Here is a 56,348-nt window from a genome sequence, read left to right as displayed (position 1 = left end):
GGATCCCGCCAGTGAGCTCGCAAGCGATAGTTCGTCGATCGATCCCCGTGATTTCCGCAATGCGCTCGGTACGTTCGCAACAGGTGTGACGATAGTCACCGCGATGTCGGCTGAAGGAAGGCCGTATGGAATTACTTGTAATTCCTTTGCATCGGTGTCGCTCAACCCGCCATTGGTGTTGTGGAGCCTGGGCATGTTTTCGCAGGGGCTGCCGATCTTCCAGAACGCCAGCCATTTTACGGTCAACGTTCTGGACGCGTCGCAACAGGCGTTGGCGATGCAGTTTGCCAGATCGTCAGATGACAAGTTCGCGGGTGTGAGCTGGACGCCGGGTCTCGGGAATGCTCCCGTGCTTGCCGATGTGGTCGCGAATTTCCAATGCCGTGCCGCCAACCGCTACTATGGCGGGGATCACGTCATTTTCCTGGGCGCGGTGGAAGCCTACGCCTATAACTGGAACAGTCCGCTGTTGTTCGCGCGCGGAGGTTTTGGCCGGTTCCAGGTTGACGGTGGTGACGAGACATCATGAATCGAAAGACGCCCGTCAAGCGTGTTCGTGCCAAGCAGAGGCGACTATCAGCTGTCGATCGTCGCAGTGAATTCGTTACCAAGGCAACCGAGCTATTTGCGGAGGAGGGATTTGGCGGCGGCACGCGCGCCCTTGCTCACAAGCTCGGCGTGACGCAGCCGCTGCTTTACCGCTACTTTCCGAGCAAGGACGATCTCATCAAGGAGGTCTACCGCAAGGTATATCTCGAACCGCTTGAGATCGGCTGGGAGAAGGTGCTCTCGGATCGGTCACGTCCGCTCCGCGTGCGGCTCCAGGAATTTTACGAAATCTATACCGACGCGATCTTCAACCGAAGATGGCTCCGGATCTATCTCTACTCCGGCCTGAAGGGCCTCGATATCAATCGCTGGTATGTTGGCATGGTCAAGGACAAGATCCTGACGCGCATTCTCAGGGAATGCCGCCACGACGCCGGCCTCGCGACGCAAGGCAGGCCCAGCGCCGCAGAACTCGAGTTGGCCTGGGTGTTTCACGGCGGCATCTTCTATTATGGCGTACGCAAGTACATCTACGAAGCGCCTGTCCTCGAGGACAAGGCGCAGATGATCAGTGATGCGCTGGATATCTTCCTCGCGGGATTTGAGAGGATGGCCGAGAGCGCGACCGATCGTCGACGGGCGCCGATCAAGGTCGTCGGCTGACCCGCGCTACATTGTCGCCATCTGACCCCGATACCAATCCCCGATCTCGCTTGCCGTCATGAGGGCGACGCCGTCATGGCCGATGACGTAGTCGAGCAGGGCCTCCAGGTACTTGATACGGTGCGGCACGCCCGTGATGTAGGGATGCACCGAGATGGCCATGATCCGCGCATTCTCTGCGCCCTCAAGGTACAGCCGATCGAACTGGTCAGTGCAGCGCGTCAGGAACTGTTCCGACGGAAGGTGTTGCAGCGCGTGAATGACGATGTCGTTGGTCTCGACCGAATAGGGAATCGTCGTCACGGTGCCGTGCGGCGTGGCGATGTCCTGGGGGAGATCGTCAATCACCCAATCGGCCACGTATTCGATCCCGTTGAGGCGCAGGAGATCGAGCGTTTCTTCGGTTTCGGTCAGGCCCGGGCTTTCCCATGATCGCGGCGGCTTGCCGGTAAATCCAGCAATCGTGTCGACCGCGCGCTTGATTGCGTCCGCCTGGTTCTCGACCTTGTGCATCGGGCCCTGAACAAACCCGTGTCCCATGAATTCGAATCCCGCCTCGCGCGCCGCCGACGCCACACGCGGATAGCTGTTGCAGACGTTGGCGTTCGCAGCCAGCGTCACCGGTATCTTTCGATCGGTGAGGGCTTTGAACTGTCGCCAGAAGCCGGCGCGCATGCCGTACTCATGCCACGACCAGTTCGGCACGTCGGGCAGCAGGGGCTGGCCCATCGGTGGGCTCAGCACGGTGCGTGGCATCGCATTCTCGATGCTCCATTCCTCGACATTGAGGATAACCCACACGGCAAGCTTCTTGCCGTCAGGTAATGTCAGTTTCGGTCGGTCGACCTGCGCCTGGTACGGAATGCGATCAGTAAAGGCCATGTCGAACCTCCTTCACGTCGATGATCCGGCAGCGGTGGCATTGATCCGCGGCAGGACCTTCTCGGCCATCAGGATCATCGATTGACGGCCAAGCTCGCGATCTTTCCAATCCTTGCCGGCGTAAAGCAGGGTTCCAAAGGTGCCAATCTCTTCCTGGAACGCCAGCAACTGGTCAGCCACGCTTTCGGGCGTGCCGTAGATGATCAATTTGTCGCAGATCGATTCCAGTGTGACCTCAGCGTCGGCTTGATCCCGTCGCGTCTTGAACAACTCGAGCCGGCCGCTGCGCTTCAGCTTCGTGAACAACTGGTGATAATAGTACACGTACGGACTGTCGGGCGACGTGGCATAGGCCTTCGCGGTCGCTGCATCCCTTGCCACGAACACGCTCTTGGCGACACGCCAATTGGCGGGCTCGGCTGCCCGGTTCACGCGCGCGCAACCCTCGACATATTTCGGCCAGTGACTCTTCACCCAGGCCGGCAGCAGGAAGTTGGCCGAGATCGGATCCCAGCCGCGCGCCGCCGCCTCCGTGACGCCCTTTGAGAATGGCGCAACCGCGGTCACCACGATTGGCGGGTGAGGGGCCTGCAAGGGGCGAGCGACGACTCCCTGGCCGATATCCTCGATCAGAGTCCTTTTGACCGAGATGTTCCAATATTTGCCCTGCAAATCATAGGGCGGCTTACCGGCCCAGATATCAAGAACCTGATTGATGGCCTCGAGGAACATGGCATTACGGTCGGCATCGAGATTGCCGAAAACTTCCGCGTCGGACAGCAATCCACCAGGACTGATTCCAAGTATGAAACGGCCGTCAAGCATGTGATCAAGCATGGCGACAGCCGCTGCGACTGCTGCCGGATGCGTGTTTGGCATGTTGATGGTGCCGGTTCCAAGCTTGATCTGCTTGGTTGCGGCTGCGAGCCAGGCAATGAAGGCGATGCTGGAGGTGATGTTCTCGGCCTTGTCGGTGACGTGCTCGCCGACATACGCCTCGGTGAACCCGAGCTCATCCGCGAGCAGAAAAGCCTCGCGATCCTCCCGTAGCGATTGCCGCCAATCCTTGTCGAGAGGATGGATCGGCATCGTAAAAAAACCGAGCTTCATGATCCGCCTCCCCGCGATTTGAACTTTTGTTGGCAAGGAACCTGCGGCCTTCCCGAGGCGAAGACAAGCCCTGCCGCACAAATAATCACTCGATAAACAAGCTTGACCTTTGAAGAGGGCGGCCCTCTAATCGGGCAAACCAAAATTGGGCCCGGGAGGCCACGCCCACATGAAAGCCGCGGCTTTCGCCTACGCCCGCGCGACCAGCGTCGTGAACGCGCTGGAGTTGCTCGCCATGCACGGCGACAAGGCGAAGGTTCTGTCGGGTGGTCAGAGCCTGATGCCGGCGATGAACCTGCGGCTCCTGTCTCCGGACATTCTGGTCGATATCGGCGGCCTCGCCGAGTTGCGCGGCATCACCGTGAGGGGAGACGTGCTGGTCATTGGCGCGCTGACCCGGCACGTCGATCTGCTCAGATCGCCGGAGGTTGCACTGCACGCGCGGCTGTTGCGCGATGCCGTTGCCCACGTTGCCCATCCCGCAATTCGCAATCGCGGAACGATCGGCGGTAGCCTCGCTCACGCCGATCCTGCCTCGGAGCTGCCGGCCTGTGTTGTGGCGCTTGACGCCACGATCGTTGTTCGGGGCTCGGCCGGCGAACGCCGGATTACTGCGACGGAGTTTTTCAAGGGAATCTACGAAACGGCGCTGCTGCCGGACGAGCTGCTTGTCGCGGTCGAGGTGCCGGTCGCAGGCCAAGGCTCGACATTTTTCTTTCAGGAATTTGCCCGGCGGCATGGCGACTACGCTGTCGTTGGTCTCGCCGCCCGTGCTGTTGTTGCAGCCGGCGGGTTCTCAGCTCTTCGGCTCGGCTTCTTTGCTGTTGGCGATCGGCCATTGCTCGCAGCGGCCGCCGGCAAACTGATCGATGCCACGGTAACTCCCGCCTTGCTCGCAGAGGCGGCGGCCGCATTGGCCGATGAACTCGATCCACAGGAGGACCAGCAGGCGACCGCGGCCATGCGTCGACACCTCGCGACGGTCTTGCTCCGGCGCTGCGTGGCAGCATTGCTCGCACGGCCAGAACTGGAAACGGGAGTCGGCAAGTGAACGCTCCGGTGCCGGTCTCGCTTCTGGTCAACGGCGAACCCATCAACGCCTTCGTCTTGCCGCGGCTCAATCTTGCTGATTTCCTCCGGGAAAATCTCAAACTGACCGGAACCCACGTTGGGTGCGAGCACGGCGTTTGCGGTGCCTGCACGGTCCAACTCGATGGCGAGATCGTTCGCTCCTGTCTGATGCTGACGGTCCAGGCGCAGGGCGCGTCAGTTGAGACAATCGAGGGGCTGTCTGACAGCGGTGAAATAGCCGATCTTCAGGCGGCATTTCGCGAGCGCAATGCATTGCAGTGTGGCTATTGCACGCCTGGGATGCTGATCACGGCGCAGGACCTGCTGAAGCACGTGTCCGTGCCTGATCGTCGAGCAATCCGCGAGCATCTTTCCGGCAACTATTGCCGCTGCACGGGCTATCAGGCCATTGTTGATGCGGTTGAGGCGACAGCCATCACGCGCGCGGAGCGGGGCGTATGACGGTGACGCGGGCGCCAGCAGACGCGCTTTCGGTGCTTGATCGCCCGAATTCCTACATCGGCAAGACCGTACCGCGGCCGAACCTCGACAGGTTGCTGCAGGGGCGGGGCCAATATGTCAGTGATCTCGAATTGCCGCGGATGGCGCATGTGGTTTTTCTACGGTCGCCACATGCCCACGCCAAAATCGCAGCGATCGACGCCGACGCGGCAAGGCGCATGCCCGGTGTCGTTTCCATCGTCACGGGTCGTGAACTTGAAGCGGTCATCAAGCCGTGGGTCGGGGTGCTCTCGCACCTGAAGGGACTGAAGTCCGCGCCGCAGCACGCGATCGCGGTCGACCGCGTGTGCTGGCAGGGCGAGGCCGTTGCAGCGATTGTGGCGACCAGCCGTGCTGCAGCCGAAGATGCCATGGAGCATATTTCAGTCGACTACGAGGAGCTCGAGGCGGTCACGGACATGCGAGCTGCGCTTGACCCGGCAGCTCCCGTCATTCATGCCGCGCTCGGCGACAATCTTGCCTTTGAGCGGACGCTCGACGCCGGCGACGTCGATCTTGCATTGTCGGGGTCCGAACTGGTCGAGGCCGACTTCGTATTCGGGCGCCACACCGGCGTGACACTTGAGCCGCGGGCCGTCGTTGCCGATTGGAATGCGGCCGAGGCACGGCTCACGATCTATCAGGGCACGCAGGCGCCCCATATGGTGCAGAACATCGCGGCGCTGCATCTTGGGTTAAGGGAAGCGCAGGTCCGGGTGGTCTGCAAGGATGTCGGCGGCTCGTTCGGCATCAAGGTCCATATCTACGCCGACGAAATGGCGACCTACGCGCTGTCCAAGCTGTTGCGCCGGCCGGTCAAGTTCGTGGCGGACCGCGTCGAGAGTTTCAACACGGACATCCACGCCCGCGATCATCGATGCAGGGGACGGATCGGCGTCAGGCCGGACGGTACGATTACGGCCTTCGAGATCGACGACCTGACGGGGATCGGCCCGTATTCGATGTATCCGCGCACCAGCGCCATCGAGGCCAATCAGGTGGTCAATCTGGTCGGTGGGCCCTATGCCACGGCGAACTATCGGGCGCGGGCGCGCGTCGTCTTCCAGAACAAGAACGTGATGTGCCAGTACCGGGCGGTTGGACACCCGATCGCCTGTTCGGTCACCGAAGGCCTGGTCGACCTGGCGGCAGCGAGGATCGGCATGGACCCCGTCGAAATCCGGCGGCGCAATCTGATCGCCGACGATGCCTATCCGTGTGCGTCACCCTCGGGTATGAAGTTCGAGCAGCTCTCGCATCACGCCTCGTTGACCAAGCTGCGTCAGATGATGGATTACGACGCGTTGCGCGCTGAGCAAGCGGCCTTGCGCGCCAGAAACGTCCATCGCGGCATCGGAATCGCGAGCTTCATCGAGGTGACCAATCCCAGCGCTGCCTTTTACGGCGTGGGCGGCGCGAAAATCTCATCGCAGGATGGCGTTGCGGTCCGGCTCGACGCGCAAGGGTCGGTGATCTGCCAGACCAGCATCACGGAACAGGGGCAAGGGTCGGAATCGCTGACGGCCCAGATCGTCGGCAGCGTGCTTGGCGTTTCGATGGAACGCGTCCGCGTCATCCTGGGCGACACCGACAACACGCCCTATGGCGGTGGCACCTGGGCCTCGCGCGGTGCCGGCATCGGCGGCGAAGCTGCACTGCAGGCAGCCAAGGCCTTGCGAGGGAATATCCTGAACGTCGCCGCGGCCATTCTGCAATCGACGCCGGCCGAGCTCGATATCGTCGACAACGGTATCGTCAATGCCGACGACGGCGCGCCGCGCATCGAACTGAACGAGCTGGCGCGGATCGTCTATTTTCGGCCCGACACCCTGCCGCCCGGCATCCAGCCCGAATTGATGGCGACCCGGCATTTCGTTCCGCGCCAGTATCCCTTTGCGTTCACCAATGGCGTTCAGGCCTCATGGCTTGAGGTCGATACCGGGACCGGGTTCGTTAAGCTGCTGAAGCATTGGGTTGTCGAAGACTGCGGCACCATCATCAACCCGCAACTGGTCGACGAGCAGATCCGGGGCGGGGTCGTGCAGGGGCTCGGCGCGGCGCTGTTCGAGAAGTGCATCTACGACGAACGCGGTCAGCTGACCAATGCCAATATGGCGGACTATCTGGTCCCGATGTCCGGGGAGATGCCCGATATCGAGGTCGGCCACGTGGTGTCTCCGACGCAGGAATCGGAGCTGGGAGCCAAAGGGGCAGGGGAGGCGGGGACGGCCGGTGCGGCAGCGGCGGTTGCCAACGCGGTCAATGACGCGCTCCGGCCGTTTGGCGCAACAATTACCGAGATCCCGCTCACGCCTCAGGTTATCCTGACCGCCTTGGGACGGATCTGAGTGGAGACGTTCCGGGCAACGATAATACGATAAGCAAAACGTAGACAGTTCTTGGGGAGGAATAGTCATGACGAAGAAGGTCACCGAAGCTGGATCGATATCACGGCGTCGCCTGCTGACGACGGCAAGCGCCGGCGCCGTTCTCGCCGTCTCGCCTTTTCGCATCAATCTGCTTCGGGCCCAGGAAGCGCCCATCAAGATCGGCTTCCCGGTTCCTTTGACCGGTCCATACGGCGCCGAGGCCCAGGACCAGGTGCGGGCGGCTCAGCTTGCTGTCGCCCAGTTCAATGATGCCGGCGGTCTCAACGGCCGCAAGGCCGAGCTCGTCGTGCGTGACGACAAGCTGAATCCCGGTGAGGCGGCGACGCGGACCCTGGAATTGGTCGAGAAGGAGAAAGTGAATTTCGTCGTCGGCAGTCTGTCCGCGGCGGTTCAGCTCGCGATCAACAACGTCACCAAGGAACGCGGGGTCATCTTCAATTCGATCAGCCAGTCCGACGCCATCAACGAGGCGGCAGATTTCAGCAAATACACGTTCCACGAAGCGCTGAACCCGCACATGACGTCAGGGGCGGTCGGTCGCTACGCCTTCACCAAATTCGGCAAGAAGGTGGCGTTTCTCACGGCGGACTATGCTTACGGTCACGAGATGGTTCGCGGCTTTCTCGATGTCGGCAAGCAATTCAACATCGAGAATCTCGGTGACATCCGCCATCCGTTAGGAACGACTGATTTCTCGACCCTGCTGCCACGTCTCCAGGCGCTGAAGCCCGATATTCTATGCATCAGCAATTTTGGCCGGGACCAGCAAATCGCACTGAAGCAGGCAACCGACTTCGGCATCAAGAAATCGATCCAGATCATCGCGCCGCTGCTGTCCCATGCCAGTCGCGTTGCGGCGGGCCCTCAGGCATTCGAAGGCGTCGTCGGCGGCTGTTCGTTCTTCTGGGGCATCGAGGACAAGTTCGCCTCGACCAAGGCGTTCAACGACGCGTTCCGCAAGATGTATGACGGCAAATTGCCCACCGACTACGGTGCGCTCGGCTATGGCGGTGTTCGGACGGTGCTCGAGGCGGTCAGGGGCGCGGGCAGCGTGGAGACCGACAAGGTCGTCGCGGCATTGGAGGCTCTGAAGTACGACTACTACAAGGGGCCGCAATACTATCGCAAATGCGATCACCAGTCGGTGCAATCGGTGCTCGTGATCAAGTCGAAGTCCAAGGACATGAAGAACGAGTCCGACGTCTTCGAGGTTCTATCGACCGAAGAGCCTAACGAGAAGAACCTGCGTACCTGCGACGCCCTTGGCCACAAGAGCTGAGCCATGCGCCGACGCGCACCGCGGGGCGGTGCGCGTCGTGCTGAGGGGGACAAATGGCGGGCCTGAGCTTTGACCTGATTGCACTGCAACTATTCGCCGGGCTGGCCCTCGGCGCCATCTACGTGCTGTTTGCGATCGGCCTCTCGCTGATCTTCGGGATGTTGACCGTCGTCAACTTTGCCCATGGCGCATTCTACATGGTCGGCGCCTATGTCGGGCTGTACCTGATTTCGATCGGCGGCAATTTCTGGCTCTGCTTGCTGGCGGTACCGCTTCTGATCGGGCTGTTCGGCCTTGCCGTCGAGCGCGTGCTGATCCGGCCGCTTTACGGTCGCGGCATCGATTATCCGCTGCTGCTGACCTTCGGGCTGAGTTATGTCATGGTCGAGTGCGTGCGCATTGCCTTCGGCAAGACCGGTTATCCCTTCGATACGCCCGAGCTTCTGCAGGGGGCCGTCAACATCGGTGTCGGATATTTTCCACTCTACCGCCTGTTCGTGATCGGCGCGACGGCCGTCGTCCTGTTGGCGCTCTGGCTGTTTCTGGAAAAAACCAGCTTCGGACTCATTATCCGCGCCGGCGCGCGCGATCCGCAGATCGTCCGCGTCCTTGGGGTCGACGTTTCCAGGGTCTGGTTGATCGTGTTCGGGATAGGCACCGCGATTGCTGGCTTTGCCGGGCTGTTGGCTGCCCCGCTTCAAGGCGTCATTCCCGAGATGGGCGGCACGATTCTGGCCGAGGCTTTCGTGGTGACGGTCGTAGGAGGTATGGGTTCGATCGGTGGCGCCGTACTGGCGGGCCTCCTCGTCGGTGTGGTGGTCAGCATGACCTCGCTGTTTGCACCCGAGATGGCCAAGGTATCGATTTTTGCCCTGATGGCGATCGTCCTGATCGTTCGTCCCCAAGGCTTCTTCGGCCGCGCCGGATTGATGAGCTGAGAGCCAGGGATGACCGGAGCCACCGAATCCGTCAAACAACCTCATGCCACGACGGGCAGTTGGTACGAATTCGCAACGCGCCATCGCGCCAGCATTGTGGCCGCGGCGATCCTGATTTTCCCGTTGGTGATGCCGTTCACGGCCCTCGCGGTGAACATCCTGATCTATGGATTGTACGCCGTCGGCTTCAACCTCGTGTTTGGTTATCTCGGTCTGCTGTCGTTTGGTCACGCGGCGCTGTTCGGAACCGGCGCCTACCTCTGTGGCATCGCCATCGTGCATTTTGGCTGGCCATGGTATGCGGCCATCGCGGCCGGGATCGCCGGCGGCCTGTTGATGGCTTCGTTGATTGGCGTGCTCGCGATCAGGACCCGCGGCATCTACTTCGCGATGGTGACGATGGCGCTGTCGCAATGTGTCTACTACCTGTTCTATCAGGCGGTTGACCTGACCGGTGGCGAAAACGGCCTCCGCGGCATCAACGTCCGCACCATCGATCTGTTCGGCTTGCGGCTCGACTTCATCAATCCGATGATCCGTTACTATGTTATCGCCGCTTTCGTGATTGCCGCTTTTTTCGTGATGTCGCGCATTCTCGCCTCGCCATTTGGCGCCGTCATTGAAGCCGTGCGGGAGAATGAGATGCGCGCCCGCGCGTCAGGCTATGACGTCACCAAGACCCGATTGCTGACCTTCGTTTTGTCAGGCGGCTTCTGCGGCCTCGCGGGAGCCTTGCAGGCGCTGCATCTGTCGATCGTTCCGATCGAGATCCTGCACTACGAGACGTCGGGCCTGGTCGTGATGATCGCATTGCTGGGCGGTATGGGAACGTTCTTCGGACCGATGATCGGCGCCGCCGTCTTCCTCGTCCTGGAGAACGTGGTCTCCGTGTGGACGGTTCACTGGCAACTGATCGTTGGCGCTATCTTCATTGCCTGCGTGCTGTTCTTCCCCGCCGGCATCTGGGGCACACTGATCGCGCGAGGCAGGCGATGAGCGCCTCGGAACGCCAAACCGAGGAAATCATTCTGCGCACCAGGGGCGTCGGCAAGACGTTCGGGAAGTTTGTCGCGCTGAACGATATCTCGGCGGAGTTTTCCCGGGGAGCGATCACCTCCATTATTGGTCCGAACGGGGCCGGCAAGAGCACCTATTTCAATTTGCTGTGCGGCGCGTTTGCGCCCACAAAAGGCAGCGTTGAATTCGAGGGGAAGGATGTCACCGGCCTGCCGCAGCACCGCTTTGCGCATATGGGCATCGCAAAGTCCTTTCAGATCACCAGCGTGTTTCCGCAGCTCACGACCCGTGAAAACATCCGCGTTGGTCTGCAGGCGCTGGTGTCGAGGTACGATATCTGGCGTCCCCGCGCGCGCCTGACCGAGCTGGTCGAGCGGGCGGACGAGCTGCTTGCCCTGATCGGATTGTGGGAATCTCGCGAACGTGCCGCCAAGACGCTGGCCCATGGCGAGCAGCGGGCGCTGGAAATCGGCATGGCACTTGCCAGCCAACCCCGGTTGCTGTTGCTGGACGAGCCGACGGCCGGCATGAGCCCGGAGGAAACCCGGACCATGATGGATCTGATCGTGAAGCTCGCAAAGGAGCGTACGGTCATCCTCGTCGAGCACAAGATGAAGCTGGTGCTCGGGATCAGCGATCGCATCCTCGTGCTGCATCACGGAGAACTTCTCGCCGAAGGAACGCCGCAGGAGGTCCGGCAGAACGAGGCGGTGAAGCGGGTCTATCTCGGCCAGCGGGAGCATTGACGAATGCTGCAGATCGGCAAGCTCAATGCCTGGTACGGCGCAAGTCACGCGCTGCAGGACATAACTCTCGAAGTGACCAAAGGCGAGATCGTCTGCCTGATCGGTCGCAATGGAGCCGGCAAGACGACGACGCTGAAATCGATCATGGGGTTGATGGGACGAACGCGCGGCTCGGTCACCTTCAAGGGCAAGGAGCTGCTGAGCCGGCCGGCGCATGTGCGCTTCGCGCTGGGACTTGCCTATGTTCCCGAAGAGCGGCGGATTGTGCAGGGATTGTCGGTCCGGGAAAATTTGCGGCTCGGGCTGGTGGCGTCGCCGGCGAAGAAGCGGGAAGCCGAGCTGATCGACGAGATCGCGGTGATATTCCCACGGCTGGCCGAGCGCATGGACCAGGAGGCGGTCACGATGTCCGGCGGCGAGCAGCAGATGCTGGCGATCGCGCGGGCGATGATCGCAAAGCCCGACCTGATCATGCTGGATGAGCCTTCGGAGGGCATCATGCCGGTCCTGGTCGACGAGATGTTCGAGCTATTTCGCAACATGAAGGCGCAGGGAACGACGGTGCTGCTGGTTGAGCAGAACGTTCGAGCTCGCGCTTGGCATCGCCGATCGTGCCTACGTCCTTGATCAGGGGGCGGTGGTGCACCAGGCGTCGGCGCAGGCACTGCTGGCCGACGACGAGATCAAGGAGCGATATTGTTCGGTGTGAGCGGGCTGTCCGGTCTCCCGCCGGCGCGAACGGACCTTACTCCGCAGCGCGCGCGATCGCGCCGGCCTTGCGAGTGGTGACGACGACCTTGATCGCATCATCCACGCGATCCCGTGCATATCTGAGCGCCGTCGGCAGGTCTTCCAGCGGAAACGTATGCGTGTGGATCCTCGTCGCGTCGAACCGCTTCGCCGCCATCAATTCCATGGCGCGGCGAGTGGCGCTGCGGCCCTCGCCGCGGATCCCGTAAGCGTAGATGTTGTTTCGCACGAGATGCGCGATGTCCAGCGTCGCGGCCTCGTGCGGGAAGGCCGCCAGACAAATCTTGCCGCCACGATTGGTCATGTGAATGGCCTGGTTGAGTGTCGCTTCGGTGCCGGCACATTCGACGACATAGTCCGCGCCGACTCCCTCTGTTAGTTGCTTCACGACCTCAACGGCGTCTTCGTCGTTGATGTTGATGACGCGGTCGGCCCCCAGTTCCTGGCCGATCGCCAGCCGCTTGTTGCGCGTGCCGGTCAGAATCACCGGACTTGCGCCAAGAGCCTTGGCCACAGCAACTGCGAGAAGTCCGATCGGCCCCGGGCCGATCACCACGACGCTCTCGCCGGCCACCAATCCTCCCAATTCCGTCAAGCCGTACATCGACGTGCCCGCGGTCACCACGAGCGTCGCCTCCGCGTCGCTCATGCTATCCGGTACGCGCGCCAGCGTATTGATGTGGTTGACTGCGTACTCCGCGAATCCGCCGTCGGTCGTAAAACCATTGGCGCGGTGGCCCTTCTCCGGCTTTCCATAGTTGAGACAGGACGTGTACATGCCCTGGCGGCAGCGTTTGCATTGACCGCAGCCGGCGTGGATTTCGACGCTGACCCGATCACCGATCCTGAATTCGTCAACGTCCGGCCCGAGTGCGGCGACCGTGCCCATGTATTCGTGGCCCGGCGTGAAGTTCTTGTTGAAGGGCAGGCCGCCCTGAACGCTTGCCGGCGACCCGGCATGGATGATTTCGAGATCGGTGGTGCAGATCGCAACCGCGTCGATGCGCACCAGCACCTCGGCACGCGAAGGGACCGGCGTTGGCTTTTCGCGAAGCAGGAGCTGGCCGGGGTCACCAAGGACCCAGGCCTTCATCAGGCCGGGAACGGGCAGATCAGGCGATGTGTTGACGCCGGGCGGCTGGTACATGGGCTTCCTCTTTCGGCCGTCAGCCTAGCGCGAAACCAGTGGTTGCCGCGAGCACCCGATGGTCGGCATCGGGGCCGTTGCATTTGCTGCACGGCAGCAAGCGCGTCGCAAAACATTCATACGCGGCCTATACTTGGTCCCCCGGTTGATGTTGAAATCCTCATTGCATTCTCTCCCAGACTGGAGCCTCCCATGAAGACCGTCCGCCTTGTCCTTGCGTTGCTGGCGCTGATGCTGATCGCGCCGTGGCAATCCGCCAGGGCGGCCGACGTGATCTGCTACAATTGCCCGCCGGAATGGGCGGATTGGGCGTCGATGCTGAAGGCGATCAAGGCGGACCTCAACTACGATATCCCGCACGACAACAAGAATTCGGGTCAGGCACTGGCCCAGGTCCTGGCCGAGAAGAGCAATCCGGTCGGCGATATCGGCTATTTCGGCGTGACCTTCGGCATGAAGGCCAAGGCCCAGGATGCGCTCGAGCCCTACAAGCCGGCGCATTGGGATCAAGTCCCGGCCGGCCTCAAGGACGCGGATGGCTACTGGACCACGATCCACTCCGGCACGCTCGGCCTGTTCGTGAACAAGGATGCGCTTGGCGGCAAGCCGGTGCCGGCCTGCTGGAAGGATCTCCTGAAGCCCGACTACAAGGGGATGGTCGGCTATCTCGATCCGTCGTCGGCGGCGGTCGGCTATGTCGGCGCGGTCGCCGTCAATCTGGCGCTCGGCGGCTCGCCAGGCAACTTCGATCCGGCGATCGGCTTCTTCAAGGAGCTGCGCAAGAACGATCCGATCGTACCCAAGCAGACGTCGTATGCCCGCGTCGTCTCCGGTGAGATGCCGATCCTGTTCGACTACGACTTCAATGCCTATCGCGCGAAATATTCGGAGAAGGGTAACTTCGAGTTTGTGATTCCCTGCGAGGGATCGGTGGTGTTTCCCTATGTCGTTGGTCTCGTAAAGAACGCGCCCGACAAGGAGAAGGCCAAGAAGGTGATGGACTATCTCTTGTCCGACAAAGGGCAGGCGATCTGGACCAATGCCTATCTGCGTCCGGCCCGTCCGATCGAGCTGCCGGCTTCCGTGAAGGGGAAATTCCTCCCCGACAGCGACTACGCCCGCGCCAAGAGCGTCGACTGGGGCGAGATGGAAAACGTGCAAAAAGCCTTCGTCGACCGCTATCTCGCCGAGGTTCGCTGAGGCAATATGGTGCCCTTCGCCGGGGCACCATTCTTCCGATGTCGCAAAAATCCTTCGTTTGGCTCTGCCTGCTGCCGCTCGCGGTCGTGACCACGGCATTCTTCCTGCTGCCGATGGCACGGCTGGTGGTTGCGGGTGCCGAAGGACCGCACGGGCTCGCCGGATATCTCGCCATCCTGACCGAAGTTCGTTATCGCGCGACGCTGATCAATACCGTGCTCCTGGCGGCGGCAACGACGGTCGTCACGCTGATCGTGGCGACGATAGCCGGAATGTTTCTGCAGCGGCACCGCTTTCCCGGGCGAGCCGTGCTGATCGCGATGCTGACCTTTCCGCTGGCGTTTCCCGGCGTGGTGATCGGCTTCATGATCATTCTGCTGGCCGGGCGGCAGGGCCTGATCGGCGACCTGTCGAACCGGATCTTCGGCGAGAAGTTCGTGTTCGCCTATTCGATCTACGGGCTGTTCCTCGGCTATCTCGACTTCTCGATCCCGCGCGTGATCCTGACCATCATGGCGGCCGTGCAAAAGCTCGATGTCGGTCTGGAGGAAGCCGCGCGTTCGCTCGGCGCCAGCCCCTGGGCGGTCCAGCGTGACGTCGTGCTGCCCGCGCTGGCGCCGGCCTTCGTTGCGTCCGGCGCGATCGCATTTGCGACCGCTATGGGGGCCTTCGGGACTGCGTTTACGCTGGCGACGAATATCGATGTGCTGCCGATGCTGATCTATACCGAGTTCACGCTGGCCGCCAATTTCGCGACCTCGGCCGCCCTGTCGGTGGGACTTGGCCTGATCACCTGGCTCATCCTCGCGCTCGCCCGCTCGTTCAGCGGCGGCGCGGTCGCGGCGGCCGGGTGAACGCATGCGCGATCGCATGATCTTCACCGGCCAGTTCATCTTCACGCTGCTCGTTGCCGCCTTCCTGGTGGTCCCCGCGGGGCTGTCGATCTCCGCCGGCGTCACCGTGAATTATTTCCGAGGCATCCAATCCGGCGTGACCCTGCAATGGGTCGCGCAGGTCTGGGAGCTCGATGCCGGCACCATCCTGCTCTCTTTCGTGATCGCATTCGCGACCCTTGCCGTCACGCTGCTTGCCGGTGTTCCCGCAGCCTACGCGCTGCATGCGCGGGGAGGCCGGCTTGCGCGCATCGTCGAGGAGATCATCACGTTGCCCTTGGCGATCCCCGGGCTTGCGGTTGCGCTTGCATTGCTGCTCGCCTATGGCAGCTTGGGCGACTTTCGCCGTTCCTGGCTGTTCATCCTGGTCGGACACGTGATCTTCACCATGCCGTTCATGGTGCGGTCGGTGATGGCGGTGTTCGCGACCGTGGACATCAAGACGCTGGATGAGGGGGCGGCTTCGCTGGGGGCGTCGCCATGGCGACGCTTCCGCGACGTCATCGTGCCGAACGCACTGCCGGGAATTCTCGCCGGCGCGTTGATGGTGGTCACGCTGTCGCTCGGCGAATTCAACCTGACCTGGATGCTGCATACGCCGTTGACGAAGACACTGCCGATCGGGCTCGCCGACAGCTACGCCTCGATGCGGCTCGAGGTGGCGTCGGCCTATACGTTGATCTTCTTCGTGATGATCATTCCGCTGCTGGTCGCGATGCAGCTGCTGGCCGACAGGGATCACAAGCGATGAGCACGGCCGGGCATGGCGCAGCGGTGCGGATCGAGGCGTGCGGCAAGACCTTTGCCGACGGCACGCGCGCGCTCGATCCCGCAACCCTCGACATTGCGCGTGGCGAGACGCTGGTGCTGCTTGGGCCGTCCGGCTGCGGCAAGACCACGATGCTGCGCATCATCGCAGGGCTCGAGCTGCCGGATGTCGGCGGCAAGGTCCTGTTCGACGGCAAGGACATGACCTCGGTCCCGATCGAGCGGCGCAATGTCGGGATGGTGTTCCAGTCCTACGCCCTGTTCCCCAACATGACGGTGGCGGACAATATCGCCTACGGGCTGAAGATCCGCGGTGTTGCCAGGGGCGAGCGTGCCGCGCGCGTCGCCGAGCTGGTCGCTCTGACGAACATCACGGGATTGGAGAATTCGCCGCATCGACCAGCTTTCGGGCGGCCAGCGTCAGCGCGTCGCACTGGCGCGCGCCGTCGCGATCCGGCCCGGCATCTTGCTGCTCGACGAGCCCTTGACCGCGCTCGACGCCGCGCTGCGGGACCGGCTGCGCGGCGAGCTCAACCGGCTGTTGCGCGCGCTTGGGATCACGACGATCTATGTCACCCACGATCAGGCCGAAGCCATGGAATTGGGCGACCGGATTGTCGTGATGCGGAAAGGCGCAATCGCCCAGATCGGCACGCCGCGCGAGGTCTACTTCGCGCCGAAGGACCGGTTCGTGGCGGAGTTCATCGGAGCGGCGAACATTGTCGAGGCTCCGATCGAGAACGGCGTGTTGATCCTGCCCGGCGGGCGACTGCCGATCGAGGGTGGCGCGACGACCGCGAACGCGACCGTCATGATCCGCCCCGAAACCATTCGCGTGACGGAGGCGGGCGAGGGGATACTCTCGGGAACTCGTCGATTCCGTCAGCTTCATCGGCGACCGGCAGCGGCTCGTCGTGAGTGATGCATCGAGCAAGCCGCTCAATGTCGACGCTCCCAACACGATTCAAGCCAGGATCGGCGATCGTGTCGGGCTTTCGATTGCGCCCGACGCTGTCCGTCTGCTTCCCTCCGAACCACGAGATTGATCGATGCCGTCGAAACCGGTCCTCATCGCCCAGATTTCCGACCTCCACATCAAGCCGCCGGGAGCGTTGGCCTATGGCCGGGTCGATACCGCGAAGGCGCTTGAACGCTGCGTGGCCGCGCTCGGCGCATTCGAGCCGGCGCCCGATTTCGTCGTCATCTCGGGTGACCTTGTCGATACGCCGTCGGTCGAGGAATACGACTATCTCAAACGACTGCTCGCGCCGCTGCGCGTTCCGTTTGCCGGAATTCCCGGCAATCACGACTCGCGTGCGTGGATGCGCGCCGCGTTTCCTGCCGCACCCTATGTTCACGCGACAGGCCCGCTGGACCAGCAGATCGAGGTGAATGGCCTCGATCTGCTGCTGCTTGACTCAAGCGTTGCCGGGAAGCCTCATGGCATGCTCGAACCGTCGACACTGCAATGGCTGGACGCGACACTGGCGGCAGCAGACCGGCCCGCGCTGCTTTTCCTGCATCACCCGCCGTTCAAGGGCGGTATCTGGCACATGGACCGCCAGGATCTTTTCAATGCCGCAGAACTGGCAGCAATCATCAGGCGTCACCCGCGGGCGCGTTTGATCGGCTGCGGGCATGTCCATCGTGCCATGCTGACCTCCTTCGCCGGGATTCCCGTAACATTGTGCCCCGCGCCGAACCATGCGGTTGACCTGGACCTCGGACAACTCCGCGAACCATCGTTCAAGGTGGAACCGCCGGCGTTTCACTTGCACACGTGGTTTCCCGGGCCGGATTTTGGACAATTGGTCACGCACCAGGTCCCGATCGGCCAGTTTGATGGGCCGCATCCGTTCTTTGGGCCAGACGGCAAGCTGCTGTGAGTTGGCCGCGTTGACCTCTCGTACAGACGGATCCACCAGGCGAGATTGTCGCGGATCGGCCGGGTATGTCAGATCAAGGGCAGCCCGCAGCTGCAATTGAGCGTTGCATCGACGCAGATTTATTCCAAATTGTACCTTGGATGCCTTCTATCCCATTGCGCCGGCTCGGACCTTTTGTTGCTGTAGGCCCCCGGGGGGCTATACTTCCGTCTGCTTTCATTGATCGATGGCTTTGTCGGCGTCCGCTGTGCTGGCGGGCCGATTGAACGCAACACAATCAGTCTGGATCACGATGACCGGTGCGTCGCCCATAGAACGAACTTCCGGCGCGCCGTTGTTTTCGAACAACAAGCTGTCGGTGTTGCGCAAGCATCCCTATTTCGCCGATCTCGAGCCCGAGGCATTCGATCAGCTCTGCCGCTACGCCAAGCACACCACGCTGAAGCGGGGCACGACGATCTTTTCCAAGGGCGATCCGGGCACCAGCCTGATTGCGGTGATCTCGGGCACGGTCAAGATCAGCATCTCGTCGCCGGATGGTCGCAACGCGATTTTGAACCTGATCGAGGCCGGAGAGATATTCGGCGAGATCGCGCTGCTCGACGGCTTGTCGCGGACGGCCGATGCCACCGCCAACACCAATTGCGAGCTGTTCGTCATTGACCGGCGCGAGTTCATTCCGTTCGTGCGCAGCCAGCCGACGCTTGCGATGAAGTTCATCGAGCTGCTTTGTGAAAGACTGCGCCGGACCAGCGATCAGGTCGAGCAGGTCATCCTGCAGAACTTGCCCGGCCGTTTGGCCAGCGCGCTGCTGCGCCTGAGCGACAAGCACAAGCCGCAAGGACGCACCATCTCGATCACCCAGCAGGAGATCAGCGAGATGGTCGGGATGACGCGCGAGAGCATCAACAAGCAGCTCCGCGCGTGGGCGATACGCGGTTGGGTCAGGCTCGAGCATGGCGCGATCGTCGTGCTGAAGCCCGAGACGCTCCAGGAACTGGTCGACGCCGGCGCGAACGACGGCGAGTAGTCGCGCCGGCTGCCCGGTCGGTCGCGCATTTCACGAAACGGTGAGCTGAACAAGGCCTGTGAAGCCATTCACATCGGCCTTGCGTGCGCTGCGGTAAGTGACGCGTCAGGGGAGCACAATATGGTCGAATCCATGCAGAGCTCTTTCGACAAGCGACGGCAGGACCCACAGCACAATTACCAAAGCTTCAGCATCAAGCTTGTCGCGTTGCCGTTGCTCGTCGTCGTTGCGTTGATCGGGATGCTGGTCAGTCGTCCGGCGGCGGTCAGATGGATATCGGACGCGGCGCAAGCCGAGTTCGTCGGAACCGACACCGTCTACACTGATCCGATACCCAATATCGCGCGGGTGGCACCAACGATTCGGCCGGGCAGCGAGATCCGGACGGTGAAGGCCTACTGATCGTTGATGCTGTCGTTGCGCGGCAAGGCGCGACGACAGCCGCTTGTCCAGCAGCAAGCCGTCCTCACGCGGCTACGCCAAGCAGCTTTGCTGCGGTCCGCCCGAGAATATTGGCTTTGTCATCGTCGCTCAGCGACGACGAGGCGAAGATGTGGTCGACCGGTGCCAGTTGCCATGGATAGGGATAGTCGCTTCCCAGCACGATCTGACCGGCGCCAACCTGGGCGACGAGGTGCCTGATCGCCTCCGGCGTGAAGATCAGAGAGTCGAAATAAATCTGCTTCAGATACTCCGCCGGCGCCTTCTGGAGCTTGATCTCCGGACTGCATCCCTTGGGTCCAACCAGACAGGCATGGTCCGAGCGGTCGGCGTACGAGCCGAGATAACCGCCGCCATGTGCGGCGATGATTTTCAGCCCCGGGAAGCGATCGAGCGTGCCCTCGAAGATCAAATGGGAGAGTGCGATCGTCGTCTCGAGCGGATTGCCGATCGTGTTGCCGAGCCACCCATTGCCGGAGAGCCGCTTGTTGAGCTCGGGCACGCCCTGCGGATGGATGAACAGGGGAACGCCGAGTTCCTCGGCCTTGGCCCATATTGGATGAAACTTCGGATTTGAGAATTCGACGCCATCGACGACACCGCCGATCGCCGCGCCCTTCAGCCCCTGCCTTTTCACCGCCGTCTCCAGCTCCTGCACCGCAAGGTCCGGTGCCTGCAGCGTCAGCGAGGCGAAAGCCGCGAACCGGTCGGGCTTCGAGGCACAGAGCTCGGCGAGCTTTTCATTCTGGATTTTCACGATCTGCGCGGCAAGGTCGCGTTCGCGGTCGTACCAGAATGGATTGATCGAAAGCACCTCCATATCGACGGCCTGCGCGTCCATCGCAGCCAGCCGCTTGTCGATCTCGACAAAGGCCTCGGAGGCGCCGTTGACCGGCGGCAGTTGATATTTTCCGGCGTCCACGCCGAGCAGCGCGCCCGCCTCGCGGAAATGGCAGTGCGCGTGAATGTCGATCGTCTTGACACGTTTGCCGTTGACCGTGACCGGCAATTGCTGGCGCGATTGCTGCGCATTTGCGTTGTGGACGAGCCCGCAGCCGCAGAACACGATGCCTGCCGTCGCCGTTGCTCCTGCTTTCAGGAAATCCCGCCTTGTGGTCATGACGATCGCCTCCCTGGTTGTTTTGTTATGGACGGGGAGCCTAGGGATGCTGGCTAATGGTCGCAAGATCACACGCTGTGCGTGTCGCGCAATGTTGATCTGCTCAGACCGGCTTGATCCCCGCCTTTGCGATGATGCCGCGCCATTTCGGCACTTCGTCTGCAATACGCCTGCGCATGCCATCGGGCCCGTTCGCAAGCACCTCGAAGCCGTCGTTGCGCAGCTGTTCCGCGATCTTCGGCGTCTTCAAAATCTCGATCGATTTCGCCGACAGCAACGCGACAACGGAGGAGGGCGTATTCGCAGGCGCGAGAAAACCCTGAAAGGTGTCGGAGACGAAATCCCTGTAGCCGAGCTCGATCATGGTCGGCACATCAGGCAAATCGAACCATCGATGGGTTCCGGTGACGGCCAATGCTTTCAACGCCCCTGACTCGATGTGCGGATGGGCAGGCGGAAGCGCCGCAAAGGCGACTTGGGTCGTTCCGCTCAGGATCGCCTGGATGGCGGGACCGGCGCCCGAGAACGGCACATGTGTCATCTGGATCTGACCCATGATCTTGAACAGCTCGCCGGCGAGATGTGGCGTCGTCCCGAGGCCTGGGCTGGCATAGTTCAGTTCGTCCGGGTTAGCCTTGGCGCGTGCGATCAGCTCGGCGATTGAATTGATCCCGAGCTTCGGATTGACCAGGATCACGTTCGGTGACGTGTCAAGCTCGGCAATCGGCGCGAAGTCGCTGACCGGATCGTACGGGATCTTGGCGTAGAGGCCGGGATTGACGACATAGGCGCTCGACGTGATCAGGAGCGTATAGCCGTCGGGTTCGGCATGTGCGGCAATGCCGATCCCGATATTGCCACCGCCACCGGGGCGGTTCTCAACCACGATGGTGCCGCCGAGCGCTTCGCCAAGATGGGTGCCGAGGATGCGGGCCATGATGTCGGTCGGTCCACCCGGCGCAAACGGCACGATGATCTTGATCGGGCGTTCCGGGTAGCCGGCGGCCTTGGCCTGCCCGGCGAGACCAGCGATCGCAAGTGCGCTGCAGGCTTTCAGAATCGAACGACGCGAGGGAGGGGCTGATCTGCCTGTCATCGGATATGCCCCCGCATTACGAATCTTAGAGTTCGAATACCGCTACGGCGCGGATCGGTGACGCCGTCCCGTCGCGCCATTTCATCGGCAGACCGATGAAGGTGAACTGCCCCTGGCCGAGCAGCGCTTCCAGATTGCACAGGCTTTCGATGTGGGTGATGTCGAGATTGAGGCAGGCCTTGTGAACGAGCAGGTTCTCGTCGCTGTCGGGACCTGGGCGCATCGAGTCGATACCGAAATGAACGATGCCTTGTTGCGCCAGCCATTCGGTCGCCGCGACATTCACGCCACAATTGTCGGTCGCATATTCCTTGCGTGGAAACGTCCGGGCATGGTGGCCGGTGCAGAGCAGGACGGTGCCACCCATCGGGATTGGCCGTCCGGCGTTCGTCACGGCAGTTTCGAGGTCGGAAGGGGTGATCTCGGCACGCGGCGCAATGTGGCGAAGGTCGAGACAGATGCCCGGTACAATGCACTTTTCCAGCGGATATTCATTGATCGGTATGCCGCTGGGGCCGAAATGCCGGGGCGCGTCGATGTGGGTTCCGCCGTGGTCAGGCATCGAGATGAACATCGATGCCAGACCATAGACGTTTCTCGATTCCGCCAGGGCTTCCTCGTGGTTCTTCCACATCCCGTGCATGATGGGCGGATGGCCGGGATAGCTCGGCGTGCGGTGATAGAGCTCTCGGCTCAGGTCAATGATCCTCACGACGGGTGCCCTTTCTTGACGGAGCTGGCGCAGGCGCGCTTCTGCCCACAATGCTGACGCGTTTGCCACGCTTGTGCAAGATGGCGCTTGCCCTCGGTGTCGAACCTGAAGCAAATCGGGAAAGTGTTGCATTCCGGCATGCGTCGCCGAAGGGAGGATTCACGTGACCGACTATCGCAAGCTATTCGATCTCACCGGCAAGACCGCCGTCGTGCTGGGAGCGGCCTCAGGAATCGGCAAATCCTCGGCCGAAGCGCTGGCCTCGCTCGGCGCGCGCGTGCTCTGCGCCGATCGCGCACAGGAAGGCGCGGAGGCAACGGCCGCTGCAATCCGGCAGCAGGGCGGATCGGCAACGTCAGCCAGCTGCGATGCGGCCGATCGTGCCGACGTCGAGGCGCTGGCGGCGAGGGCGCTGGCGGAATTCACGCGGATCGACATCGCGGTGACGACGCCGGGACTGAATATCCGCAAGACCATCCTCGACTACACCGAGGAGGATCTCGACCGGGTCATCAACCTCAACGTCAAGGGCACGGTCTGGTTCTTCCAGGCGTTCGGCCGCATCATGGTCAAGCAACAGAGCGGCAGCCTGATTGCATGTTCCTCGGTGCGTGCCGTGACCATCGAGCCGGGGCTTGCAGTCTATGGATCGACCAAGGCGGCGATCGGCCTTCTGGTCAAGGGCTTCGCGTCCGAGGTCGGGCGATCCGGCGTTCGCGTCAATGCGATCGCGCCGAGCATCTCGGAGACCGCATTGACCGGTCCGTTCAAGCAGCGGCCCGATATCTACAACCTCTATGCCGGTCATACGGTGTTCAATCGCTGGAGCAGCGCCGACGAGGTCGCGACCGCCGTCGCCTACCTTGCATCGGACGCGGCGAGCTATGTCAGCGGCAGCACGCTGTTCGTCGACGGCGGCTGGACCGCGGTCGATGGACCGCCGACCGGTCTCACGCAGCTGGCGCGCTAGGTTGCGTCGGAAACGAAGCCAGCCTGGCTGCGGAGCGCAGACGCCTCCGGCGATGTCAGTAGCGCGATCAGGCGTTGCGCCTGCGATGCCGACGATGCCTGAGTCGCAACGGCGGCCGTGTACATGGTGGCTAGCCCGCATTCTGGCGGCAAGGTACCCGACAGCACGACGCCCTTGGTGCTGATGATCTCGGTCGATTGTGTGCAGCCGATCGGCCGCTGGTCTCCGGATTCGGCCAGATGTCGCATGGCCGTCGCGCCGTTCGGAAAGATTCTCAACCGGTCGGCGACGACATCAGCGATGTCGAGCTGCGCGAGCACCTTGGCGACATGAATTCCGGCCGTCGATGCCTTCGTGTCGGGCACGAAGATCGCGTCCGACGCGAGCAACGCCGCACGCAGGCTGACCGCGTCGTCGGCGCTGACCAACCGATCGCCGGCCCGAACTGCGAGGGCGGTTTCAACCCGGCCGATGTCCGTGATCGAGCTGCGCAAGACCAGCCCTTCGTCGGCGAGCTTCGCGATCAGAGCGGCGGTCAGGATGACGATGTCGGTCGGTACGCCGGCGCGCAATCTGTCGGCCATGGCGCCGACCGCGCCAAAATCGCCGGCAATGCCGAGGCCGGTTTCAGCTTCAAATGCTGGCGCGAGGCTGCGCACAAGGCCCTGCGCCGCACCGCCGCTCAGGATGTTCAACGTCTTCATGTGCACTGTTCCTTCGCTCGCGGTCTTTGCCGCTGCGCGCTTACTGGGGCTTGTCCAGCCTTTTGACGACGCCTGCCCACTTCACGATATCGGCGCGCAGGAATGCGCCGAACGCCTCCGGCGTCATGGTCATCGGCACCGCGCCCTGCGCGGCCCAGAGCTTCTCGACCTCCGGCCGCCTGATCGCCGCATTCACCGCCGCGTTGAGCTTGTCGACGATCGGCTTCGGCGTGCCCGCCGGAGCCATCAGGCCGAGCCAGATCGTTGCCTCATAGCCGGACACGCCCGCCTCGATCACCGTCGGAACGTTGGGCAGCGCTGTCGAACGAATCTTGCCGGTCGTTGCGAGCGCTCGTACCTGGTTTTCGGCGACGTTCGGCGCCATCGCGGGAACGGCATCAATCATCATCTGGACCTGGCCACCGATGACGCCGCCGCGGGCTTCGCCGCTGTTGCGGTAGGGCACGTGCACGACGTCGATCCCGGCCATGGCTTTGAACAGCTCGCCCGCCATGTGATACGGCGTGCCCTGACCTGACGACGCATAGTTCAGCTTGCCGGGCCGGGCCTTTGCGAGGGCGATGAACTCCTGCAAGGTCTTTGCCTGCACGGCGGGGTGGACCACGATCACGAGATCCGAAGTGTTCAACGACGCGATCGGCGTCAGGTCGCGCATCAGCTCATATTTGCGCTGCGGTACCAGAGATTCGTTCGCGGTCTGGGTGTTCGACATCATCAGGAGGGTGTAGCCATCGGCCGGTGCCTTTGCGACCTCGAGCGTGCCGATCACGCCGCCGGCGCCGGTGCGGTTTTCCACCACGAAGGGCTGGCCGAGGCTTTCCTGCAAAATGCTGCCGATCTGTCGCGCGACGACGTCGGCCGGACCGCCGGGACCGAAGGGAACGATGATCCTGACCGGCCGCGCGGGATAGTCTTCGGCGTCAGCATATGAGCCTGACATGGACACGGTCACCAACGCCGCGACAAACACCAAGGCGTATCGCAGGCTCGCCATTGACTGAATCCCCCAACTTTAGTCTTGTTTCTTGATCAGAAGTCTAGCTGCAACCTGAAGCCTCTGTCGACGACAAACTCCGTTTTCGCGCATCGGAATAAGAGCGGGAGGACGGTGTACTCAAACTTCGCCATCGCGTGCGGGGAATCATATGAGGAAACATCCTGGGCTATCGCGCCGCGACATGCTGAAGGGCTCGGGCACGGTGCTGGCCGGGGCCGCCCTTTCAACGCGCGTGATGGCCGCCGCGCCACCTGCGGAACCGGTGACGCCGACGTTGATCGAAGCGGCGAAGAAAGAGGGGCAGGTCGTCTACTACACGTCGACCGATCTGCCGGTTGCCGAGAAGCTGGCAAGGGCATTTGAAGCGAAATATCCCGATATCACCGTGCGCGTCGAACGCACCGGCGCCGAGCGCGTGTTCCAGCGGGTCGGCCAGGAATATTCCAGCAACATTCATGCCGTCGACGTCGTCAATTCCTCCGACGCCGCGCATTTCATCGTGTGGAAGCGCGACGGCATTCTCGCGCCCTATGTTCCGGAGGAGGTCGCGAAATACTACCCCGAGGAGCATCGCGACGCGGACGGGCAATTCGCAAGCTTCCGGGTCTGGTTGTCGATCATTGCCTACAATACCAATCTCGTGAAGGCCGAGGAGGCGCCCCAGAGCTTTGCCGATCTGCTCGATCCGAAATGGAAGGGCAAGATCGTCAAGGCGCATCCCGGCTATAGCGGCACCATCATGACCGCGACCTATCAGATGCAGCGCGATCTCGGCTGGAGCTTCTTCGAGAAGCTCGCCAAGCAGAACATCATGCAGGTGCAGTCCTCGACGGATCCACCCAAGAAGCTCGATCTCGGCGAGCGTGCGGTGATGGCCGACGGCAACGAATACAACATCTTCCAGATGAAGGAGGCCGGCCGCCCGGTCGAGCCGGTCTACGCCACCGAGGGGTCGCCGATCATTGTCGGCCCCAACGGGATCTTCAAGGACTGTCCGCATCCGAATGCCGCCAGGCTGTTCCAGTCCTTCGCGCTCGGGCGTGAGGGCCAGCAGCTCAATGTCGAGATCGGCGGCCTCAGATCGGTCCACGCGCAGGCCAAGGAGAAGGCTGGACGCAGGCCGCTAAAGGACATCAATACGATGAAGGACGATCCGGTGGCGGTGGAGCGGGAAGGGGAATCGATCAAATCGCACTACACCCGCATCTTCCGCGTCTGATGGCACGGCTCAGGCCAATTGCTGCCCGTCCGGGCGCCTGCCGCATGGCACGTGCCCGGATTTCGCGCCGGCTGGGTCGATAATGCCCCTCGGCGGAGGGGGCATTTGATGTTACCAATTTCACCATGAACCAGCATGGCAAGGTCGACATCCGCCATTCCACCTGTCCGCACGACTGCCCCTCGGCATGTGCGCTCGACGTCGAGGTGATCGAGGGGCGCTCGATCGGGAGGGTTCGCGGCTCCAAGCAGCAGACCTATACGGCCGGCGTGGTCTGCGCCAAGGTTGCGCGTTATGCCGAGCGGATTCACCATGCCGAACGGCTGATGTATCCGCTGCGCCGGACGGGCCCGAAGGGCTCCGGCCAGTTCGCGCGGATCTCATGGGACGAGGCGCTGGACGAGATCGCGGCGCGCTTCGACGCGGCCGAGCGGGAGTTCGGCGCCGAGTCGGTCTGGCCCTATTACTACGCCGGCACCATGGGGCTGGTGATGCGCGACGGTCTCAACCGGCTGTCGCATGTGAAGAAGTATTCGCGCTTCTACGGCACGATCTGCGCAACCATCGCGCGCATCGGCTTTGCCGCCGGGACCGGCAAGATCGCCGGCGTCGATCCCCGCGAGATGGGTGTCTCCGACCTCGTCGTGATCTGGGGCACCAATCCGGTGAACACCCAGGTCAATGTGATGACGCATGCATCCCGCGCGCGCAAGGAGCGCGGCGCGAAGATCGCGGCGGTCGACGTCTACAACAACGAGACCATGAAGCAGGCCGACATCAAGATCCTGCTGCGGCCGGGGACGGACGGCGCGTTCGCCTGCGCTGTGATGAATGTGCTGTTCCGCGAGGGATTTGCCGATCGCGATTATCTTGCGCACTATACCGACTGCCCGGACGAGTTGGAGGCGCATCTGAAGACGCGCACGCCGGAATGGGCTTCAGCGATCTCGGGCGTGCCGGTCGACGAGATCGAGGCGTTCGCGCGGCTGGTCGGGACGACCAAGCGCTCGTTCTTCCGTCTTGGCTACGGGTTCACTCGTAGCCGCAACGGTGCCGCCCAGATGCACGCTGCCTCGTGCATCCCCGCGGTCACCGGTGCCTGGCAATATGAGGGCGGCGGCGCGTTCTTCAACAACGCCGCAATCTGGCGTTTCGACGAGTCGATCATCGAAGGCCACGACGCGATCGATCCCTCGACGCGGGTGCTCGATCAGTCCAAGATCGGCCGCATCCTCACCGGCGATCCCGAAGCGCTGCGCGGCGGCGGGCCGGTCAAGGCGATGCTGATCCAGAACACCAACCCAATGGCGGTGGCGCCCGAGCAGGCGCTGGTGCGCCAGGGCTTTGCCCGCGAGGATCTGTTCGTCGCGGTGCACGAGCAGTTCATGACCGAGACGGCGCAGATGGCCGATATCGTGCTGCCGGCGACCATGTTCATGGAGCACGACGACCTCTATTACGGCGGCGGTCATCAGCACATCTCGGTCGGCCCGAAGCTGATCGATCCGCCCGGCGAGTGCCGTTCCAATCACGAGGTGATGCAGGGGCTCGGCCGCCGGCTCAATGCCGTGCATCCCGGTTTCGACATGACGCCGCGCCAGCTGATCGATGCGACGCTGAAGAAGAGTGGCCACGGCGACATCGACACGCTCGAAGCCGAGCTGTGGCGCGATCTGCAGCCTGATTTCCGCACCTCGCATTATCTCGACGGCTTTGCCCATGCCGACAAGAAGTTCCACTTCAAGGTCGATTGGGGCAAGGTGCCCGTCGGCACCGGCGGGCTGATGGGCGCATGGGACAAGATGCCCTCGCTGCCCGACCACTGGACCATCATCGAGGAGGCGGATGCGCAGCATCCGTTCCGGCTCGCGACCTCGCCGTCCCGCAGCTTCCTCAACACCAGCTTCAACGAAACGCCGTCGTCGCAGGCCCGCGAGGGCGCGCCGACCGTGATGATCCATCCCGACGATGCGGCTGATCTCTTGATCGCCGATGGCGACGCGGTGACGCTCGGCAACATGCGCGGCGAGACCACGCTGACCGCAAAACTGTTCGACGGCGTTCGCCGCGGCGTGCTGATCGCCGAGTCGATCCATCCGAACAAGTCCCATATCGGCGGGCGCGGCATCAACATGCTGACCGGGGCGGAGGCCGTCGCACCACTCGGCGGCGCCGCGTTCCACGACAACAAGGTCTGGATCCGGAAGGCATCGACCGCCGCATAAATCCTGCTTGCAGTCGGCGCCGATCCTGCCGCAAATGTCGGCTGACAACGGCACACGGGCAAGAAAACAGGCAGGAAACATGACCGACAACAGCGTTCTTCTCGAAAAGCGCGGGCAGGCGTTCTGGATCACCATCAACCGCCCGGACAAGCGCAACGCGCTCAATGCCGCTGTGATCGCGGGTATCGCCAAGGGCTATCGCGAGGCGCATGACGACAAGGACGTCCGCGTCATCGTGCTGACGGGCGCGGGCGACAAGGCGTTCTGCGCCGGCGCCGATCTGCAGAACAGCGGCGCGGCGTTCTCGATGGATTTCTCGCGCCCTAATGTCGACTATGCCGACCTGCTGCGGCTGTCGCAGAACGCGACCAAGCCCGCGATCGCGCGGGTCGGCGGCGTCTGCATGGCCGGCGGCATGGGGCTGTTGTGCATGACCGACATGGCGGTCGCCGGCGATGGCGTGATCTTCGGCCTGCCCGAGGTGAAGGTCGGCGTGTTCCCGATGCAGGTGCTGAGCCTGCTGCAATCGATTGCGCCGCCGCGCCTCGTCAACGAATGGGCGCTGACCGGCGAGCCGTTCGACGCCAGGGCCGCGCTGGCTGCGGGTCTGCTCAACTATGTGGTGCCGGCGGCCGAGCTCGACGCCAAGGTCGATTGGCTGATCGGGCGCATCGTCGACAAGTCGCCGACGGCGATCCGTCGCGGCAAATACGCGATGCGGGCGATCGCCTCGATGTCGTTCGATGAAAGCATCGCCTACACCGAAAGCCAGATCGCGCTGCTCGCGATGACCGAGGACGCCAAGGAAGGCCTCAAGGCCTTCGGCGAGAAGCGCAAGCCGACCTGGACCGGCCGCTGAAGCATCATCGTGCCGCTTCACCTCGCCCGCATGCGGCCGCCGCAGGGGCGCACTATCAAATATCGAAAAACAACCCCATGCAAAGGAGCCGACGGCGGCCGGCGTTCGACAAGGCAACTTGACACGTCGGGCAAATCAGTGCTTTATTTCCATTATCCCGAAATCGTGCGCTCCTTGCTCGCAACGGCCCGTTTGCGGGGAGAGCCGGAACGCATCACGCGATGCGTTCCGGGTAGGTCGGCTGCGCTCTAGCCCGCGTTGGCCTTCAGGCCGACGGCTTCGATGCCGGCCACGGCGCAGATCTCGTCATTGTCCGAGGTGTCGCCGCTGACCCCGACGGCGCCGAGCAGGGTCGCGCCGTCCATGATCAGGACGCCGCCGGGGACCGGCACCATCCGGCCCTGCGCCAGCGTGTTCACGGCGTCGACGAAATAGGCCTGCTCCTGCGCACGCTGAAACAGCGCCCGCGATCCCATCCCGAGCGCCAGCGCGCCATAGGCCTTGCCATGGGCGATCTCGGCCCGCATCAGGCTGGTGCCGTCCTGTGCCGCCGTCACCTTCACCGCGCCGCGCGCGTCGAGGATGGTGACGACCAGCGGCTTGAACTTCTTCTCGACCCCCTTGGCCAGCGCGGCATCCAGAATCTTGCGGGCAATTTCGAGAGTGAGCTCAGCCATGGGCCTCTTCCTTTGTCGATAATAATCTGTCGGAATTCGATTTCGCACGTTTCAGGCTTATCGCCAATACGCTGGCGACATGCAGCGGCGTGCGCCCGCTGCCGTCCTTGATCTGGTGCCGGCATGAGGTGCCGTCGGCCACGATCAGCGTGTCCTGATCGGCGCCTCTGACAGCCGGCAGCAGTGACAATTCGGCCATCTCGATCGAGGCCTGATAGGTGTCGGCACCGTAGCCGAACGCGCCGGCCATGCCGCAGCAGCTCGAACTCGATGGTCTTGACGTCGAGGCCCGGCACCAGGCGCAGCACCTTCTCCACCGGCTTGAACGCGCCGAAGGACTTTTGGTGGCAATGGCCGTGCACGACGGCCTTGCCGGCGACCGCGCCGAGCGGCAAGGCGAGGCGCCCGGACTCCGCCTCGCGCACCAGAAATTCCTCGAACAGCAGCGCGTGCGCACTGACGGTCTTGGCAGCCTCATCCGTACGCAGCGACAGCAGCTCGTCGCGCAGGGTCAGCAGGCAGCTTGGCTCGAGACCAATGATCGGCACGCCGCGGGCCGCGAACGGGACGTAGGTCGCAACCAGCCGGTCGAGCTCGGCGCGGGCCTGCTCCACCAGTCCGGCCGACAGGAACGTCCGCCCGCAGCATGGCGGCCGTGCGCCGTCCGATGGCCTCGGCAGATGCACGCGATAGCCACCGGCGACAAGCACCTCGATCGCGGCGTCGAGATTTTCCCGCTCATAGCCGCGGTTAAACGTATCGGCGAACAGCACCACTTCGCGGCCATCCGCCGGACCCAGCACCTCGGCGTCGGGCCGGAACGTGTCGCGGCGAAATTCCGGCAACGCGCGCCTGGCGCTGATGCCGGCGAGTTTCTCGAACAGCGCGCGCAGCAGCGGGCTGCGGTTGCGCCAGTTCGCGATCGGCGCGAAGCGCGAGGCGAGATCGACATAGCGCGGCAGATAGCCGACCAGCCGGTCGCGCAGCGACAGGCCGTGCGTCGCGGCGCGCGCGGCCAGCACCTCGATCTTCATCTTGGCCATGTCGACGCCGGTCGGGCACTCATGGCGGCAGGCCTTGCAGGAGACGCAGAGCTTCAGCGTGTCCATCATCTCGTCGGAGGCGAGCGCATCCGGCCCGAGCTGGCCCGAGATCGCCAGCCGCAGCGTATTGGCGCGGCCGCGGGTGACGTCCTTCTCGTTGCGCGTCGCACGATAGGACGGGCACATCACGCCGCCTTCGAGCTTCCGGCAGGCGCCGTTGTTGTTGCACATCTCGACGGCGCCCTGGAAGCCGCCGCCGGCGCCTGGATAGGCCGACCAGTCCAGCACCGTCTTCAATTCGCCGACGCGATAATCCGGCGCGAAGCGGAACAGCGAGCGGTCGTCCATGGCAGGCGGATCGACGATCTTGCCCGGGTTGAGCGTGTTGGTTGGATCGAAGCGCTGCTTGACCTCGCGGAAATCGGCCACGATGCGCTGCCCGAACATCGCCTCGTGGAATTCCGAGCGCACCAGGCCGTCGCCGTGCTCGCCGGAATGCGAGCCCTTGTATTCGCGCACCATCGCGAAGGCTTCCTCGGCAATGGCGCGCATGGCCTTGACGTCCTTCTCGAGCTTGAGATCGAGCACCGGGCGCACATGCAGGCAGCCTTCGGAGGCATGCGCATACATCGTGCCGCGGGTGCCGTGCCTCGCGAACACGGCATTGAGCCGCTCGGTGTAGTCGGCGAGATGCGGCAGCGGCACCGCGCAATCCTCGACGAACGAGACCGGCTTGCCCTCCTGCTTCATCGACATCATGACGTTGAGGCCGGCGGCGCGGAAATCGGCGATGCCGGTCTGCAGCGCGGGCTCGATGATCTCGACCACGCCGCCCCATTTGCGCTGCGGCTTGTCCCAGCCGAAGCCGAGGTCGGCCATCAGCTCGCCGAGTTGCTTGAGGCGGGCGAGGTTGTCGGCCTGGTCCTCTTCGGCGAACTCGACCACCAGGATGGCGTCCGGATCGCCGCGCACCGCAGCCGAGATGATCGGCTGGAACATCGCGATCTCGCGGCCGAGCGCGATCATGGTGCGGTCGACGAGCTCCACGGCAATGGGCCGCAACTTGACCAGATGCTGGGCCGCGTCCATCGCCTCGTAGAAGCTGCCGAAATGGCAGACGCCGAGCGCCTTGTTGCGGATCACAGGCCACAGCTTCAGCTCGACCTGTGTCGTGAAGGCGAGCGTCCCTTCCGAGCCGACCAAAAGATGCGCCAGGTTGTTCGGCGCGTTGCGCGGCACCAGCGCGTCGAGATTATAGCCGCCGACGCGGCGCTGCACCTTGGGGAATTTGTCCGCGATCTCGAGCGCCTCGCGCTCGCCGAGATCGAGCATGTCGCGAAACAGCTTCAGTCCGCTGTCGGACGAATTGACCCGCGTCAGGTCGCGCGGCACCTCGCCGAAATGCAGCAGCGTGCCGTCGGCCAGCGCGGCATCCATCGACAGCGTGTTGTCGCGCATCGTGCCGTAGCGCAGCGAGCGGCCGCCGCAGGAATTGTTACCGGCCATACCGCCGATCGTGGCGCGCGATGCGGTCGAGACGTCGACCGGAAACCACAGCCCGTGCTTCCTGAGTTGGCGGTTGAGGTCGTCGAGCACGATGCCGGGCTCGACCACGCAGGTCCGATTCTCGACGTCGAGCGAGAGGATCCGGTTCAGATGCTTGGACAGGTCGACGACGATGCCGTCATTGACGGTCTGGCCGCATTGCGAGGTGCCGCCGCCGCGCGGGGTGACGATCCGCCCGGCATCGCGGACGATCGCAAGCGCCCGCAGCGCTTCGTCGACGGTTCGCGGCACCACCACGCCGGCCGGCATGATCTGGTAGAACGAGGCGTCGGTCGCGTAGCGGCCGCGGTTGAAGGCGTCGAAAAACACGTCGCCGGCCAGTTCGGACCGCAGGCGCTGTTCGAGCGAGGAGGCGTTCTTCATCCCATATCCGATGTGATCCATGACGCCACGGTGATTGCTCATGGATTATGCATTCTCTCGACGTGAGAATTACATTATGAATTCATAATGGGCAAGGATGGCTGCCCTCCAACCATCCTTGTGCCGGCCCCTTTAGTCGTTCTGGGGTGCCGTCTCCAGGCCGCTGTCCGGCCCCTCCGCGAGGTGATCGATGGCGGCGGTGCGCTTGTTGCGCAGGTGCTGGAACAGGATGTCGCTGAGCTCGCTTGCCGCGCGCCGGCGCAGCGCGTCGAGGATCGCCTCGTGCTCGCGCATCGCCTCGGCCCAGCGCTGCCGCTTGCGGGCGAAATTGGCGGAATAGCGCACGCGGCGGATCCGGCCGGCGAAGTTGGCATAGGTCGCCTTCAGCGTCTCGTTGCGCGCGGCCGCAACGATGCTCTCGTGGATTTGCTGGTTGGTCTGGAAATAGCCGTGCATGTCGCGGTGCAGATAATGGCCGTACATCTCGTAATGCAGCCGCTCGATCGCGACGATTTCCTCGTCGGTGATGATCTCGCATGCCAGTCGTCCGGCGAGGCTCTCGAGCCCGGCCATGACGTCGAACAATTCCTCGAGGTCGCGCGGGCTGAGCCGGCGCACCCGCGCGCCGCGGTTGGGCAAGAGCTCGATCAGGCCCTCGGCAGCCAGCACCTTGAGCGCTTCGCGCAGCGGCGTCCTTGAGATCCCCAGCATCTCGCAGAGCTGCCGTTCGGGAACGCGGGCGCCCTCGGGAATGTTGCCCTCCACCACATAGTCGCGGAGCCGCAGCAGGATCTCGCCGTGAAGCGAGGCCTCCTGGCGGTCGCTGCCATTGCCGGCGGCGGGCGGGGTAATCGGAACCCCGGCTTCGGGAATCGCGGATTTCATATTCTGAACAATAATTTGCCAGCGCGGTCGCGTCGATGCTCTCGATCGAATACCAAAATTTGATTGAAATGACAAAAAATGAATGCAAAATAGTTCGTAGAGGAGCCGAAATCCGGCGATTGGGAGGGTTCTCATGCATCAAGGGCGCCATTTTCTGCAAATTCCAGGGCCGAGCCCGGTCCCGGATCGCATTCTTCGCGCGATGGATATGCCGGTCATCGACCACCGCAGCGCCGAATTCGCCGCGCTCGGCCGTGCCGTGCTCGAGGGCAGCCAGAAGGTGTTTCAGACCAGGGGGCCGGTGGTGATCTTCCCGTCGTCCGGGACCGGCGCCTGGGAGGCCGCGATCGTCAACACCCTGTCGCCGGGCGACAAGGTCCTGATGGTCGAGACCGGCCACTTCGCCACACTGTGGCGGCAGATGGCGGGCCGCTTCGGCATCGATGTGGATTTCATGCCCGGCGACTGGCGCCGCGGCGCGGACCCCGCCCAGATCGAAGCAAGGCTTGCCGCCGACACCGCGCACAGCATCAAGGCGGTGATGGTCGTCCACAACGAGACCTCGACCGGCGCGACCAGCCGGATCGCGGACATCCGCGCCGCCATCGACCGCACCGCGCATCCGGCGCTCCTGATGGTCGACACCATCTCCTCGCTGGGCTCGGTCGATTACCGGCACGACGAGTGGAAGGTCGACGTCAGCGTCAGCTGCTCGCAGAAGGGCTTCATGCTGCCGCCCGGCCTCGGCTTCAACGCCATCTCGGAGAAGGCGCGCGCCGCGTCGCGCACCAATAAGATGCCGCGCTCCTATTTCGACTGGGAGGAAATGCTGAAGCCGAACGCGAAGGGTTTCTTCCCCTACACGCCGGCGACGAACCTGCTCTACGGGCTGCGCGAGGCCATCGCGATGCTGCTGGAGGAGGGGCTCGACAACGTGTTCGCCCGCCATCAGCGGCTGGCCGCCGCCACGCGCGCCGCCGTTAATCAGTGGGGGCTCGAGGTGCTGTGTCAGGAGCCCTCGGAATTCTCGCCGGTGCTGACCGCGGTGATGATGCCGCCCGGCCATGACGCCGATCAGTTCCGCAAGGTCGTGCTCGACAATTTCAACATGTCGCTCGGTGCCGGCCTGTCGAAGGTAGCCGGCAAGGTGTTCCGCATCGGTCATCTCGGCGAGTGCAACGAGCTGACGCTGCTTGGCGCGCTGACCGGCGTCGAGATGGGATTGTCGGTCGCCGGTGTGCCGCACCGCTCGGGCGGCGTCGAGGCGGCGATGAAGCTTCTCGAACAGCGCGACCAGCGCAATACACCGCCGCATCTGAAAGTCGTCGGCACCTAGCAGCCAGCGCGTCAACAAACTCAAAAAATCGCGGGGGAGGGGATATGAGGCTTCGGTTCAAGGCCACCCATGTCGTGTTGGCCATGCTCTGCGTGATGTATTTCATCACCTATGTGGATCGGGTGAACATCGGCACCGCGGCCGGCGAGATCCAGAAGGAGCTCGGCCTGTCCAACACCGAGCTCGGCCTGGTGTTCTCGGCGTTCGCCTATCCGTACCTGCTGTTTCAGGTGATCGGCGGCTGGGTCGGCGATCGCTTCGGGCCGCGCCAGACCTTGTTCTGGTGCGGCATGATCTGGGCCGCGGCGACCATCATGACCGGCTTTGTCCATGGCCTTGCCGCGCTGTTTGTCGCGCGTTTCGCGCTGGGGTTCGGCGAAGGCGCGACGTTTCCGACCGCGACGCGCGCGATGCAGTACTGGACGCCGGCGAACCGCCGCGGCTTCGCGCAAGGCCTGACGCATTCATTCGCGCGGCTCGGCAATGCCATCACCCCGCCGGTGGTCGCGCTGCTGATCCTCTGGCTGACCTGGCGCGGCGCGTTCGTCGTGCTCGGTGTCGTCAGCCTGATCTGGGGCATCGCGTGGGTCTGGTACTTCCGCAACGAGCCGCGGAACCATGGCTCGATCACCGCGGCCGAGCTTGCGACATTGCCGCCGCGTCCGCAGGGCGAGCAGCCGAAGGTGCCGTGGGGACCGCTGCTGCAGCGGATGTGGCCGGTGACGCTGACCTATTTCTGCTACGGCTGGTGCCTGTGGCTCTATCTCAACTGGCTGCCGCTGTTCTTCAAGAACAACTACAGCCTCGATCTGAAGAACTCGGCGCTGTTCGCATCCGGCGTGTTCTTTGCCGGCGTCGTCGGCGACAGCATCGGCGGCGTCATCTCCGACCGCATTCTCGAGCGCACCGGGAATGTACGGCTGGCGCAACTCAGCGTGACGGTCGTGGGCTTCGCCGGCGCGCTGCTGTCGCTGATGCCGATCCTGTTCGTCCACGACATCACGGTGGTGGCGCTCTGCCTGTCGGCCGGCTTCTTCTGCGCCGAGCTCGTGATCGGGCCGATGTGGTCGATCCCGATGGACATCGCGGCGAAATATTCCGGCACCGCCGCCGGGATCATGAACACCGGCTCGGCTTTCGCGGCCATCGTCTCGCCGCTGGTCGCCGGCTTCGTCATCGACGCCACCGGAAACTGGTACCTGCCGTTCCTGATGTCGATGGGACTGCTGCTGGTCGGCGGCTTCTCGGCGTTCCTGATGCACCCCGAGCGGCCGTTCGAGGAGACGAATGAATCGGTGGTGCCGGGCAAGGTGGTGGCCGCCGAATGAATAGGGCCATCGCATTTGGCATCGACCAACCTTTCCGCGGCGTCATGGCCGGGCTTGTCCCGGCCATCCACGTCTTTCTTTGCCGCGAAACGAAGACGTGGATGCCCGGGACAAGCCCGGGCATGACGAGTTTACCAGGCCGATGATCGCGCCGATTCCCCAACCTCGATAGCCTTGGCCGAATGAGGCGGTGCCGGCCCGGCTGAGCGCCGTCAGATATGCATGACGGACCCCCGCCGGGCCTAGGACAAACCCGGCGAATAGTGATATGCGAGCGGCTCACCACGACCAAGACGAGACCGGGAAAGACGCTCATGACCGTGCATACTGGAAGGCATTTTCTGCAAATTCCGGGACCGACCAACGTGCCGGACCGGGTGCTGCGGGCCATGGATATGCCGACCATGGACCATCGCGGTCCCGAGTTCGCCGAGATCGGTTTTGCCGTGCTTTCTGCGATGCAGCGTGTGTTCCGGACCAAGCAGCCGGTGATCATCTACCCGTCGTCGGGGACCGGTGCCTGGGAGGCCGCGATCGTCAACACGCTGCAGCCCGGCGACAAGGTCCTGATGTGCGAGACCGGGCAGTTCGCCGTGCTGTGGCATGGCATCGCCGACAAGTTCAAGCTCGACGTCGATTTCATCGCGGGCGACTGGCGCCACGGCGCCGACCTCGAGCAGATCGAGGCCAGACTGTCCGCCGACAAGGCGCACAAGATCAAGGCGGTCTGCGTGGTCCATAACGAGACCTCGAACCGCCTGCGTCACCTATCCGCGCGACGTCCGCAAGATCCTCGACACGCTGAAGCATCCGGCGCTCTTGATGGTCGACACCATCTCCGGCCTCGGCTCGCTGGAATATGAGCATGATGCCTGGGGCATCGACGTCTCCATCGCCGGCTCCCAGAAGGGGCTGATGCTGCCGCCCGGCCTCGGCTTCAACGCGGTGTCGGAGAAGGCGCTCGCCGTGGCCAAGGCCAATCCGGGCATGCGTTCCTACTGGGACTGGCAGGAAGTCATCAACATCAACAAGGCCGGCACCTGGCCGTATACGCCCGCCACCAACCTGCTGTTCGGCCTGCGCGAGGCCGTGAAGATGCTGGAGGAGGAGGGCCTCGAGAACGTCTTCGCCCGCCACAAGCGCCACAGCGAGGCGACGCGCGCGGCGATCAAGGTCTGGGGGCTCGAGACGCAGTGCCAGGAGCAGGGCGCCCACTCGCCGGCGCTGACCGCGGTGCGGGTGCCCGACGGCCACGACGCCGATCATTTCCGCAAGGTCGTGCTGGAGAATTTCGACATGTCGCTCGGCACCGGCCTCAACAAGGTCAAGGGCAAGGTGTTCCGGATCGGGCATATCGGGCACTTCAACGACCTGATGCTGATGGGCACGCTGTCCGGCGTCGAGATGGGGCTCGATCTGGCCAAGGTGCCGCATCGCAGCGGCGGCGTGCTGGCGGCGATGGAGGTCCTGAAGGGCCGAGACGCCGCGCGGTCGAAGGCTGTCGCTTAAGAAGGCTGTCGCCTGAAATCGAATCGCAAACAACAGAAAGAGCGAGACATGAACGCGCCCGTCACTTCGACCGAAGACCTGATCTATTCCGTCGAGGACGGGATCGCGCGCATCACGTTCAACCGGCCGCAGGCGCGCAATGCGCTGACCTTTGCAATGTACGAGCAGATGGCGGCGATCTGCGAGAACATCAATCAGGATCACTCCATCAAGGCGCTGATCATGACCGGCGCCGGCGACAAGGCGTTCGCCTCGGGCACCGACATCTCGCAGTTCCGCGCGTTCAAGACGGCGCAGGATGCGCTCGATTATGAGGCGCGGATCGACCGCGTGCTGGGTACGCTCGAGCAGTGCCGTGTGCCTGTGATCGCGGCGATCGCCGGCGCGTGCACCGGCGGCGGCGCCGGCATCGCCGCCTGCTGCGATATCCGGATCGGCACCGAGGCGACGCGGATCGGCTTCCCGATCGCGCGCACGCTCGGCAACTGCCTCTCGATGTCCAATATCTCGCGGCTGGTGTCGCTGATCGGTCCGGCGCGGACCAAGGATCTGATCTTCAAGGCGCGCCTCGTCGAGGCGCCGGAAGCGCTGGCGCTCGGGCTGTTGAACGAAGTCGTCCCCGATGTGGAAACGTTGCAGCGCCGCGCCACCGAGACGGCGAAGCTCGTCGCCGGCCACGCGCCGATCACGCTCGAAGTGACCAAGGAAGCGGTGCGCCGCATCCGCCGCACGCTGTCGCGCGAGGAGGGCGAGGACCTGATCCTGCGCGCCTATATCAGCGAGGATTTCCGCGAGGGCATGGACGCCTTCCTCAACAAGCGCGCGCCCAACTTCAAAGGCAAGTAGCGGCGGCTGGGCGACAGAGGACTGCGGGCTCGCTGAACCGAGGGACAAATCAGGTCGCGAGAATGCGAAGGTATGATTCACAGATCGTGCAGCAATCCCGACGTCGTCCCGGCGAAAGCCGGGACCCATAACCACCGATGTTAATCGTTAAGCGCTATTGCAACGACGAGCCCCACTCACAACATCCGCCGCGGAGTATGGGTCCCGGCCTTCGCCGGGACGACGATTGAAGAAATCGCGAGCTCAACTCCCACCGTGGCGCATCCGGTGGCTCGCAAACGACGCCCACCTCATTCCAAAGTCATAGGCCATGCGGCAGTTCGCGGCTTGAACTCAGCGGCATTCTCGGCACAATGACGGCGCCCGCCACCTCGCAGGTTTTGCCAAGCCGAACAAATAGATAGGGAAGAAACACGTGGGACAGATTGTAAAAACCACGGCTGCAATCGCGGCCCTCTTGCTGAACACGCCGGCCTTTGCCGGCTGGGAGCCGAGCAAGCCGGTCGAAATCGTGGTCGCGGCCGGTGCCGGCGGCGCCTCCGACCAGATGGCGCGCATGATGCAGGCGGCGATCCAGAAGAACAATCTGATGAAGCAGCCGATGGTGGTGTCGCTGAAGGGCGGCGCGTCGGGTGCGGAAGCGCTGATGTACATGAAGTCCAGCGAGGGTGATCCCAACAAGGTGCTGATCGCCTATTCGCTGATCTACATGCTGCCGCTGTCGGCCAAGATTCCGTTCAACTGGCGCGACCTTACCCCGGTGTCGGTGATCGCGCTCGACCAGTTCGTGTTGTGGGACAATGCGTCGGGCCCCAAGACCGTCAAGGACTTCATCGCGGCCGCGAAGACAGCGAGTGCGCCGTTTAAGATGGGCGGCACCGGCTCCAAGCGCGAGGATCACGTGCTGACCGTGTTCATGGAGCAGAAGACCGGCGCAAAGTTCTCCTATCTGCCGTACAAGTCCGGCGGCGAGGCTGCGACCCAGCTGGTCGGCGGCCATACCGAGTCCAACGTCAACAATCCCAGCGAGAACCTCGAAGTCTGGCGCGCCGGACAGGTTCGCGCGCTCTGCGTGTTCGACAAGGAGCGAATCTCCTACAAGACCAAGGTCACCGACACGCGATCCTGGAACGACATCCCGACCTGCAAGGAAGAGGGGCTCGACGTGCAGTATCTGATGCTGCGCGCGATGTTCCTGCCGGGCAAGGTCACGCAGGAGCAGCAGGCGTTCTATGTCGACCTGTTCCAGAAGGTGACGCAGACGGCTGAATACAAGGACTACATGGAGAAGCAGGCGCTGAAGCCGATCTTCCTCACCGGCAAGGACATGGTCGAGTTCCTCGAGGATGACGACAAGCAGAATGCCTCGCTGATGAACGCGGCAGGGTTCGTCGCAAAATAGCGGATCCGCCGTCATTCCGGGGCGATGCGAAGCATCGAACCTCAGATGCGCAATTGCGCATCGGGGAATCTTCGAGATTCCGGGTTCACCCTTCGGGTGCCCCGGAATGACTGGGCCGGCTGCTTTCCTGTTAGCTTGGAATTGCCTTGCAAGCGGCAGCGGCGCAGTGATTACTGCGCCGCAGTATGGCCGAACGTCCGGCGAGCCCGATCGGGCTGGGTTACCCCTCCGGCGCCGTTGCGGGACCGTGAGGAGCGATCATGACCAAAGCCGTTCTTGGCATCATCGGCGGATCCGGCATCTACGATCTGCCGGGCCTGGAAAATGTCCGCGAGGAGGCGATCACAAGCCCCTGGGGCGAGCCGTCCGCGCCGCTCCGCCGCGGCGAGATGGCGGGACTGCCGATCGTGTTCCTGCCGCGCCACGGCCATGGACACGCCCTGTCGCCGTCCGACATCAACTATCGCGCCAATGTCGATGTGCTGAAGCGGGCGGGGGTCACCGACCTCGTCGCGCTGTCCGCGTGCGGCTCGTTCAAGGAAGAGCTGCCGCCGGGCACTTTTGTATTGGTCGACCAGTTCGTCGATCGCACCCACAAGCGCGAGAGCTCGTTCTTCGGCAAGGGCTGCGTCGCGCATGTCTCGATGGCGCATCCGGTGTCGCCGTTGCTGGCGAGGCATCTCGCCGCCGCTGCCGAGGCCGAAGACATCGCGTTCGCCCGCGGCGGCACCTACCTCTGCATGGAGGGGCCGCAGTTCTCCTCGCTCGCCGAAAGCCTGACCTACAAGGCGCAGGGCTATTCGGTGATCGGCATGACCAACATGCCGGAAGCCAAACTCGCCCGCGAGGCCGAGATCTGCTACGCCAGCGTGGCGATGGTCACCGATTTCGATTGCTGGCATCCGGCGCATGATGCCGTGACGGTGCAGGATATCATCCGCGTGCTGAATTCGAATGCGGAGAAGGCAAAGGCGCTGGTCGCGCGGCTGGCGCGGGATTTCCCGCGCGAGCACGAGCCGTGTCCGGTCGGTTCGGATCGGGCGCTTGATACCGCGCTGATCACGGCGCCTGCGGCCCGCGATCCGCAGCTGCTGGCCAAGCTCGATGCCGTCGCCGGACGGGTGCTACGGTCGTGATGAAGTCCTCCAGGAGCGCGCGACGCGAAGGGCATAGGACATGAAAGTCGATGGACGACATTTTCGCAGCATCTGGCTCGAGCCCGACGGCTGGTCGGTCGGCGCGATCGATCAGCGCCGGCTGCCGCATGAATTCATCGTCGCCAAACTCACCACCGCGGACGAGGCCGGCGAGGCGATCCGCTCGATGCTGGTCCGCGGCGCGCCGCTAATCGGCGCCACCGCAGCCTATGGCATGGCGCTTGCGATGCGCGCCGATGCCTCCGACGCGGCGCTCGAACGCGCCGGCAGGATGTTGCTGGCGACCCGGCCGACCGCGGTCGATCTGAAATGGGCCGTTGACGAGATGCAGCGCGCGCTGGCGCCGCTCGCGGCTTCGGCCCGCGCCGAGGCGGCCTATGCCCGCGCGCGCGAGATCGCCGATGAGGACGTCGAGATCAACCGCGAGATCGGCCGTCACGGGTTCGGCCTGATCGAGACGATCGCCGCGACCAAGAAGGCGGGCGAGGCGGTGAACGTCCTTACGCATTGCAACGCCGGCTGGCTTGCAACCGTGGATTGGGGAACGGCGACATCGCCGATCTACCAGGCGCACGATCGCGGCATTCCGGTCCACGTCTGGGTCGACGAAACCCGGCCGCGCAATCAGGGCGCTTCGCTCACCGCCTGGGAACTCGGGCACCACGGCGTGCCGCACACCGTGATCCCCGACAACACCGGCGGACATCTGATGCAGCATCGCATGGTCGATCTCGCGATCGTCGGGACCGATCGCGTCGCCGCCAATGGCGACGTCTGCAACAAGATCGGGACCTATCTGAAAGCGCTCGCGGCCCACGACAACAGCGTGCCGTTCTATGTTGCGCTGCCGTCGCCGACCATCGACTTTAGTATCGATGACGGTGTCAGGCAGATTCCGATCGAGCAACGCGCGGCCGCCGAGGTGACGCACCTCACGGGACGCACGGCGGATGGCCGGATCGAGACCGTGCGCGTGGTTCCGGACGGCTCGTCGGTTGCCAATTTCGGCTTCGACGTCACGCCGGCGCGGCTGGTGACCGGATTGATCACCGAGCGCGGCGTTCTCAAGCCGGAGCGTGCTGCACTTGCGAGCGCCTTTCCCGAACGTTCCACCGTTTAACTGAAGGCTGCATTGACGGTGATTGCATCAGCACGCTATCCCAATCGTTGCCCTCGCAACCCAGACCGTCTCATCCATGTCCAATACCGAACTTGAGATCGTCGTCGACGATCCGACCGCACCTGAAGATAACTCGCCGGCGGTCGTCAGCACCGGCGTCGTCGACGTCGTCGTGTCGCTGCTTCTGCTTGCGCTCGCCGTGGTGCTCGGCTGGGACAATTGGCGCACCGGTGCGTCGTGGAACTCGACCGGGCCGCAGCCGGGCTATTTTCCGTTCTACCTCTCGGTCATCCTCGGCGGTGCGAGCCTTTATGGTCTCGGCGCCGCCTTTCTTTCGCGCCGGGAAGCCGCCGAGACCTTTGTCACCCGGGCCCAGCTTCGCCGGGTGATGGCGGTGTTCGTGCCGACGTTGCTGTTCTGCCTCGCCACCCAATATCTCGGCCTCTATGTCGCGAGCTTTCTCTTGATCGCTGGCTTCATGCGCCTCGTCGGCAAGATCGCGCTGTGGAAGTCGCTGCTCACCGCCTTCGTCTTCACCGCTGTGATGTTCATAACGTTCGACGTCGCGTTCGACGTCATCATGCCGAAGGGGCCGCTCGAAGCGGCTCTCGGCCGCTAGCGAACCGAGTTCGAACCATGGAAGCTTTCGGTCTCCTGCTGCACGGCTTTGCCGTCCTTTTGACGTGGAAGACGCTGCTGTTGATGATGGTCGGACTGGTGCTCGGCATCTTCGTCGGCGTGCTGCCCGGGCTTGGCGGCCCCAACGGCGTCGCGATACTGCTGCCGCTGACCTTCACGATGGATCCGACGTCCGCCATCGTGATGCTGTCGTGCATCTACTGGGGCGCGCTGTTCGGCGGCGCCATCACCTCGATCCTGTTCAACATCCCGGGCGAGGCCTGGTCGGTCGCAACCACCTTCGACGGTTATCCGATGGCGCAGCAGGGCAGGGCGGCCGAAGCGCTCACCGCGGCGTTCACCTCGTCCTTTGTCGGTTCGCTGGTCGCGGTGCTGCTGATCACCTTCCTGGCGCCGATGATCTCGTCGTTTGCGCTGAGGTTCGGCCCGCCGGAATTCTTCGCCGTCTATCTCCTGACCTTCTGTTCCTTCGTCGGCCTCGGCCGCGAGGCCAAGCACAAGACGGTCATCTCGATGTCGCTCGGGCTGCTGCTCGCTGGCGTCGGCATGGATACGGTGTCCGGGCAGCTGCGCATGACGTTCGGCTCCGCGGAGCTCCTGCGCGGCATCAACTTCCTCGTCGCGGTCATCGGCCTGTTCGGCATCAGCGAGATCCTGCTCACAATGGAGGAGCGCCTCGCGCTGCGCGGGCACGCCGCCGGCATCAGCCTGCGCGTCGTGCTCTCGGTGTGGAAGGATCTGCCGAAATACTGGGTGACGCTGCTGCGCTCGTCGGTGATCGGCTGCTGGCTCGGCATCACGCCGGGCGGCGCGATCGCGGCCTCCTTCATGGGCTACAACCTCGCCAAGCGCTTCGCCAAGGATCAGGAGAGCTTTGGCAAAGGCCGGATCGAGGGCGTGTTCGCGCCGGAGACCGCCGCGCATGCCTCGGGCACTTCGGCGCTGTTGCCGATGCTGGCGCTCGGCATTCCCGGCTCGGGGACCGCTGCGATCCTGCTCGGCGGCCTGATGGTGTGGGGCCTCAATCCCGGTCCGCTGCTGTTCGTCGAGCACAAGGATTTCGTCTGGGGCCTGATCGCTTCGATGTATCTCGGCAATGTCGTCGGCCTGGTGCTGGTGCTGACCACGGTGCCGATCTTCGCCTCGATCCTGCGCGTGCCGTTCGCGGCCGTAGCGCCGATGATCGTGGTGTCCTGCGCGATCGGCGCTTATGCGATCCAGAATGCGATGTTCGATATCTGGCTGATGCTGGGCTTCGGTGTCGTCGGCTACGTCTTCAAGAAGATCGGGATCCCGCTCGCGCCGTTCACCCTCGCATTGGTGCTCGGCAACCGCGCCGAGGATGCATTCCGCCTCTCGATGATCGGCTCCGGCGGCGACATGAAGGTGTTCTGGTCAAACGGCCTGGTCGGAACCATCACGACACTGGCGATCGTGCTGCTGTTCTGGCCGGTGATCGACAAGGCGTTCGTCGGGCTCGGACGAATGTTGCGGCCTGCACGGGCGTAGTCGCGGTCCGGGATTCTGGCGACCTCGAACCGCTAGGGCGTTGGTGGCTTGATACCGTCAAACCACCTTGCGCTGACGGAGCTCGGCGATCTCATCCTTGCCGAAGCCGAATTCGGCCAGCAGCTCCTCGGTCTGCTCGCCGAACTCCGGCGGGCGGGCGGCCATCCTGCTCGGCGTTCGCGACAGCGTCACCGGCTGGCTGACCAGCTGGATCTGCCGGTTCTCGTCATTGGGCACGTGCTGGGCCATGCCGAGATGCTTGACCTGGGCATCCTCGAACATCTGGTCGATCGAGTAGATCGGCCCGCACGGCACGCCGGCGGCGTTCAGCTCCTGCACCCAGGTCTCGGTCGATTTCTTCTCGGTCAGCGCGCCGATCCTGGCATTCAGCGCGTCGCGGTTCTTCGAGCGGGCCGGCGCGGTCGCGTAGTCGGGGTCGGTGATCAGCTCGGGCGCGCCGATCGCCTGTGCGCAACGCTCCCAGATCCGCCCGCCTGTCGTGGCGATGTTGATGTAACCGTCGGAGGTCTTGAACACGCCGGTCGGGATCGAGGTCGGATGGTCGTTGCCGGCCTGCTTGGCCACTTCCTTTTCCATCAGCCAGCGCGCCGCCTGGAAATCCAGCATGAAGATCTGGGCCTGCAGCAGCGAGGTCTGCACCCACTGGCCTTCGCCGGATACGTCACGTTCCAGCAGCGCCGTGAGGATGCCGATCGCACAGAACAGGCCCGCGGTCAGATCGGCGACGGGAATGCCGACCCGCATCGGTCCGCCGCCGGGCGCGCCGGTCACCGACATCAGCCCGCCCATGCCCTGGGCGATCTGATCGAAGCCCGGGCGCTTGTGATAGGGGCCGTCCTGGCCGAACCCGGAGATGCTGCCATAGACGATCCGCGGGTTGATCTTGCGGATGCTCTCGTAATCGATGCCGAGCTTGGCCTTGACGTCCGGCCGGAAGTTTTCGACCACGACATCAGCCTGTTCGGCCAGCCGCTTGAACACCTCGAGCCCCTTGGGGTCCTTCAGGTTCAGCGTCATGGCGCGCTTGTTGCGATGCAGGTTCTGGAAATCGGACCCGCCGCGCGGGCCGCCCGGCTGCTCGCCACCGCCGTCCTCCAGAAGCGCATCGATCTTGACGACATTGGCGCCCCAATCGGCGAGCTGGCGCACGCAGGTCGGCCCAGACCGGACCCGGGTCAAATCCAGCACGGTGAAACGGGACAGGGCTTGGGATGCGCGGGGGAAGGGCATTGAGACACCTCTTGTTGGGCGGGCTGCCCGGGGGCTTGAGCCCATCTGCCATAGACAATTTGGCAGGCCTTTCCAACTGTTACCCGGATCACAAACAGGGCCGGAAACAACCAGCCACGGTTCCGTGGAGATCGGCTCCTGCATTTGCCGCGGCCCTGGCCCGGACCCACGCCTCCCCGCCGTCCGCCAACCCTCGACAATCACCGCGCCGGCTGCTAGCCCGTCGCCATGCCGAATGGGGTTTTGCCCTTACGGAAGAGGCACTTGAGGCGTATCGGAGCGATGGACCGAAAGCGGGCATGGCGGTGAAAAAGGGTCCATCCCATCTGCTCGGTAACTCGGCGTGGAACGCGACCGCCTTCGCGGTCGCGGTGCTGCTCAATCTCGCGATCCTACCGTTCGTGATTTTCCGGCTCGGTCTCGCCGCGTTCGGTGTTGCGGGTCTGGTGACGGCCTGTGCCGCGCCGGCGCTGATGTTCAGCAATGCGCTTGGCCTTTCGACAGCGCGCGAGCTCGCGCAAAGGTTGGAACCGTCCGACCACGACCAGGCGCGGCGATTTTTCGGGACCGCTCTCGCGCTTGCCATCGTCCTTGGCGGCCTGATCGCGGCGTTGCTTGCCTTTGCCGGCGCGCCGCTGGCACGACGGGGATTCCACCTCGGCGGCCCGGCCGCCGAGGACCTCGGGCTCGCCTTCGCATTGGCCGGCGCCGGTTGGCTGTTCCAATGCCTGTTCGCCGTCTTCCTCTCGCTGTTCACGGCGCGCCAGGACTATCGGCGGATCGCGTCGATCAGCATCACGGGCACGGTGGTGACGACGATGTCGATGCTGCTGCTGATCCCCTACGCGCCGCGTGCCTCGACCTTCCTCGGCTGTCAGGCCTTGGGCTTTGCAACAAATCTCGTGATGGCGTTTGCCTGGTCGCGCCACGCCCTCAGTGACTGGCTGGCACGGCCGGCGCTCGATCGCGGTGCGCTGCGTGCGCTGGTCAAGCTTGGCGGTTGGCAGTTCGCGGCGCAAAGCGGCGCGCTGTTCGCCGGGCAGGCGGACCGCTATCTGCTCGGCGCGCTGCTGCAGCCGCAATTCGTCGGCTTCTACAGCGTCGCGCAGCGGCTGGAGGAGGCGGTCTATATCGGTGTGCTGAAGATCGGCGAGATCTTGTTCCCGTTCTTCAGCACCCTGCAGAGAGAGGATGACGATCGCAAGGTCGACCTCCTGCTTCGCTCGTCCTGATTCTCAATGTGCTTGCCGCGAGCGCGCTGGGCGGCCTGATCCCGGTCGCAGGCGCATTGCTGCATCGATGGACCGGCGCCGAGGTCGCCGCCGAGGCCCAACTGGTGCTGGTGGTACTCGCGATCAGCGGAATATTGGGGTCCAGCGCCAATGTGTTTGCGTTCTATCTGCTGTCGCAGGGGCGCTCCAGTTCCAACGCGCTGATCTCGCTCGTCACGGGCATCTTCACGCTGGCGACCAGCGCCGTCGCGTTGCCGTATTTCGGCTGGGAGGCGGCCGGTTGGAGCTCCTGCGTCGGGATGGTCGCCCAGATGGTGATCACCGTGCTGTTGCTGCGGCGAACCTTCCGCCTTTCAGGTATGTGGTCACGGATGTTGCATTTCGTATTGATTCCGCTCGGCACGGGAGTAGCCATCGCGCTGGCGCTGCGTTCGCAGCTCGGCCACGCGTCATTCGACCACGCGCCGTCATGGTGGTATGTGGTGTCGCTCTACGGCGTGTCGGCGGCGGCCATCTTTGTCGCCGCCGTTGCCGCGTCGCAGCTCGGTCCCTATCGCGCCGTGTGCTGGCGGGATCTCCGCGTCATCAGCAGTCGCTTCCTGCCCTTCAAGGCCATCTAGACATGTGCGGCATCGCAGGCATCGTCAATCTGCGCGGCGCTCCCGTGGAACCGGCCGACATCTCGCGGCTCACCAATTTGATCGCGCATCGCGGTCCGTTCGGCGAGGGCACCTGGTTCAATGCCAAGCGAAACGTCGCCTTCGGCCATCGCCGGCTCGCCATCATCGACCCCGGCGAGGGCGGCTATCAGCCGATGGTGTCGGGCGATGGCCGCCATGTGATCGTCTACAACGGCGAGATCTACAACTTCCTCGAATTGCGCCGCGAGCTCGAGGCGAAGGGCGCGGTTTTCCGCAGCCAGTCCGATACCGAAGTGATCCTTGCCGCCTGGCAGGCTTGGGGCGAGGACATGCTGCTGCGCTTCAACGGCATGTGGGCGCTGGCGATCTACGACACGGCCACGGATGATTTGTTCCTGGCGCGCGATCGCTTCGGCATCAAGCCGATGCTGTATGCGTTGTCATCCGAGCGCTTCGTGTTCGCGTCCGAGCAGCGCGCGCTGGCGCGCAGCGGGCTGGTCGAGACGTCGCTCGATGTCGACGTGGCGCGTCGGCTGTTGCTTGACCCGTTCGGGATCGAAGGCAGCGAGCGGACTCTGTTTGTGCAACTGCGCCGCCTGCAGGGCGGCCACTGCATGTGGTTGCGCCAGGGGCGTGTGCAGGTGCGCCGCTGGTGGCGAACCGTGGACCATCTGCCGGCAATCCCGGATACCGAGACCGCGCGCATCGAGCGCTTTCGCGACCTGTTTCAGGACTCCGTCGCGCTGCGGATGCGCAGCGACGTTCCGATCGGGACCTGCCTGTCCGGCGGCTTCGATTCGTCTGCGGTGATCTGCGCCATGGCGACCCATGAGAAGGCCGGCATGGGGCCGCGTGACTCCACGGCCTGGCGACACGCCTTTGTCGCAACCTTTCCCGGCGCCAGCAACGACGAGCGGCCGATGGCGGAGGAAGCGGCCGCGTGGGCCGAGGTGGCACCGAGCTTTCTCGAGATCGGGCGCTCCGACGCGCTCACCGACCTTGACCGCATCCTCGACGACAATGACGACGTCTATATCGGGCTGCCGAGCGCGCCGTGGTTGATCTATCGCGAGCTCCGGCGCCAGAACGTCACCGTGTCGCTGGACGGCCACGGCGCCGACGAATTGATGGGCGCCTACCTGCAGGAGGGACAGTCGGCCGCATTCCGGATCCGGAACGCAGCAGCCGCGCTCACCTCACGATCGCAGCTGGCGCAGCGCGGCATCGACTTCTTGCGCGCGCAGATGATCAGGCGCGAGGGGCACTACTTCCTGCGTGGAGGCGCTACGGCCGCGCCCGCGCCGCTGCCGCTGGTCGCCGAGGATGACGAATTGCCTGATACATGGGGCGCGTTGAACCGGCGCCTCTACCGCATGTTCCATTCGACCACGCTGCCCACCATCTTGCGCAATTTCGACCGGCTCTCGATGGCGCACGGGATCGAGGTCCGCATGCCGTTCATGGACTGGCGGCTGGTCACCTACACGATGGCGCTGCCGGAAACGAGCAAGTCGGCAGACGGCCTGACCAAGGTGGTGGCACGGCAGGCGATGGCGAACCTGATGCCCGAAAGCATCCGCACCGCGCGCCGCAAGGTAGGCTTCAACTCGCCGATGCCGGAATGGCTGAACGGGCCATTGGCGGGCTGGACGGCAGAGCTGCTCGAGCGGAATGTTCCAGCATTCGCCGAGTTCGTCGATGAAACGCCGCTTCGAAAGGCGGTCGGCCGCTTGACGGCGTCGCAGAGCTGGGATTGGAAGAGTGTCGGCCGGATCTGGCCTTATTTGAACATGAAATGGATGTTGGCAAGGTCCGCGTAACCAATGCGTCTGTTCCAGAATAGCGGTCTCTATCCGTCCTATTTGCCGAGGCTGAACCAGCTCGCGGCAAAGGCGTCAAGTTTCGACGCGCGCCGCGACGTGTTCCTGCATGATCGGTTTGGCGCCGCGCATTTTCTCAAGCCCGTGCTCGACGGCGCAGCTGAAGCCTTTTTCACGAATGGCGACGACGAAGTGCTGCAGCGCCAGTGGGCGCGTGAGCAGGGCATGAAGGAAGCGCCGACGCTCGAGGCCATTCTGCTTGCGCAGATCGAGCATCACAGAACCGAGGTGTTCTACAATCTCGATCCGGTGCGCTATCCGAGTGCGTTCGTCGCCAAGCTTCCCGGCTGTGTGAAGAAGACGCTGTGCTGGCGCGCCGCGCCTTCCGGAAATGCTGATCTCACCGCCTATGGCGCGGTGCTTGGAAACTTCCCCTCGATCCTCGAGGCGTGGCGCAGCAAGGGGTGCCGGGCGGAGCTCTTCTTTCCCGCGATCGACTCCGTCATGGAGCAGTACGGCCACGGCGAACGGCCGATCGACGTGGCGTTTGTCGGTGGATATTCGCGGCATCATAGCGCGCGGGGCAGGACGCTCGAACAGGTCGCAGCGCTGGCGGCTGATCGCAAGATCGTATTCTGCCTCGATGCGTCGCGGCTGACACGGCTTGCTGAAAGCGCGGTCGGTCGATTGCTGCCGCTGCGCAAGCACCGGCGCCCCGACGCCATCGCGCGAATCGCAAGGTTGCCGCTATTCGGCAGGGACCTCTACGAGCTGTTCGGATCGGCGAAGATCGTGCTCAATGGCGCGATCGACATGGCCGGCAACGATCGCGGCAATATGCGCTGCTTCGAGGCGATGGGCTGCGGGTCGCTGCTCGTATCGGATGCCGGCAACTATCCGCAAGGGATGCAGGACGGCGTCACGATGCGCACCTATGACGCTCCCGAGCGGGCCCTTGAGGCGATCTCAAGCGGCCTGCAGGATTGGCCTCGATGGGCCGCGATCGCCGCCTCCGGCAGGAGCCGCGTGCAGGAGACCTACAGCAAGGCCTCGCAATGGGCGCAGTTTATCGACCTCGTCGCGCGGATTGAGCCGTGATAGAGCGTTTTCGAGCGAAGTGGGCGCCGGTTCGCGCAGGGAAAATGCGTCAAAACAACAATCTGGAGCCCCGTTCCGATTCCATCGGAACGGAAAAGGCTCTAGACGGTGCACAGGGCCGGCCAGCGGGCGGGCGATCGGGCCGAGATGATGTCTGCAAGTGACTTGATCCATCAGCTGAAATGGGTGGCCGACGGGCTCGCCGTGCCGCTGTTCAGGCTGCGGCCGCGGCCGTTCGGCCCGGGCTATCAGACGGTCAAGCGCGATACCATCACCGCGGCCATCGATGCGGGCCTGCTTCAGGCAGGAAAGGAGCTTCCGCCGGGCTACGGCGTCGCCATGGACGAGCGCGTGGTGGATACCCCTGGGTCTATGCCCGATTGAACAATGTCGGCAAGATGCTGGACGCGGGATCGACCTTCAACCACGACTTCCTGCTGCAGCGTCCGCCGCTGCGCGGCGCGGACCTCACCATCATGACGCTGGCGCCGGAGAAGCGGTGCTATTGGCATGACGGCTATTCCTATGTGTTCGGCGATCTTCGCAACACGATGTTCGGCGATCAGGTCTTCGACACCGTCGCCAGCATTTCGACGATCGAGCACATCGGCCTCGACAATCAGATGCTGTACACGGGCGATCCGCGCGACGCTGAGACCGATCGCGACGGCTTCGTTCCGGCGGTGCGGGAGTTCAAGCGCATCCTCAAGCCCGGCGGGACCTGCCTGATCTCGGTGCCGTTCGGCAAGCGGGACAATCTCGGTTGGTATCAGGTGTTCGATCTCGCCATGATTGAGCGGATCATCGAGGCATTCGGCGCGACATCCCATCATGTCGATTATTTCGGCTATTCGCGGCAGGGCTGGTCGCGCCAGAGCGCCGAGGCGCTCGCCGACGCGACCGTTTTCGACATCCATACCGGCAAAGGGCAGGGCAATGACCTTGCGGCGTCGTCGCGCGCCGTCGCGTGCCTGCAGTTGACGGCATGAATGTCGATTACCTGATCCAGCGCCTGATCGGTCGCGCGACTTGCCGGCTGCAGCCGGACGCGGCGCTCGGCCGCTATGCCAGAATCAGGAATATCCGCGGCGATTCCGACAAGATCGTCGTGGGCCGCAATAGCCGCATTCTGGGTGAACTCCTGACCTTCGCGCATGGTGGCGAGATCAAGATCGGCGAATGGTGCTATGTCGGAGAAGGAACCCGGATCTGGTCGGCGGCGTCGATCGAGATCGGCAACCGCGTCCTGATCTCGCATTCGGCGAATGTCTTCGACAATCTCACGCACCCGCTGCGGGCGGCCGAGCGGCACAAACAGGTCCAGCAGATTTTCACCCGCGGGCATCCGAACGATATCTCGCTTGATGAGAGTCCGGTCAAAATCTGCGATGATGCCTGGATCGGCGCGAGTGCGATGGTCTTGCGCGGGGTGACGGTGGGCCAGGGCGCCATCGTCGCGGCCGGCGCGGTCGTGACCAGGGATGTCGCGGCGTTTTCGATCGTGGCGGGCAATCCGGCCGTATTGGTGAGGGAGCTTGGGCCCGATGAACGGTAAGCGCAAGTTTACCACCTGGGAGGATGCGGTGGTCTGGCTGCGCAATCAGCCGGACCAGCGCCAGCTTGTGCTCGATGCATTCTACGACGATCCGCTGGCCGAAGCTGCCGAACGCTATTTCCGGAGCTCCGAGTGGCGGGCGGTCGCTTCGCTGCTGGCCGACCGGTCCGGCACCGCGCTCGATGTCGGCGCCGGCCGCGGCATTGCGAGCTACGCGCTCGCCCGAACCGGCTTTGCCGTGACGGCGCTCGAGCCGGATCCCAGCGCGATCGTGGGAGCGGCGGCGATCCGCGATCTGGCAGGGCAGACGCAACTGCCGATCCGGGTGGTCGAAGAGTTTTCCGAGCGGCTGCCGTTCGCCGATGCGGCGTTCGATCTCGTCTTCGCCCGCGCCGTGCTGCACCACACGCGCGATCTCGAGGGCGCATGCCGGGAGATGTTTCGCGTGCTGCGGCCCGGTGGCATGCTGATCGCCGCGCGCGAGCATGTCATCAGCAAGGAGACGGACCTTCCCCAGTTCCTCGCGCAGCATCCGTTGCATCATCTCTACGGGGGCGAGCATGCCTTCCTGCTCGATCGCTACACCGGCGCGCTGACCGCCGCAGGCTTTTCCGCGATCGACACGCTGGCGCCGCTGCAAAGCCCGATCAACCTGTTTCCCTATACGCTGGAGACCCTGAAATCGGCGATCGTGACCAGGTTGACGCAAAAGGTTCCGGTGGCGCCGCTGTGGCGAACCGCGTTTGCGTCACGCCTTGTGTTCGGCTCGCTGCTGTCGATGGCCGAACGTTTCGACAATCGACCGGGCCGGCTCTACTCCTTTGTCTGTCACAAGGCCTGAGCGATGATCGTCTGGGTCACAGGCGCGAATGGGTTCATCGGCCGCCATCTTGTGCATCAGCTGGCGGGAGCGGGCCATGCGGTGCACGGCGTCGGGCACGGCGCACTCGATGCAGCGGAATCGCGGCGGCTTGGTTTGCAGAGCTGGATCAACGGTGAAATCGACGCGGCCAATCTCAACGCGCTCGCCGCCGCGCACGGGCTACCGGCGCAGATCTTTCATCTGGCCGGCGGATCGTCGGTCGGCATCTCGATCGAGCGGCCGTTCGAGGACTTTTCGCGCACCGTGGCGAGCACCGCGCGGCTGCTCGAATGGCTGCGCGGATCCGCGCCGAACTGCGCCGTGATCGCGGCGTCAAGTGCGGCCGTCTATGGAGCCGACCATGTCGGCCCGATCGCTGAAAGCGCGATCGCAACTCCGATGTCGCCCTACGGGCAGCACAAGTTGATGATGGAGCAATTGTGCGGGAGCTACGCGCAGTCGTTTGGCATCCGCTGCGCGATCGTGCGGCTGTTCTCGGTCTATGGCCCCAATTTGCGCAAGCAGCTGCTCTGGGACATCTGCTCGCGGCTGGCGGCCAAGGAGCAGGTGCTCACGCTTGGCGGGACGGGCAACGAAATCCGCGACTGGACCGACGTGCGTGATGTCGCAAGGCTGCTCGCAAGCGTCGCAGCACCGTCGTCGCAGGCGGCTTTCCGGGTCATCAATGGCGGGTCGGGCCGCGGGACCAGCGTTGCCGAGATCGCGGCCGGTCTCATCCGGCAGTGGGGCGGCAATACCGTTGTGCGGCACTCGGGCGTAAGCCGGCCCGGCGATCCCCTGAGCCTGTTGGCCGACGATGCCGTGCTGCGCCAGATCGGGTTCGATTGGCGCATTCCGCTCGATCGGGGCCTTGCCGATTACGTGGCCTGGTTCAAGGGGCAGGCTTCGTGACGCCCCGCCCATTGCGGTTCGCGTTCAGTCACATTTCGCGACGGCTTTGGGCCGGCGGCTACAATTATCAGCGCAATCTGTTTGCGGCGCTTGCCAGGTTTCTGCCCGGCGAATTTGTCCCGGTTGTCTTCGCCGGGAATCGGGCTGAGGGGAATGAGCTCGCGGAGCTTGCCGCGATACCGGGTGTCGAGGTCGTTCGATCGGAAGCGTTCGATGGACAGCCAGGCTTGGCCGCGGCACTCGGGCTTGGTCTGGATCGTGGCGCCGCGGCGGCGTTTCGAGGCGCCGGGATTGATGTCGTCGTCGAATTCGGCACGTTTCTTTGGTTGGCGGCTCGTGCATCCGGCAGTGGCATGGATTCCGGATCTGCAGCACCGCTCTCTGCCGCAACTGTTTCCAACGACGGCACGCTGGCGCCGCGAGCTTGGCTTCCGCATGCAAATCGCCTCAGGCCGAACCATCATGCTGAGCAGCGAGAGCGCGCTGCGTGATTTCAGGGCCTACTATCCAGGCGCAAGAAACAAGGTCTGCGTCGTTCGCTTCGCGACCCAGCCGCCGGCCGCGTTCCTGAACACGGACCCGGCCGAAGTGATCGGGGCATATGATCTGCCGGCGAACTATTTCTACCTGCCCAATCAGTTCTATCGCCACAAGAACCACCGGCTCGTCGTCGACGCCTTGACGATCCTGAAGGGGCGGGCGGTCGACGTGGTGATCTGTGCATCCGGCAGCAAGGAAGATCGGCGCGAGCCGGGCGATCATGATCTGGTCAACTCCGAGATCCAGAAGCGCGGCCTTGAAGCGCAGTTCCGCCACCTCGGCGTTATCCCGCTGCCGCATGTCTACGCGCTGCTGCGCGCTTCAACGGCGCTGATCAACCCATCGCGCTTCGAGGGCTGGAGCACCACCGTCGAGGAGGCGAAATCGTTTGGCGTTCCGATGATCCTGTCCGACATCGACGTGCATCGGGAGCAGACCGCGGGTAGCGCCCGCTATTTCGGCGTCGACGATCCGGTCGCGCTGGCGGACCACCTGATGCAGGCCGCGCAGGAAGCCCACGGACCCATCATTCGGAACGTCGTCCCGCACCAGGACGACAACGTCAGCGCGTTCGCAGCGAGTTTTGCGGCGACAATGCGACAGGCGGCAGGTCAGGATGTCGCTGAACCGATCGAAACATAGACGTTAAGTCAGCTCGCGCGAGCGCTCCTTCACCCGGTGAGGTTGACGTTCATCGCGTGAACGGGTTAGAGGTGAGCTCAGGCGCCGGATGGGATTTCAAGCCATAGCGGCTCGAATGCGTTTCCTGTCGCATTGTCCACGAAACCCAAGCGGATATAGGTCAGTCACTCGTGTGCGGCATATTCGGCCTAGTCGCCAAGAACGGGCTCGTTGATGCTGATCAAGTCGATCGACTGACCGATCTCGTCGCTCACCGCGGTCCGGATGGACGCGGAGTGAGGGTCAATGGCGCGGTCGGGTTAGGGCACCGGCGGTTGGCCATCATCGACTTGACCGACGACGGCGCGCAGCCGATGCGCGATCGACTGCTCCCGGTTTGGATCACCTACAACGGTGAGATCTACAACTATCTCGAGCTTCGTGCAGAACTCGAAGCGCTCGGTCACGTCTTTCATACCGCCTCCGACACCGAGGTCTTGCTGGCGGCCTATGTCCGCTGGGGCGAGAAGTGCCTCGACCGTTTCAACGGCATGTGGTCGTTCGCGATTCACGACGAGCGCGACAATACGCTGTTCTGCGCGCGCGATCGTTTTGGCGTAAAGCCGTTCTACTTCGCAAACACGGCGACGCAGTTCGCCTTCGGCTCGGAAATTCGCCAGCTGCTTCCCCTGATCGGGCGTTCGATCGCAGATGACGATCTCGTCAGGGATTTTCTCGTCTGCGGCTTGAGCGATCACACCAGCCGGACCTTCTTCAAGGGCATCGAGAAGCTGCCGCCCGGACACAAGATGCGCGTCGACGTGTCGACGGGCCGGATCGAGATCCAGCGCTATTATTCGCTGACGCCTCGGTCGGCCGTTGGGAGCGAACAGGATGCGGCCAGGTTGCTGGCGGAGCTGCTCGACGACGCGACGCGCCTGCGCCTGCGTTCGGATGTTCGCGTCGGAACCTGCTTGTCGGGAGGTTTGGACAGTTCGAGCGTCGCGACGCTGGCCGCAAGACACTACGCGTCGTCCTCCAATGGCCGCTTCTTTGCCATCACTGCGGTGAGCGAGCAGGCAGCGAACAACGAGGAAGCCTACGCGGCCGACGTCGTTGAAAAGGCCGAGCTGAACTGGTTGCGCACCAAGCCGAGCTATGAGGATTTCGCATCGACTGCGGAAGCCTTGCTCGAGGTGCAGGAAGAGCCGTTCGCAGGCCCCTCGATTATGATGCAATACGAGGTGATGAA

The 56,348-nt window shown here is 63.7% G+C and carries 51 protein-coding genes and 4 pseudogenes (2 of these 55 running past the window's edge); 41 read left to right on the top strand and 14 right to left on the bottom strand.

Annotated features, from left to right (window positions below; all coding sequences use genetic code 11):
• A protein-coding gene (locus ACSKB9_RS10450) for a flavin reductase family protein (RefSeq protein WP_438072966.1) crosses the window boundary here: on the top strand, positions 1-529 show its 3' portion. It extends 26 nt beyond the left edge of the window; only the last 529 of its 555 coding nucleotides appear in the window; the start codon falls outside the window, past its left edge; the stop codon is at positions 527-529.
• Positions 526-1,212: a TetR/AcrR family transcriptional regulator gene (locus tag ACSKB9_RS10445; RefSeq protein ID WP_057020520.1), complete on the top strand. Its 687-nt coding sequence runs from the start codon at positions 526-528 to the stop codon at positions 1,210-1,212. Before ACSKB9_RS10450 ends, ACSKB9_RS10445 begins: the two co-directional genes overlap by 4 nt.
• Positions 1,213-1,218: 6 nt before the next feature.
• Here the strand turns inward: ACSKB9_RS10445 and ACSKB9_RS10440 are convergent, their stop codons facing one another.
• Positions 1,219-2,094, bottom strand: coding sequence for a polysaccharide deacetylase family protein (locus tag ACSKB9_RS10440; RefSeq protein ID WP_438072964.1), 876 nt, complete (start codon positions 2,092-2,094; stop codon positions 1,219-1,221).
• Between the two features lie 12 nt (positions 2,095-2,106).
• Entirely contained in the window at positions 2,107-3,204 is a 1,098-nt protein-coding gene (locus ACSKB9_RS10435; RefSeq protein ID WP_438072962.1) for an LLM class flavin-dependent oxidoreductase, read from the bottom strand.
• 169 nt (positions 3,205-3,373) lie between these two features.
• Between ACSKB9_RS10435 and ACSKB9_RS10430 the strand changes: the two genes are divergently transcribed.
• The 8 genes and pseudogenes from ACSKB9_RS10430 (at position 3,374) to ACSKB9_RS10395 (ending at position 11,855) form a co-directional block, all read left to right on the top strand.
• Entirely contained in the window at positions 3,374-4,255 is an 882-nt protein-coding gene (locus ACSKB9_RS10430; RefSeq protein WP_438072961.1) for an FAD binding domain-containing protein, read from the top strand.
• Positions 4,252-4,737, top strand: a complete 486-nt coding sequence (locus tag ACSKB9_RS10425; RefSeq protein ID WP_438072959.1) for a (2Fe-2S)-binding protein — start codon at positions 4,252-4,254, stop codon at positions 4,735-4,737. The genes ACSKB9_RS10430 and ACSKB9_RS10425 overlap by 4 nt, the downstream gene beginning before the upstream one ends.
• A complete protein-coding gene (locus ACSKB9_RS10420; RefSeq protein ID WP_438072957.1) occupies positions 4,734-7,124 on the top strand; it encodes a xanthine dehydrogenase family protein molybdopterin-binding subunit in 2,391 nt (796 codons plus the stop codon). Before ACSKB9_RS10425 ends, ACSKB9_RS10420 begins: the two co-directional genes overlap by 4 nt.
• Before the next feature lie 67 nt (positions 7,125-7,191).
• Positions 7,192-8,445 (top strand): ABC transporter substrate-binding protein, encoded by a 1,254-nt coding sequence (locus ACSKB9_RS10415; RefSeq protein ID WP_438072956.1) that lies wholly within the window; start codon positions 7,192-7,194, stop codon positions 8,443-8,445.
• 53 nt (positions 8,446-8,498) lie between these two features.
• Positions 8,499-9,383 (top strand): branched-chain amino acid ABC transporter permease, encoded by an 885-nt coding sequence (locus tag ACSKB9_RS10410; protein WP_038377831.1) that lies wholly within the window; start codon positions 8,499-8,501, stop codon positions 9,381-9,383.
• A 9-nt stretch (positions 9,384-9,392) separates the two neighbouring features.
• A complete protein-coding gene (locus ACSKB9_RS10405) occupies positions 9,393-10,379 on the top strand; it encodes a branched-chain amino acid ABC transporter permease (protein ID WP_057020513.1) in 987 nt (328 codons plus the stop codon).
• Entirely contained in the window at positions 10,376-11,146 is a 771-nt protein-coding gene (locus ACSKB9_RS10400; protein WP_438080143.1) for an ABC transporter ATP-binding protein, read from the top strand. Before ACSKB9_RS10405 ends, ACSKB9_RS10400 begins: the two co-directional genes overlap by 4 nt.
• Positions 11,147-11,149: 3 nt before the next feature.
• Positions 11,150-11,855, top strand: a pseudogene (locus tag ACSKB9_RS10395) (ABC transporter ATP-binding protein).
• Between the two features lie 36 nt (positions 11,856-11,891).
• On the opposite strand, the gene ACSKB9_RS10390 reads toward ACSKB9_RS10395, so the two are convergent.
• Positions 11,892-12,989: a zinc-dependent alcohol dehydrogenase gene (locus ACSKB9_RS10390; protein ID WP_438072953.1), complete on the bottom strand. Its 1,098-nt coding sequence runs from the start codon at positions 12,987-12,989 to the stop codon at positions 11,892-11,894.
• Positions 12,990-13,235: 246 nt separating this feature from the next.
• On the opposite strand from ACSKB9_RS10390, the gene ACSKB9_RS10385 reads away from it, so the two are divergent.
• The 5 genes and pseudogenes from ACSKB9_RS10385 to ACSKB9_RS10365 all read left to right on the top strand — a co-directional run bounded on the left by ACSKB9_RS10385 (position 13,236) and on the right by ACSKB9_RS10365 (position 17,790).
• On the top strand, positions 13,236-14,243 hold the full coding sequence (locus tag ACSKB9_RS10385) for an ABC transporter substrate-binding protein (protein ID WP_438072951.1): 1,008 nt from the start codon (positions 13,236-13,238) through the stop codon (positions 14,241-14,243).
• Positions 14,244-14,281: 38 nt separating this feature from the next.
• Positions 14,282-15,097, top strand: coding sequence for an ABC transporter permease (locus ACSKB9_RS10380; protein ID WP_438072949.1), 816 nt, complete (start codon positions 14,282-14,284; stop codon positions 15,095-15,097).
• Positions 15,098-15,101: 4 nt separating this feature from the next.
• Complete coding sequence (locus ACSKB9_RS10375) at positions 15,102-15,887, top strand: ABC transporter permease (RefSeq protein ID WP_438072947.1); 786 nt, start codon at positions 15,102-15,104, stop codon at positions 15,885-15,887.
• Positions 15,884-16,950, top strand: a pseudogene (locus tag ACSKB9_RS10370) (ABC transporter ATP-binding protein). The gene ACSKB9_RS10375 and the pseudogene ACSKB9_RS10370 overlap by 4 nt, the downstream one beginning before the upstream one ends.
• Positions 16,951-16,953: 3 nt before the next feature.
• Positions 16,954-17,790, top strand: coding sequence for a phosphodiesterase (locus ACSKB9_RS10365; RefSeq protein WP_438072945.1), 837 nt, complete (start codon positions 16,954-16,956; stop codon positions 17,788-17,790).
• A gap of 216 nt (positions 17,791-18,006) precedes the next feature.
• Here ACSKB9_RS10365 and ACSKB9_RS10360 read toward each other — a convergent pair whose 3' ends face one another.
• Positions 18,007-18,159: a hypothetical protein gene (locus tag ACSKB9_RS10360; RefSeq protein ID WP_225645868.1), complete on the bottom strand. Its 153-nt coding sequence runs from the start codon at positions 18,157-18,159 to the stop codon at positions 18,007-18,009.
• Here ACSKB9_RS10360 and ACSKB9_RS10355 point away from each other — a divergent pair.
• Together ACSKB9_RS10355 and ACSKB9_RS10350 are read left to right on the top strand one after the other, a co-directional pair.
• Complete coding sequence (locus tag ACSKB9_RS10355) at positions 18,149-18,820, top strand: Crp/Fnr family transcriptional regulator (protein WP_229188843.1); 672 nt, start codon at positions 18,149-18,151, stop codon at positions 18,818-18,820. The two genes, ACSKB9_RS10360 and ACSKB9_RS10355, sit on opposite strands and share 11 nt — an antisense overlap.
• 120 nt (positions 18,821-18,940) lie before the next feature.
• The gene (locus ACSKB9_RS10350; RefSeq protein WP_438072942.1) at positions 18,941-19,222 is read left to right on the top strand and encodes a hypothetical protein; all 282 of its coding nucleotides are present in this window, start codon (positions 18,941-18,943) and stop codon (positions 19,220-19,222) included.
• Positions 19,223-19,286: 64 nt separating this feature from the next.
• Here ACSKB9_RS10350 and ACSKB9_RS10345 read toward each other — a convergent pair whose 3' ends face one another.
• The 3 genes from ACSKB9_RS10345 to ACSKB9_RS10335 all read right to left on the bottom strand — a co-directional run bounded on the left by ACSKB9_RS10345 (position 19,287) and on the right by ACSKB9_RS10335 (position 22,189).
• On the bottom strand, positions 19,287-20,381 hold the full coding sequence (locus tag ACSKB9_RS10345; protein WP_438072941.1) for an amidohydrolase family protein: 1,095 nt from the start codon (positions 20,379-20,381) through the stop codon (positions 19,287-19,289).
• Positions 20,382-20,484: 103 nt separating this feature from the next.
• Positions 20,485-21,477: a Bug family tripartite tricarboxylate transporter substrate binding protein gene (locus tag ACSKB9_RS10340; RefSeq protein ID WP_438072939.1), complete on the bottom strand. Its 993-nt coding sequence runs from the start codon at positions 21,475-21,477 to the stop codon at positions 20,485-20,487.
• 25 nt (positions 21,478-21,502) lie between these two features.
• Positions 21,503-22,189, bottom strand: coding sequence for a cyclase family protein (locus ACSKB9_RS10335; protein WP_438072937.1), 687 nt, complete (start codon positions 22,187-22,189; stop codon positions 21,503-21,505).
• Positions 22,190-22,352: 163 nt separating this feature from the next.
• Between ACSKB9_RS10335 and ACSKB9_RS10330 the strand changes: the two genes are divergently transcribed.
• Entirely contained in the window at positions 22,353-23,159 is an 807-nt protein-coding gene (locus ACSKB9_RS10330) for an SDR family NAD(P)-dependent oxidoreductase (protein ID WP_438072935.1), read from the top strand.
• On the opposite strand, the gene ACSKB9_RS10325 is transcribed toward ACSKB9_RS10330, so the two are convergent.
• Together ACSKB9_RS10325 and ACSKB9_RS10320 are read right to left on the bottom strand one after the other, a co-directional pair.
• A complete protein-coding gene (locus ACSKB9_RS10325) occupies positions 23,156-23,863 on the bottom strand; it encodes a molybdate ABC transporter substrate-binding protein (protein WP_438072934.1) in 708 nt (235 codons plus the stop codon). The genes ACSKB9_RS10330 and ACSKB9_RS10325 overlap by 4 nt on opposite strands.
• 40 nt (positions 23,864-23,903) lie before the next feature.
• Positions 23,904-24,824, bottom strand: a complete 921-nt coding sequence (locus ACSKB9_RS10320) for a tripartite tricarboxylate transporter substrate binding protein (RefSeq protein ID WP_438072932.1) — start codon at positions 24,822-24,824, stop codon at positions 23,904-23,906.
• Between the two features lie 205 nt (positions 24,825-25,029).
• On the opposite strand from ACSKB9_RS10320, the gene ACSKB9_RS10315 reads away from it, so the two are divergent.
• The 3 genes from ACSKB9_RS10315 (at position 25,030) to ACSKB9_RS10305 (ending at position 29,184) form a co-directional block, all read left to right on the top strand.
• Positions 25,030-26,100 (top strand): ABC transporter substrate-binding protein, encoded by a 1,071-nt coding sequence (locus ACSKB9_RS10315; protein WP_438072930.1) that lies wholly within the window; start codon positions 25,030-25,032, stop codon positions 26,098-26,100.
• A 125-nt stretch (positions 26,101-26,225) separates the two neighbouring features.
• The gene (locus ACSKB9_RS10310; RefSeq protein ID WP_438072928.1) at positions 26,226-28,325 is read left to right on the top strand and encodes a molybdopterin oxidoreductase family protein; all 2,100 of its coding nucleotides are present in this window, start codon (positions 26,226-26,228) and stop codon (positions 28,323-28,325) included.
• Positions 28,326-28,404: 79 nt separating this feature from the next.
• Entirely contained in the window at positions 28,405-29,184 is a 780-nt protein-coding gene (locus ACSKB9_RS10305) for an enoyl-CoA hydratase/isomerase family protein (RefSeq protein ID WP_438072926.1), read from the top strand.
• Positions 29,185-29,432: 248 nt separating this feature from the next.
• Here the strand turns inward: ACSKB9_RS10305 and ACSKB9_RS10300 are convergent, their stop codons facing one another.
• The 3 genes and pseudogenes from ACSKB9_RS10300 to ACSKB9_RS10290 form a co-directional block, all read right to left on the bottom strand.
• The gene (locus tag ACSKB9_RS10300; protein WP_438072924.1) at positions 29,433-29,861 is read right to left on the bottom strand and encodes a GlcG/HbpS family heme-binding protein; all 429 of its coding nucleotides are present in this window, start codon (positions 29,859-29,861) and stop codon (positions 29,433-29,435) included.
• Positions 29,854-32,833 (bottom strand): annotated as a pseudogene (locus ACSKB9_RS10295) (FAD-binding and (Fe-S)-binding domain-containing protein). The gene ACSKB9_RS10300 and the pseudogene ACSKB9_RS10295 overlap by 8 nt, the downstream one beginning before the upstream one ends.
• Positions 32,834-32,965: 132 nt before the next feature.
• Positions 32,966-33,718 (bottom strand): GntR family transcriptional regulator, encoded by a 753-nt coding sequence (locus ACSKB9_RS10290; protein ID WP_438072922.1) that lies wholly within the window; start codon positions 33,716-33,718, stop codon positions 32,966-32,968.
• Positions 33,719-33,851: 133 nt separating this feature from the next.
• On the opposite strand from ACSKB9_RS10290, the gene ACSKB9_RS10285 reads away from it, so the two are divergent.
• The 9 genes and pseudogenes from ACSKB9_RS10285 (at position 33,852) to ACSKB9_RS10245 (ending at position 44,564) form a co-directional block, all read left to right on the top strand.
• Positions 33,852-35,054 carry a pyridoxal-phosphate-dependent aminotransferase family protein gene (locus tag ACSKB9_RS10285; RefSeq protein ID WP_438072920.1) on the top strand — a complete coding sequence of 401 codons (1,203 nt, stop codon included), beginning with the start codon at positions 33,852-33,854 and terminating at the stop codon, positions 35,052-35,054.
• Between the two features lie 44 nt (positions 35,055-35,098).
• Positions 35,099-36,382: an MFS transporter gene (locus ACSKB9_RS10280; RefSeq protein WP_438072918.1), complete on the top strand. Its 1,284-nt coding sequence runs from the start codon at positions 35,099-35,101 to the stop codon at positions 36,380-36,382.
• 314 nt (positions 36,383-36,696) lie between these two features.
• Positions 36,697-37,891 (top strand): annotated as a pseudogene (locus ACSKB9_RS10275) (pyridoxal-phosphate-dependent aminotransferase family protein).
• A 48-nt stretch (positions 37,892-37,939) separates the two neighbouring features.
• Complete coding sequence (locus tag ACSKB9_RS10270) at positions 37,940-38,737, top strand: enoyl-CoA hydratase/isomerase family protein (protein WP_438072916.1); 798 nt, start codon at positions 37,940-37,942, stop codon at positions 38,735-38,737.
• A gap of 424 nt (positions 38,738-39,161) precedes the next feature.
• Complete coding sequence (locus ACSKB9_RS10265) at positions 39,162-40,139, top strand: Bug family tripartite tricarboxylate transporter substrate binding protein (protein WP_438080141.1); 978 nt, start codon at positions 39,162-39,164, stop codon at positions 40,137-40,139.
• 260 nt (positions 40,140-40,399) lie between these two features.
• The gene (locus ACSKB9_RS10260; RefSeq protein ID WP_057020489.1) at positions 40,400-41,275 is read left to right on the top strand and encodes an S-methyl-5'-thioadenosine phosphorylase; all 876 of its coding nucleotides are present in this window, start codon (positions 40,400-40,402) and stop codon (positions 41,273-41,275) included.
• A 40-nt stretch (positions 41,276-41,315) separates the two neighbouring features.
• A complete protein-coding gene (gene mtnA, locus ACSKB9_RS10255) occupies positions 41,316-42,416 on the top strand; it encodes an S-methyl-5-thioribose-1-phosphate isomerase (RefSeq protein ID WP_438072915.1) in 1,101 nt (366 codons plus the stop codon).
• Between the two features lie 76 nt (positions 42,417-42,492).
• Positions 42,493-43,035 carry a tripartite tricarboxylate transporter TctB family protein gene (locus tag ACSKB9_RS10250; protein ID WP_438072913.1) on the top strand — a complete coding sequence of 181 codons (543 nt, stop codon included), beginning with the start codon at positions 42,493-42,495 and terminating at the stop codon, positions 43,033-43,035.
• Positions 43,036-43,052: 17 nt separating this feature from the next.
• A complete protein-coding gene (locus ACSKB9_RS10245) occupies positions 43,053-44,564 on the top strand; it encodes a tripartite tricarboxylate transporter permease (protein WP_038380818.1) in 1,512 nt (503 codons plus the stop codon).
• A gap of 57 nt (positions 44,565-44,621) precedes the next feature.
• Here ACSKB9_RS10245 and ACSKB9_RS10240 read toward each other — a convergent pair whose 3' ends face one another.
• Positions 44,622-45,815, bottom strand: a complete 1,194-nt coding sequence (locus ACSKB9_RS10240; RefSeq protein ID WP_438072911.1) for a CaiB/BaiF CoA transferase family protein — start codon at positions 45,813-45,815, stop codon at positions 44,622-44,624.
• A gap of 14 nt (positions 45,816-45,829) precedes the next feature.
• Between ACSKB9_RS10240 and ACSKB9_RS10235 the strand changes: the two genes are divergently transcribed.
• From ACSKB9_RS10235 to ACSKB9_RS10195, 9 genes are all read left to right on the top strand, one after another.
• Positions 45,830-47,047, top strand: a complete 1,218-nt coding sequence (locus ACSKB9_RS10235; protein ID WP_438072909.1) for a lipopolysaccharide biosynthesis protein — start codon at positions 45,830-45,832, stop codon at positions 47,045-47,047.
• An 8-nt stretch (positions 47,048-47,055) separates the two neighbouring features.
• A complete protein-coding gene (locus tag ACSKB9_RS10230) occupies positions 47,056-47,667 on the top strand; it encodes a hypothetical protein (protein ID WP_438072907.1) in 612 nt (203 codons plus the stop codon).
• 2 nt (positions 47,668-47,669) lie between these two features.
• Positions 47,670-49,508, top strand: a complete 1,839-nt coding sequence (gene asnB / locus ACSKB9_RS10225; RefSeq protein ID WP_438072905.1) for an asparagine synthase (glutamine-hydrolyzing) — start codon at positions 47,670-47,672, stop codon at positions 49,506-49,508.
• Positions 49,509-49,511: 3 nt separating this feature from the next.
• Positions 49,512-50,606 (top strand): glycosyltransferase family protein, encoded by a 1,095-nt coding sequence (locus ACSKB9_RS10220; protein WP_438072903.1) that lies wholly within the window; start codon positions 49,512-49,514, stop codon positions 50,604-50,606.
• Positions 50,607-50,753: 147 nt separating this feature from the next.
• Positions 50,754-50,990: a hypothetical protein gene (locus ACSKB9_RS10215; protein ID WP_438072901.1), complete on the top strand. Its 237-nt coding sequence runs from the start codon at positions 50,754-50,756 to the stop codon at positions 50,988-50,990.
• Positions 50,987-51,595: a methyltransferase domain-containing protein gene (locus tag ACSKB9_RS10210; protein WP_438072899.1), complete on the top strand. Its 609-nt coding sequence runs from the start codon at positions 50,987-50,989 to the stop codon at positions 51,593-51,595. Before ACSKB9_RS10215 ends, ACSKB9_RS10210 begins: the two co-directional genes overlap by 4 nt.
• The gene (locus tag ACSKB9_RS10205) at positions 51,592-52,161 is read left to right on the top strand and encodes an acyltransferase (RefSeq protein WP_057020481.1); all 570 of its coding nucleotides are present in this window, start codon (positions 51,592-51,594) and stop codon (positions 52,159-52,161) included. Before ACSKB9_RS10210 ends, ACSKB9_RS10205 begins: the two co-directional genes overlap by 4 nt.
• Positions 52,151-53,002, top strand: a complete 852-nt coding sequence (locus tag ACSKB9_RS10200) for a class I SAM-dependent methyltransferase (protein ID WP_438072897.1) — start codon at positions 52,151-52,153, stop codon at positions 53,000-53,002. The genes ACSKB9_RS10205 and ACSKB9_RS10200 overlap by 11 nt, the downstream gene beginning before the upstream one ends.
• A 3-nt stretch (positions 53,003-53,005) precedes the next feature.
• On the top strand, positions 53,006-53,935 hold the full coding sequence (locus tag ACSKB9_RS10195) for an NAD-dependent epimerase/dehydratase family protein (RefSeq protein ID WP_438072895.1): 930 nt from the start codon (positions 53,006-53,008) through the stop codon (positions 53,933-53,935).
• On the opposite strand, the gene ACSKB9_RS10190 is transcribed toward ACSKB9_RS10195, so the two are convergent.
• On the bottom strand, positions 53,902-54,372 hold the full coding sequence (locus ACSKB9_RS10190) for a hypothetical protein (protein WP_438072894.1): 471 nt from the start codon (positions 54,370-54,372) through the stop codon (positions 53,902-53,904). The genes ACSKB9_RS10195 and ACSKB9_RS10190 overlap by 34 nt on opposite strands.
• Here ACSKB9_RS10190 and ACSKB9_RS10185 point away from each other — a divergent pair.
• A complete protein-coding gene (locus ACSKB9_RS10185; RefSeq protein ID WP_438072892.1) occupies positions 54,371-55,117 on the top strand; it encodes a glycosyltransferase in 747 nt (248 codons plus the stop codon). The two genes, ACSKB9_RS10190 and ACSKB9_RS10185, sit on opposite strands and share 2 nt — an antisense overlap.
• Positions 55,118-55,287: 170 nt before the next feature.
• Positions 55,288-56,348, top strand: partial view of an asparagine synthase (glutamine-hydrolyzing) gene (gene asnB / locus ACSKB9_RS10180; RefSeq protein WP_438072890.1) — the 5' portion only. Its footprint extends 754 nt past the window's final position; 1,061 of the gene's 1,815 nt are visible here — the first part of the coding sequence; the start codon lies at positions 55,288-55,290; the stop codon falls past the right edge of the window.

It is taken from the genome of Bradyrhizobium sp. BR 1433, from assembly GCF_051547665.1.
GTDB classification, from domain to species: Bacteria; Pseudomonadota; Alphaproteobacteria; order Rhizobiales; family Xanthobacteraceae; genus Bradyrhizobium; species Bradyrhizobium australafricanum.
The sequence above is the reverse complement of the archived record's forward strand: the minus strand, read 5'-3'. Positions and strand labels throughout refer to the sequence as shown.

Excerpts from the sequence above, each read along its gene's own strand:
- ACSKB9_RS10445 (WP_057020520.1), top strand. The coding sequence starts at position 526 with ATGAATCGAAAGACGCCCGTCAAGCGTGTTCGTGCCAAGCAGAGGCGA.
- ACSKB9_RS10440 (WP_438072964.1), bottom strand. The coding sequence starts at position 2,094 with ATGGCCTTTACTGATCGCATTCCGTACCAGGCGCAGGTCGACCGACCG.
- ACSKB9_RS10435 (WP_438072962.1), bottom strand. The coding sequence starts at position 3,204 with ATGAAGCTCGGTTTTTTTACGATGCCGATCCATCCTCTCGACAAGGAT.
- ACSKB9_RS10430 (WP_438072961.1), top strand. The coding sequence starts at position 3,374 with ATGAAAGCCGCGGCTTTCGCCTACGCCCGCGCGACCAGCGTCGTGAAC.
- ACSKB9_RS10420 (WP_438072957.1), top strand. The coding sequence starts at position 4,734 with ATGACGGTGACGCGGGCGCCAGCAGACGCGCTTTCGGTGCTTGATCGC.
- ACSKB9_RS10415 (WP_438072956.1), top strand. The coding sequence starts at position 7,192 with ATGACGAAGAAGGTCACCGAAGCTGGATCGATATCACGGCGTCGCCTG.
- ACSKB9_RS10410 (WP_038377831.1), top strand. The coding sequence starts at position 8,499 with ATGGCGGGCCTGAGCTTTGACCTGATTGCACTGCAACTATTCGCCGGG.
- ACSKB9_RS10405 (WP_057020513.1), top strand. The coding sequence starts at position 9,393 with ATGACCGGAGCCACCGAATCCGTCAAACAACCTCATGCCACGACGGGC.
- ACSKB9_RS10400 (WP_438080143.1), top strand. The coding sequence starts at position 10,376 with ATGAGCGCCTCGGAACGCCAAACCGAGGAAATCATTCTGCGCACCAGG.
- ACSKB9_RS10390 (WP_438072953.1), bottom strand. The coding sequence starts at position 12,989 with ATGAAGGCCTGGGTCCTTGGTGACCCCGGCCAGCTCCTGCTTCGCGAA.
- ACSKB9_RS10385 (WP_438072951.1), top strand. The coding sequence starts at position 13,236 with ATGAAGACCGTCCGCCTTGTCCTTGCGTTGCTGGCGCTGATGCTGATC.
- ACSKB9_RS10380 (WP_438072949.1), top strand. The coding sequence starts at position 14,282 with ATGTCGCAAAAATCCTTCGTTTGGCTCTGCCTGCTGCCGCTCGCGGTC.
- ACSKB9_RS10375 (WP_438072947.1), top strand. The coding sequence starts at position 15,102 with ATGCGCGATCGCATGATCTTCACCGGCCAGTTCATCTTCACGCTGCTC.
- ACSKB9_RS10365 (WP_438072945.1), top strand. The coding sequence starts at position 16,954 with ATGCCGTCGAAACCGGTCCTCATCGCCCAGATTTCCGACCTCCACATC.
- ACSKB9_RS10350 (WP_438072942.1), top strand. The coding sequence starts at position 18,941 with ATGGTCGAATCCATGCAGAGCTCTTTCGACAAGCGACGGCAGGACCCA.
- ACSKB9_RS10345 (WP_438072941.1), bottom strand. The coding sequence starts at position 20,381 with ATGACCACAAGGCGGGATTTCCTGAAAGCAGGAGCAACGGCGACGGCA.
- ACSKB9_RS10340 (WP_438072939.1), bottom strand. The coding sequence starts at position 21,477 with ATGACAGGCAGATCAGCCCCTCCCTCGCGTCGTTCGATTCTGAAAGCC.
- ACSKB9_RS10325 (WP_438072934.1), bottom strand. The coding sequence starts at position 23,863 with ATGAAGACGTTGAACATCCTGAGCGGCGGTGCGGCGCAGGGCCTTGTG.
- ACSKB9_RS10320 (WP_438072932.1), bottom strand. The coding sequence starts at position 24,824 with ATGTCAGGCTCATATGCTGACGCCGAAGACTATCCCGCGCGGCCGGTC.
- ACSKB9_RS10315 (WP_438072930.1), top strand. The coding sequence starts at position 25,030 with ATGAGGAAACATCCTGGGCTATCGCGCCGCGACATGCTGAAGGGCTCG.
- ACSKB9_RS10310 (WP_438072928.1), top strand. The coding sequence starts at position 26,226 with ATGAACCAGCATGGCAAGGTCGACATCCGCCATTCCACCTGTCCGCAC.
- ACSKB9_RS10305 (WP_438072926.1), top strand. The coding sequence starts at position 28,405 with ATGACCGACAACAGCGTTCTTCTCGAAAAGCGCGGGCAGGCGTTCTGG.
- ACSKB9_RS10300 (WP_438072924.1), bottom strand. The coding sequence starts at position 29,861 with ATGGCTGAGCTCACTCTCGAAATTGCCCGCAAGATTCTGGATGCCGCG.
- ACSKB9_RS10290 (WP_438072922.1), bottom strand. The coding sequence starts at position 33,718 with ATGAAATCCGCGATTCCCGAAGCCGGGGTTCCGATTACCCCGCCCGCC.
- ACSKB9_RS10285 (WP_438072920.1), top strand. The coding sequence starts at position 33,852 with ATGCATCAAGGGCGCCATTTTCTGCAAATTCCAGGGCCGAGCCCGGTC.
- ACSKB9_RS10280 (WP_438072918.1), top strand. The coding sequence starts at position 35,099 with ATGAGGCTTCGGTTCAAGGCCACCCATGTCGTGTTGGCCATGCTCTGC.
- ACSKB9_RS10270 (WP_438072916.1), top strand. The coding sequence starts at position 37,940 with ATGAACGCGCCCGTCACTTCGACCGAAGACCTGATCTATTCCGTCGAG.
- ACSKB9_RS10260 (WP_057020489.1), top strand. The coding sequence starts at position 40,400 with ATGACCAAAGCCGTTCTTGGCATCATCGGCGGATCCGGCATCTACGAT.
- mtnA (WP_438072915.1), top strand. The coding sequence starts at position 41,316 with ATGAAAGTCGATGGACGACATTTTCGCAGCATCTGGCTCGAGCCCGAC.
- ACSKB9_RS10250 (WP_438072913.1), top strand. The coding sequence starts at position 42,493 with ATGTCCAATACCGAACTTGAGATCGTCGTCGACGATCCGACCGCACCT.
- ACSKB9_RS10245 (WP_038380818.1), top strand. The coding sequence starts at position 43,053 with ATGGAAGCTTTCGGTCTCCTGCTGCACGGCTTTGCCGTCCTTTTGACG.
- ACSKB9_RS10240 (WP_438072911.1), bottom strand. The coding sequence starts at position 45,815 with ATGCCCTTCCCCCGCGCATCCCAAGCCCTGTCCCGTTTCACCGTGCTG.
- asnB (WP_438072905.1), top strand. The coding sequence starts at position 47,670 with ATGTGCGGCATCGCAGGCATCGTCAATCTGCGCGGCGCTCCCGTGGAA.
- ACSKB9_RS10220 (WP_438072903.1), top strand. The coding sequence starts at position 49,512 with ATGCGTCTGTTCCAGAATAGCGGTCTCTATCCGTCCTATTTGCCGAGG.
- ACSKB9_RS10215 (WP_438072901.1), top strand. The coding sequence starts at position 50,754 with ATGATGTCTGCAAGTGACTTGATCCATCAGCTGAAATGGGTGGCCGAC.
- ACSKB9_RS10205 (WP_057020481.1), top strand. The coding sequence starts at position 51,592 with ATGAATGTCGATTACCTGATCCAGCGCCTGATCGGTCGCGCGACTTGC.
- ACSKB9_RS10200 (WP_438072897.1), top strand. The coding sequence starts at position 52,151 with ATGAACGGTAAGCGCAAGTTTACCACCTGGGAGGATGCGGTGGTCTGG.
- ACSKB9_RS10195 (WP_438072895.1), top strand. The coding sequence starts at position 53,006 with ATGATCGTCTGGGTCACAGGCGCGAATGGGTTCATCGGCCGCCATCTT.
- ACSKB9_RS10185 (WP_438072892.1), top strand. The coding sequence starts at position 54,371 with ATGCAAATCGCCTCAGGCCGAACCATCATGCTGAGCAGCGAGAGCGCG.
- ACSKB9_RS10190 (WP_438072894.1), bottom strand. The coding sequence starts at position 54,372 with ATGCGGAAGCCAAGCTCGCGGCGCCAGCGTGCCGTCGTTGGAAACAGT.